Origin of the sequence: Aquabacterium sp. A7-Y (assembly GCF_026153205.1) — a bacterium.
Taxonomy (GTDB): domain Bacteria; phylum Pseudomonadota; class Gammaproteobacteria; order Burkholderiales; family Burkholderiaceae_C; genus Caldimonas.
In genome coordinates, this window is the sequence record NZ_JAPFBW010000005.1 from 1 (window position 1) to 57,671 (window position 57,671).

General features: G+C 67.7%; 40 protein-coding genes and 1 pseudogene (1 of these 41 running past the window's edge). 11 read left to right on the plus strand and 30 right to left on the minus strand.

Going from position 1 to position 57,671, the window contains the following annotated elements; translation table 11 throughout:
• Positions 1 to 584: 584 nt before the first annotated feature.
• From aspS to OOT46_RS05420, 6 genes are all read right to left on the minus strand, one after another.
• Positions 585 to 2,384: an aspartate--tRNA ligase gene (gene aspS / locus OOT46_RS05395; RefSeq protein ID WP_265402569.1), complete on the minus strand. Its 1,800-nt coding sequence runs from the start codon at positions 2,382 to 2,384 to the stop codon at positions 585 to 587.
• Positions 2,385 to 2,504: 120 nt separating this feature from the next.
• The gene (locus OOT46_RS05400; RefSeq protein WP_265402570.1) at positions 2,505 to 3,176 is read right to left on the minus strand and encodes a DUF502 domain-containing protein; all 672 of its coding nucleotides are present in this window, start codon (positions 3,174 to 3,176) and stop codon (positions 2,505 to 2,507) included.
• A 31-nt stretch (positions 3,177 to 3,207) separates the two neighbouring features.
• Entirely contained in the window at positions 3,208 to 3,540 is a 333-nt protein-coding gene (locus tag OOT46_RS05405; RefSeq protein WP_265402571.1) for an FmdB family zinc ribbon protein, read from the minus strand.
• Between the two features lie 123 nt (positions 3,541 to 3,663).
• Positions 3,664 to 5,118: a sodium:solute symporter family protein gene (locus tag OOT46_RS05410; RefSeq protein ID WP_265402572.1), complete on the minus strand. Its 1,455-nt coding sequence runs from the start codon at positions 5,116 to 5,118 to the stop codon at positions 3,664 to 3,666.
• Between the two features lie 166 nt (positions 5,119 to 5,284).
• Positions 5,285 to 6,838, minus strand: coding sequence for a ubiquinone biosynthesis regulatory protein kinase UbiB (gene ubiB, locus OOT46_RS05415; protein ID WP_265402573.1), 1,554 nt, complete (start codon positions 6,836 to 6,838; stop codon positions 5,285 to 5,287).
• Positions 6,835 to 7,389 carry a hypothetical protein gene (locus OOT46_RS05420; RefSeq protein WP_265402574.1) on the minus strand — a complete coding sequence of 185 codons (555 nt, stop codon included), beginning with the start codon at positions 7,387 to 7,389 and terminating at the stop codon, positions 6,835 to 6,837. The genes ubiB and OOT46_RS05420 overlap by 4 nt, the downstream gene beginning before the upstream one ends.
• A gap of 231 nt (positions 7,390 to 7,620) precedes the next feature.
• Here OOT46_RS05420 and OOT46_RS05425 point away from each other — a divergent pair, with 231 nt between their 5' ends.
• The 4 genes from OOT46_RS05425 to OOT46_RS05440 all read left to right on the plus strand — a co-directional run bounded on the left by OOT46_RS05425 (position 7,621) and on the right by OOT46_RS05440 (position 12,867).
• Positions 7,621 to 9,015 carry an undecaprenyl-phosphate glucose phosphotransferase gene (locus OOT46_RS05425; protein WP_265402575.1) on the plus strand — a complete coding sequence of 465 codons (1,395 nt, stop codon included), beginning with the start codon at positions 7,621 to 7,623 and terminating at the stop codon, positions 9,013 to 9,015.
• A gap of 65 nt (positions 9,016 to 9,080) precedes the next feature.
• On the plus strand, positions 9,081 to 10,322 hold the full coding sequence (locus OOT46_RS05430) for a hypothetical protein (protein ID WP_265402576.1): 1,242 nt from the start codon (positions 9,081 to 9,083) through the stop codon (positions 10,320 to 10,322).
• Positions 10,323 to 10,338: 16 nt separating this feature from the next.
• Positions 10,339 to 11,367 carry a UDP-glucose 4-epimerase GalE gene (galE, locus tag OOT46_RS05435; protein ID WP_265402577.1) on the plus strand — a complete coding sequence of 343 codons (1,029 nt, stop codon included), beginning with the start codon at positions 10,339 to 10,341 and terminating at the stop codon, positions 11,365 to 11,367.
• Positions 11,368 to 11,406: 39 nt separating this feature from the next.
• Positions 11,407 to 12,867: a mannose-1-phosphate guanylyltransferase/mannose-6-phosphate isomerase gene (locus tag OOT46_RS05440; RefSeq protein ID WP_265402578.1), complete on the plus strand. Its 1,461-nt coding sequence runs from the start codon at positions 11,407 to 11,409 to the stop codon at positions 12,865 to 12,867.
• A 103-nt stretch (positions 12,868 to 12,970) separates the two neighbouring features.
• On the opposite strand, the gene OOT46_RS05445 is transcribed toward OOT46_RS05440, so the two are convergent.
• The 5 genes from OOT46_RS05445 to OOT46_RS05465 form a co-directional block, all read right to left on the minus strand.
• A complete protein-coding gene (locus tag OOT46_RS05445; RefSeq protein ID WP_265402579.1) occupies positions 12,971 to 14,293 on the minus strand; it encodes a UDP-glucose dehydrogenase family protein in 1,323 nt (440 codons plus the stop codon).
• Between the two features lie 52 nt (positions 14,294 to 14,345).
• Positions 14,346 to 15,137: a WecB/TagA/CpsF family glycosyltransferase gene (locus tag OOT46_RS05450; RefSeq protein ID WP_265402580.1), complete on the minus strand. Its 792-nt coding sequence runs from the start codon at positions 15,135 to 15,137 to the stop codon at positions 14,346 to 14,348.
• Between the two features lie 25 nt (positions 15,138 to 15,162).
• Positions 15,163 to 16,092, minus strand: coding sequence for a phytanoyl-CoA dioxygenase family protein (locus tag OOT46_RS05455; RefSeq protein WP_265402581.1), 930 nt, complete (start codon positions 16,090 to 16,092; stop codon positions 15,163 to 15,165).
• A gap of 224 nt (positions 16,093 to 16,316) precedes the next feature.
• Complete coding sequence (locus OOT46_RS05460; protein ID WP_265402582.1) at positions 16,317 to 17,417, minus strand: glycosyltransferase family 4 protein; 1,101 nt, start codon at positions 17,415 to 17,417, stop codon at positions 16,317 to 16,319.
• A gap of 181 nt (positions 17,418 to 17,598) precedes the next feature.
• Positions 17,599 to 18,864 carry a glycosyltransferase family 4 protein gene (locus OOT46_RS05465; RefSeq protein WP_265402583.1) on the minus strand — a complete coding sequence of 422 codons (1,266 nt, stop codon included), beginning with the start codon at positions 18,862 to 18,864 and terminating at the stop codon, positions 17,599 to 17,601.
• A 516-nt stretch (positions 18,865 to 19,380) separates the two neighbouring features.
• On the opposite strand from OOT46_RS05465, the gene OOT46_RS05470 reads away from it, so the two are divergent.
• The 3 genes from OOT46_RS05470 (at position 19,381) to OOT46_RS05480 (ending at position 25,486) form a co-directional block, all read left to right on the plus strand.
• Positions 19,381 to 21,300: a glycosyl hydrolase gene (locus tag OOT46_RS05470; RefSeq protein WP_265402584.1), complete on the plus strand. Its 1,920-nt coding sequence runs from the start codon at positions 19,381 to 19,383 to the stop codon at positions 21,298 to 21,300.
• 607 nt (positions 21,301 to 21,907) lie between these two features.
• Positions 21,908 to 24,118 carry a GH39 family glycosyl hydrolase gene (locus OOT46_RS05475; RefSeq protein ID WP_265402585.1) on the plus strand — a complete coding sequence of 737 codons (2,211 nt, stop codon included), beginning with the start codon at positions 21,908 to 21,910 and terminating at the stop codon, positions 24,116 to 24,118.
• A gap of 291 nt (positions 24,119 to 24,409) precedes the next feature.
• Positions 24,410 to 25,486 carry an acyltransferase family protein gene (locus OOT46_RS05480; RefSeq protein ID WP_265402586.1) on the plus strand — a complete coding sequence of 359 codons (1,077 nt, stop codon included), beginning with the start codon at positions 24,410 to 24,412 and terminating at the stop codon, positions 25,484 to 25,486.
• 340 nt (positions 25,487 to 25,826) lie between these two features.
• Here OOT46_RS05480 and OOT46_RS05485 read toward each other — a convergent pair whose 3' ends face one another.
• The 18 genes and pseudogenes from OOT46_RS05485 to OOT46_RS05570 all read right to left on the minus strand — a co-directional run bounded on the left by OOT46_RS05485 (position 25,827) and on the right by OOT46_RS05570 (position 47,783).
• Entirely contained in the window at positions 25,827 to 27,011 is a 1,185-nt protein-coding gene (locus OOT46_RS05485; RefSeq protein ID WP_265402587.1) for a hypothetical protein, read from the minus strand.
• Positions 27,008 to 28,189 (minus strand): glycosyltransferase family 4 protein, encoded by a 1,182-nt coding sequence (locus tag OOT46_RS05490; protein ID WP_265402588.1) that lies wholly within the window; start codon positions 28,187 to 28,189, stop codon positions 27,008 to 27,010. The genes OOT46_RS05485 and OOT46_RS05490 overlap by 4 nt, the downstream gene beginning before the upstream one ends.
• Before the next feature lie 72 nt (positions 28,190 to 28,261).
• On the minus strand, positions 28,262 to 29,767 hold the full coding sequence (locus OOT46_RS05495) for a lipopolysaccharide biosynthesis protein (RefSeq protein ID WP_265402589.1): 1,506 nt from the start codon (positions 29,765 to 29,767) through the stop codon (positions 28,262 to 28,264).
• Between the two features lie 45 nt (positions 29,768 to 29,812).
• Entirely contained in the window at positions 29,813 to 30,787 is a 975-nt protein-coding gene (locus OOT46_RS05500; protein WP_265402590.1) for a GDP-L-fucose synthase family protein, read from the minus strand.
• Positions 30,788 to 30,797: 10 nt separating this feature from the next.
• Complete coding sequence (gmd, locus tag OOT46_RS05505; protein ID WP_265402591.1) at positions 30,798 to 31,919, minus strand: GDP-mannose 4,6-dehydratase; 1,122 nt, start codon at positions 31,917 to 31,919, stop codon at positions 30,798 to 30,800.
• Between the two features lie 44 nt (positions 31,920 to 31,963).
• Positions 31,964 to 32,647, minus strand: a complete 684-nt coding sequence (gene epsI, locus OOT46_RS05510) for an exosortase-associated protein EpsI, B-type (protein WP_265402592.1) — start codon at positions 32,645 to 32,647, stop codon at positions 31,964 to 31,966.
• On the minus strand, positions 32,644 to 33,507 hold the full coding sequence (xrtB, locus tag OOT46_RS05515) for an exosortase B (protein ID WP_265402593.1): 864 nt from the start codon (positions 33,505 to 33,507) through the stop codon (positions 32,644 to 32,646). The genes epsI and xrtB overlap by 4 nt, the downstream gene beginning before the upstream one ends.
• A gap of 17 nt (positions 33,508 to 33,524) precedes the next feature.
• On the minus strand, positions 33,525 to 34,442 hold the full coding sequence (locus tag OOT46_RS05520) for a polysaccharide biosynthesis tyrosine autokinase (RefSeq protein ID WP_265402594.1): 918 nt from the start codon (positions 34,440 to 34,442) through the stop codon (positions 33,525 to 33,527).
• 1 nt (position 34,443) lies between these two features.
• Positions 34,444 to 35,868, minus strand: coding sequence for a chain length determinant protein EpsF (gene epsF, locus OOT46_RS05525; protein ID WP_265402595.1), 1,425 nt, complete (start codon positions 35,866 to 35,868; stop codon positions 34,444 to 34,446).
• A 12-nt stretch (positions 35,869 to 35,880) separates the two neighbouring features.
• Positions 35,881 to 36,693, minus strand: a complete 813-nt coding sequence (epsE, locus tag OOT46_RS05530) for a polysaccharide export protein EpsE (RefSeq protein WP_265402596.1) — start codon at positions 36,691 to 36,693, stop codon at positions 35,881 to 35,883.
• Positions 36,693 to 37,673: an EpsD family peptidyl-prolyl cis-trans isomerase gene (locus tag OOT46_RS05535; protein WP_265402597.1), complete on the minus strand. Its 981-nt coding sequence runs from the start codon at positions 37,671 to 37,673 to the stop codon at positions 36,693 to 36,695. The genes epsE and OOT46_RS05535 overlap by 1 nt, the downstream gene beginning before the upstream one ends.
• Positions 37,674 to 37,973: 300 nt before the next feature.
• Positions 37,974 to 38,936 carry a Tim44 domain-containing protein gene (locus tag OOT46_RS05540; RefSeq protein ID WP_265402598.1) on the minus strand — a complete coding sequence of 321 codons (963 nt, stop codon included), beginning with the start codon at positions 38,934 to 38,936 and terminating at the stop codon, positions 37,974 to 37,976.
• A gap of 52 nt (positions 38,937 to 38,988) precedes the next feature.
• Positions 38,989 to 39,720, minus strand: coding sequence for a bifunctional demethylmenaquinone methyltransferase/2-methoxy-6-polyprenyl-1,4-benzoquinol methylase UbiE (gene ubiE / locus OOT46_RS05545; protein ID WP_265402599.1), 732 nt, complete (start codon positions 39,718 to 39,720; stop codon positions 38,989 to 38,991).
• Positions 39,721 to 39,852: 132 nt separating this feature from the next.
• The gene (locus tag OOT46_RS05550) at positions 39,853 to 40,275 is read right to left on the minus strand and encodes a DUF971 domain-containing protein (protein WP_265402765.1); all 423 of its coding nucleotides are present in this window, start codon (positions 40,273 to 40,275) and stop codon (positions 39,853 to 39,855) included.
• Positions 40,276 to 40,306: 31 nt separating this feature from the next.
• On the minus strand, positions 40,307 to 41,962 hold the full coding sequence (locus OOT46_RS05555; RefSeq protein WP_265402600.1) for a ShlB/FhaC/HecB family hemolysin secretion/activation protein: 1,656 nt from the start codon (positions 41,960 to 41,962) through the stop codon (positions 40,307 to 40,309).
• 29 nt (positions 41,963 to 41,991) lie between these two features.
• A complete protein-coding gene (locus OOT46_RS05560) occupies positions 41,992 to 43,356 on the minus strand; it encodes a FecR family protein (protein WP_265402601.1) in 1,365 nt (454 codons plus the stop codon).
• Between the two features lie 2,887 nt (positions 43,357 to 46,243).
• Positions 46,244 to 47,089, minus strand: a pseudogene (locus OOT46_RS30915) (filamentous hemagglutinin N-terminal domain-containing protein); the annotation flags it as partial.
• A gap of 208 nt (positions 47,090 to 47,297) precedes the next feature.
• A complete protein-coding gene (locus tag OOT46_RS05570) occupies positions 47,298 to 47,783 on the minus strand; it encodes an HIT family protein (RefSeq protein ID WP_265402603.1) in 486 nt (161 codons plus the stop codon).
• Positions 47,784 to 47,897: 114 nt separating this feature from the next.
• On the opposite strand from OOT46_RS05570, the gene OOT46_RS05575 reads away from it, so the two are divergent.
• The 3 genes from OOT46_RS05575 to OOT46_RS05585 all read left to right on the plus strand — a co-directional run bounded on the left by OOT46_RS05575 (position 47,898) and on the right by OOT46_RS05585 (position 50,272).
• Positions 47,898 to 49,583: a hypothetical protein gene (locus OOT46_RS05575; RefSeq protein WP_265402604.1), complete on the plus strand. Its 1,686-nt coding sequence runs from the start codon at positions 47,898 to 47,900 to the stop codon at positions 49,581 to 49,583.
• A 63-nt stretch (positions 49,584 to 49,646) separates the two neighbouring features.
• A complete protein-coding gene (locus OOT46_RS05580; protein ID WP_265402605.1) occupies positions 49,647 to 49,868 on the plus strand; it encodes an AbrB/MazE/SpoVT family DNA-binding domain-containing protein in 222 nt (73 codons plus the stop codon).
• Complete coding sequence (locus OOT46_RS05585) at positions 49,868 to 50,272, plus strand: PIN domain-containing protein (RefSeq protein ID WP_265402606.1); 405 nt, start codon at positions 49,868 to 49,870, stop codon at positions 50,270 to 50,272. Before OOT46_RS05580 ends, OOT46_RS05585 begins: the two co-directional genes overlap by 1 nt.
• Positions 50,273 to 50,308: 36 nt before the next feature.
• On the opposite strand, the gene OOT46_RS05590 is transcribed toward OOT46_RS05585, so the two are convergent.
• Complete coding sequence (locus tag OOT46_RS05590) at positions 50,309 to 54,151, minus strand: FAD/FMN-binding oxidoreductase (RefSeq protein ID WP_265402766.1); 3,843 nt, start codon at positions 54,149 to 54,151, stop codon at positions 50,309 to 50,311.
• Between the two features lie 403 nt (positions 54,152 to 54,554).
• Here OOT46_RS05590 and OOT46_RS05595 point away from each other — a divergent pair, with 403 nt between their 5' ends.
• On the plus strand, positions 54,555 to 57,671 hold the 5' portion of the coding sequence (locus tag OOT46_RS05595; protein WP_265402607.1) for an alpha-1,6-glucosidase domain-containing protein. Its footprint extends 126 nt past the window's final position; only the first 3,117 of its 3,243 coding nucleotides appear in the window; the start codon lies at positions 54,555 to 54,557; the stop codon falls past the right edge of the window.

The following is a 57,671-nucleotide window of genomic DNA, read 5'->3' on the forward strand; positions in this document are numbered from 1 at the left end:
CCGCCCGGCTCGCTTCGCATCGCCTGGGGAGAAGGTCAAGCGAGGGCATCGGCGGCGAAGACATCAGCAGCGTACCTACACCCCGAACCTGTCGCGCAGCGACAGGCAGGCAGCGAGGCGATGCGCAGCGAGCCGAGCGGGGTTGGGTTTGTAGGCCCCGTGTGGGGCGGCGAGGAGCGCAGGGCTGGGGAGGTTGCCCCGCGCGCAGCGCGGGGTCGGCGAGCACTGTTTGAGCTCCGTTTTGAGGGGGCGTAGGCCCCCTCAAAAGAGGGCGAGTTGCGCAGCCGCCTCCCCAGCCCGAGCACCGCAGCGGACCCCTTCGCGCAGCGAAGGGGCGCCCCACTCGGGGTCGCCTTTCTTTGCCTACTTTCTTTGGCGAGGCAAAGAAAGTAGGTGCGCTGCCGGGCGCACATCCCGGCATCGCCCCGCAGGGGCGCGCCTGCGCCAGCAGGCTTCCACGCAACGAACACCAACAACACCACAACCACAGCTACAAGCTACAAAGACGCCACAAGGGCCGGCGACCACCCCAACAAAAAGGCGGCCCACAGGCCGCCTCTTTCATCTCACCGAACCGACACCGCTCAAGACGCCGCGGCCCCGCCCTGCGTGTTGCGCAGGCGGATGTGCAGCTCGCGCAGCTGCTTCTCGTCGACCTGGCTGGGTGCGTGCGTCAGCAGGCACTGGGCGCGCTGGGTCTTGGGGAAGGCGATGACGTCGCGGATCGACTCGGCCTTGGTCATCAGCGTGACCAAGCGGTCCAGACCGAAGGCCAGCCCGCCGTGCGGCGGGGCGCCGTACTGCAGCGCGTCGAGCAGGAAGCCGAACTTGGCCTGTGCCTCCTCGGGGCCGATCTTGAGCGCGCTGAAGACCTTGCTCTGCACCTCGGCGCGGTGGATACGCACCGAGCCGCCGCCCAGCTCCCAGCCGTTGAGCACCATGTCGTAGGCCTTGGCGATGCACTGGTCGGGCGCCGTGTCCATCAGGTCCTCGTGGCCGTCCTTGGGCGCGGTGAAGGGATGGTGCACGGCGTTCCAGCGCTGCTCGTCCTCGTCGTACTCGAACATCGGGAAGTCGACCACCCACAGCGGCGCCCAGCGGTCCTCGAACAGCCCGCTCTTGCGGCCGAACTCGCTGTGGCCGATCTTGACGCGCAGTGCGCCCAGCGCGTCGTTGACCACCTTGGCCTTGTCGGCGCCGAAGAAAATCAGGTCGCCGGTCTTGGCGCCGGTGCGCGAGAGGATCTGCTGCAGCGCGGCATCGTGCAGGTTCTTGACGATGGGCGACTGCAGGCCCTCGCGGCCCTTCGCCAGGTCGTTGACCTTGATCCAGGCCAGCCCCTTGGCGCCGTAGATCTTGACGAACTCGGTGTAGGCGTCGATCTCGCCGCGGCTCATCTCGCCGCCGCCCGGCACGCACAGCGCCGCGACGCGGCCGCCCTTCATCGTGGCGGGCGTCGAGAAGACCTTGAAGTCGACGTCGGCCATCACGTCGGTCAGCTCGGTGAACTCGAGCTTCACGCGCAGGTCGGGCTTGTCCGAGCCGTACAGGCGCATCGCGTCGGCATAGCTCATCACCGGGTAGTCGCCCAGGTCCACGTCCAGCGCGGTCTTGAAGACGTGGCGGATCATGCCCTCGAACATGTCGCGGATCTCCTGCTCGGTGAGGAAGGAGGTCTCGATGTCGATCTGCGTGAACTCGGGCTGGCGGTCGGCGCGCAGGTCCTCGTCACGGAAGCACTTGGTGATCTGGTAGTAGCGGTCGAAGCCGGCCACCATCAGCAGCTGCTTGAAGAGCTGCGGCGACTGCGGCAGCGCGAAGAAGTGGCCGTCGTGCACGCGGCTGGGCACCAGGTAGTCGCGCGCGCCTTCCGGCGTGCTTTTGGTCAGCATCGGGGTCTCGATGTCGACGAAACCCTGGGCGTCCAGATACTTGCGCACCTCCATCGCGACCCGGTAGCGCAGCATCAGGTTCTTCTGCATGTAGGGGCGGCGCAGGTCCAGCACCCGGTGCGTCAGGCGGGTGGTCTCCGAGAGGTTCTCGTCATCGAGCTGGAACGGCGGCGTGACGCTGGCGTTGAGCACCTCCAGCTCATGGCACAGCACCTCGACCTTGCCGCTGGTCAGGTTGGCGTTCTCGGTGCCCGCCGGGCGCGGGCGGACCTTGCCGACCACCTTGATGCAGAACTCGTTGCGCACGCCCTCGGCGGTCGCGAACATCTCCGGGCGGTCCGGGTCGCAGACCACCTGCACCAGGCCCTCGCGGTCACGCAGGTCGATGAAGATCACCCCGCCGTGGTCGCGGCGGCGGTGGGCCCAGCCCATCAGGGTCACGGTCTGGCCCATCAGCGCTTCGCTGACGAGACCGGCATAGCTTGTTCTCATGGAATCACTCCAACAAATCGGGTTCTCGGGTCCGCCGGACGGTCTCCTCGGCAGCGGCCCGTGTCTGTGGCGCTCGGGGGCTGTGTCTCAAGCCCTGAGGGTCGAGCGGGAGCCGGCCGCTCAACCCTGCGGATTTCGCGGCAGCTCGACCAAGGGCTGCGCCTGGCTGTCCAGGATGGCGGGCGGGGCGACCACGCCCATCGAGATGGTGTACTTGAGCGCCTCGTCCACGCTCATCTTCAGATCCACCACCTCGGCACGGGGCAGCATCAGGAAAAAGCCCGAGGTCGGGTTCGGCGTGGTCGGCACGTAGACGCTGAGGAAGTCGCGCGGGTCCAGGTGCTGGGCCACCTCGCCGCCGGGCGCCCCGGTGACGAAGGCGATGGTCCAGCTGCCCTGGCGCGGGTACTGGATCAGCACCGCCTCGCGAAAGGCGTTGCCGCTGCTGGAGAACAGGGTGTCGGAGACCTGCTTGACGCTGGAGTAGATGCTCTTGACGATGGGAATCTTCGACAGCGCTCGCTCCCACTGCTTCAGCCACCACTGGCCGAAGATGTTGGCGACAAAAACGCCCGTCATGAACATGCCCGCGGCCACCAGCACCAGGCCGAGACCGGGCACCTGCTTCAAGCGGTGGAGCGCATCGTAGGCGCTCGCCGGCGCCACGGTCTGCAGTGCCGAGACCAGGGCGGCGAAGACGCCGTCGAACAGGCCCACCACCCACAGCAGCACCCAGATGGTGATGGCCACCGGCAGCCAGACCAGCAGACCGGTGATGAAGTATTTCTTCACGAACCTTCCTGTCGCGGCGCGCGGCGCCGGCTCAATGGCAGGCGCACGAGGTGCCGCAGCCCCCCGACGCCGTGCTCGCGGCCGACGAGCCGGACGAGTCCGACGTGGCGGCGGGAGCGGCCGGCGCACTCGCCGGCTCGCCGCCACTGGCCGGCTTCGAGGTCGCGGCCGCGGCGGACGAACCGCCGCGGAAGTCGGTCACGTACCAGCCCGAACCCTTGAGCTGGAAGCCCGCGGCCGTCACCTGCTTCTTGAACGCGGACGCCTTGCACTGAGGGCACTCGGTCAAGACCGGATCAGAAATCTTCTGGAGCACGTCCTGCGCATGGCCGCACGACTCGCAGCGGTACGCGTAGATCGGCATGGCTAACTCCTTGATGCGAAACCCGAAATTATAAGGAATGCGGCCGCCGCGGCGGCCCGGCCGGCGACGCGGACGACCGCCGGTCGCGACTTACGCCCGGCAGGCGGCGACCGCGGCGGCGGTTCAGGCCTTCGACTCGACCCCGATCACCCGGTGGTGCGAGCCGTGACGGTTCGCCAGCAGTTGGGGGCACAGCGAGCCGATCACAAGCCCCAGCACGCCCGCCAGCACGCCGCCCAGCTGGGGCGGGAAGCTCTCGCCGGCCGCGGTCTGCGACAGCACCAGCCAGGCGGCGATGCCCGCGACGATGGACAGCAGCGCGCCCTGCGTGGTGGCCCGCTTCCAGTAGAGCCCCGCGGCCAGCGGCACGAAGGCCCCGACCAGCGTGACCTGGTAGGCACTCGAGACCATGTCGTAGATCGAGGTGCCCTGCGAGTAGATCGCGTAGAGGCAGACGAACATGCTGAAGACCAGCACCGCGATGCGCATCGTCAGCAGCTCCGCCTTGTCGCCGCGGTGCGGGACGAACTGGCGCCAGATGTTCTCGACGAAAGTCACCGAGGGCGCCAGCAGGGTGGCCGAGGCGGTGGACTTGAGCGCCGACAGCAGCGCGCCGAAAAACACCACCTGCATGATGAAGGGCATCTTGGTCAGCACCAGGGTCGGCAGGATCTTCTGGGGGTCCTCGGCCAGCAGGGCGGCGGTCTCCGAAGGCATGATGATCAGCGCGCTGGTGACCAGGAACATCGGCACGAAGGCGAACAGGATGTAGCAGATGCCGCCGATCACCGGGCCGCGCGTGGCGGCCTGCACGCTGTTGGCCGACATCACGCGCTGGAACACGTCCTGCTGCGGGATGGAGCCCAGCATCATCGTGATGGCCGCGGCGATGAAAAACAGGATGTCCTTCATCGAGGGCTCGGGCCAGAAGCGGAACATGTCCTTGCTGACCGCCAGGTCGATCACCTTGTCGGCGCCGCCCGCCATGCCGCCGGCGAACACGGCCAGCACCAGCAGGCCCACCACCAGGATGATCATCTGGATGAAGTCGGTCACGGCCACCGACCACATGCCGCCGAAGAGGGTGTAGGCCAGGATGGAGACGGTGCCGATCACCATGCCCAGCGGAATGCTGATGGCGCCGCCGGACAGCAGGTTGAACACCAGGCCCAGGGCCGTGACCTGCGCCGACACCCAGCCCAGGTAGCTCAGGATGATGATCAGCGAGCAGATGATCTCCACCGCGCGGCCGTAGCGCTCGCGGTAGTAGTCGCTGATCGTCAGCAAGGTCATCTTGTAGAGCTTGGCCGCGAAAAACAGGCCGACCAGCACCAGACAGGTGCCGGCGCCGAACGGGTCCTCGACGACACTGCCGAGTCCGCCCTCGATGAACTTGGCGGGGATGCCCAGCACCGTTTCAGAGCCGAACCAGGTGGCGAAGGTCGTCGTGACGATCATGAACAGCGGCAGGTGCCGTCCGGCGATCGCGAAGTCCGCCGTGTTCTTGACGCGTTTGGCAGCCCACAAGCCGATGGCGATGGTGCCGAGCAGGTAGACGATGACGAGGGTGAGCAGCATGGCGGGCCTCCGGCAGGGAGCTCGGTGTTATCGGGTTTCGAACGGGCGCGATTATCCCCATATCGACTCGGGTGAAAAGGGGCGAAGCCCGGTGCGCCGCCAAATCCTGCGCGGCGCGGCAAGCGCGGACTCGCCCGCATGCAAGCCGCGAGCCGCCTTTCGCGAGCTACCAGGCGCCCAGGCGCGCGAGCCAGGGCGCGCACACCATGCCGAGCAGAAAGGCGGCCCCGCCGATGGCCAGCGCCTGCAGCAGCCGGTTGGTGCGGCGCTGCTCGGCGATCAGCAGCTCCAGCTCGCGGCGCTCGGCCTCGGGCTGCGCGGCCAGCCGGTGGTGCAGCAGGCGGGGCAGTTCGGGCAGCAGTTTGGCGTAACGCGGCGCTTCGTTTTTCAGCCGTTCCCACAGCCCGCGCCAGCCGATCTGCTCGTTCATCCAGCGCTCCAGGAAGGGCTGGGCGGTGCTCCACAGGTCGAGGTCGGGATCGAGCTGGCGGCCCAGGCCTTCGATGTTGAGCAGGGTCTTCTGCAGCAGCACCAGCTGAGGCTGGATCTCGACATTGAAGCGGCGCGAGGTCTGGAACAGACGCAGCAGCACTTGCCCGAGCGAGATGTCCTTGAGCGGCCGGTCGAAGTGCGGTTCGCAGCAGGCGCGGATGGCTCCCTCCAGCTCGTCCGGGCGGGTGCCCGGCGGCACCCAGCCGCTTTCCAGGTGCAGCTCGGCGACACGTTTGTAGTCGCGCCGGAAAAAAGCGATGAAGTTCTGCGCCAGGTAGTCCTTGTCGACCTCGGTCAGGGTGCCGATGATGCCGAAGTCCAGCGCGATATAGCGGCCGAAGCTCGCCGGATCGAGGCTCACCTGGATGTTGCCGGGGTGCATGTCGGCGTGGAAAAAGCCGTCGCGGAAGACCTGGGTGAAAAAGATCGTGACGCCGTCGCGGGCGAGCTTCTTGATATCGACGCCCGCCTCGCGCAGTCGCTGCACCTGGCTGATGGGCACACCCTTCATGCGCTCCATCACGATGACCTGCTCGGTGCACAGGTCCCAGATCATTTCGGGCACCAGCACCAGGTTGAGGCCGGCCATGTTGCGCCGCAGCTGGGCGGCGTTGGCCGCCTCGCGCACCAGGTCGAGTTCGTCGTGCAGGTATTTGTCGAACTCGGCCACCACTTCGCGCGGCTTCAGGCGCTTGCCGTCGGCCCACAGGCGCTCGACCCAGCCGGCCAGCGAGCGCAGCAGGTCGAGGTCTTCGTCGATGACACGCAGCATGCCGGGGCGCAACACCTTCACCGCGACCTCGCGACCGTCCTTCAGCACGGCGAAGTGCACCTGAGCGATCGAAGCGCTCGCCACGGGCGTGCGCTCGAAGCTCGCGAAGACGGCCTCCAGCGGCCGGCCGAAGGCACGCTCGACCATGCCGATCGCCACCTCCGCCGGAAAGGGCGGCACGCGGTCCTGCAGGCTGGCGAGCTCGTCCGCCACATCGGGCGGCAGCAGGTCGCGCCGGGTCGACAGCACCTGCCCGAACTTGACGAAGATGGGACCCAGCCGCTCCAGCGCCAGCCGCAGCCGCACGCCGCGCGGTGCGTCGAGGCGCCGGCCGGTGGTGACGACACGGGTGAGCAGACGCACCCAGGGCTGACGCACGCTGGTGAGCGCCAACTCATCCACGCCGTAGCGCAGCAGCGTGAGCGCGATGAACAGGAGCCGCAGCAGCCGTCTCATGAGGGGCGACGGTCCGCAGCGCGCGTGTCGCCCGCCGCCCCGCCGGGCACCAGGCGCGACAGCGCCGCGAGCGCCTGGCGGGCCGCACCCGAGACCGCCCGGATCACCAGCGCCGCCTGGTGCGCGACCACCGGTCCGACGATGCGGGCGAGATCGTCCTCGTAGTCCCAGCGCAGGTTGTCCATCAGCCACCCGATGTCGGTGGCGAGCTGTGCATCGCCGCGGATCGACACGGGCGGCCGCTGCCCGCTGAGCGCCGCTTCGACCATCAGGCGGGGCTGCGACGCGTCGACCACGAGATCCAGATCGGCGGCGCCGTCAAGTGTTGTTTCTCCGATCTCCAGCAGTCCGGCCGGAGTGATACGAAACGCAAGAAGTTCCGGCCAATGCAACAGCTTTGGCACCCCCGTGAGGCGCACCTGCAGCGTGCGGCCGGCGTGAGGGGCGAGTCGCTGAGTGGCCAACGGCTCAGAGGCAAGAACGTGGTTCAGAGCCAGCGTGAGCCGCTCCAGCAGAGGCGGCCCGAGGCGGTTTGCGAGGTGTTGCAGCATCCAAGGATTGTAGGGACAGCCCCCCCGCACTTCAGCGTCTGGTGACGAAAATGTCCCTCGGCTCTGCGAGAATCCGCTGTCGCTCCCGCAGGGACCCCTTCCTCAGCGCCACGCCCTCCCGAGCGGTGGCCTGAACCTTGCGGAACGTGTGTGTGCAGCTCGGGAGGCTGCACGTGCTTCAGGGCAGTACGTGGACTCCACGGGCTCGACACTGGGTGGACGGGCAGTTCCATGTTTGAAGACCGAACCTACACAAGAACCTTCTACAACGCGCCGCAATCCGTCACGTCCTTCGTGGCGGCTTTCCTTGAGCCCGCGATCACGGTGGCCTGCTTCCTGGCCATCATGTGGTACTACCAGGAGCCGGTGGACGGCGCCGCGATGACGCTGTGCCTGCTGGTGTTTGCGTTGTCCTTTCCTGGCCGCAACCGCTTCAAGGACGCCAACCTGACGGCCATCGTCGACGTCGCGACCTCCTGGATCAGCCTGCTCGCGATCCTCGCGCTGTGCGGTTATGCGACCCGCAGCCTGGATCAGTTCAAGCAGGAGGTGTTGCTGGCGTGGGCCGTCATCACCCCGCTGGTGCAGTGGGGCGCCGTCGCGGCCGGCCGCGAGATCGTCAAGATGAGCGCGCGCAAACCCGAAGCGCGGCGCTCCGCCATCGTGGTCGGCGCCGGGCCGCTGGGCATGAAGGTGTCGAAGGCGCTCGAAGGCCATGAGGGCTTCGGCATCGACTTCATGGGCTTCTTCGACGACCGCACCGATGCCCGCGTGCACCCCGATGCCTCCGAGAAGCTGATCGGCCGCCTGTCGGAAGTCTCGGCGTATGTCACGCGGCACGGCGTGCGCGAGGTCTACATCACGCTGCCACTGACCTCGCAGCCGCGCATCAAGGACCTGCTGGAATCGCTGCAGGAAACCACCGCCTCGCTGTTTTTCGTGCCCGACGTGTTCGGCATCAGCATCATCCAGGGCCGCCTGCAGGACGTCAACGGCGTTCCCGTGGTCGGCATCCTCGAGACGCCCTTCACCGGCACCAACGCGATGGTCAAGCGCATCAGCGACATCGTGCTGGCCTCCATCATCCTGGTATTGATCTCGCCCATCCTGCTGGTGCTGGCAATCGGCGTGAAGCTGAGCTCCCCCGGCCCGGTCATCTTCCGCCAGAAGCGCAACGGCCTGGACGGCGAGGAGATCACCGTCTACAAGTTCCGCTCGATGCGCACCATGGACAACGGGCCGGTCGTGAAACAGGCGACCAAGGGCGACCCCCGCATCACCAAGTTTGGCGCCTTCATCCGCAAGACCTCGCTGGACGAGCTGCCGCAATTTTTCAACGTGCTGCAGGGCCGCATGAGCATTGTCGGGCCGCGCCCGCACGCCGTCGCACACAACGAGCAGTACCGCAAGATGATCAAGGCCTACATGGTCCGCCACAAGGTCAAGCCCGGCATCACGGGCTGGGCCCAGGTCAACGGCCACCGCGGCGAGACCGACACCATCGAGAAGATGGAAGCGCGGGTGGAGTACGACCTCGAATACCTGCGCAACTGGTCGCTGGGCCTGGACCTGCTCATCATCGCGCGCACCGCCCGACTGATGTTCTTTGACCGCCACGCTTACTGACCCTCCCGACGGCACGGCGCCCCCGCGCCGATCGCCTTTCCAGTCGATAACAACAGGAGATCTGAATGTCCTACCTGCCCGGACGTCGCCTGCGAGCGTCGCAGCTCCCCTTGGCTGCCGCCTGTGCGCTTGTGGTCCAAGCAGCGCCTGCCCTGGCCGACCCCTACTACCTCCAGGCCAGCCAGGAGTTCAGCCGCGAGTCCAACCTGTTCCGTGACCGCGACGGTGCCGAGCGGAGCGACACGATCTCTTCCAGCACGCTGCAGGTCGGCGTGGACCAGCCGATCGGCCGCCAGCGCCTGGTGGGCAGCGCGATGGTGCAGCGCAACCTCTACAAAGACCAGTCCCACCTCAACAACACCGCCTATGGCGTCAACGTGCGCGCCGACCTGGAGACCGTCAACCGCATCTCCGGCGGCCTGCGCTACAGCAACTCGCGCCGGCTGGCGGAGTTCGAGACCGGCAGCGCCACCACCCGCAACACCGAGCGCAACCTGCTGACCCTGCAGGAGTTCGGAGCACGCGGCCAGCTGGGCATGGCCTCGCTGTGGGTGCTGGAAACCGGCTACACCTTCCGCGACCAGGATTACTCGGCCAAGGCCTTCGAGTCCCTGGTGCAGAAATCGCACGCGGTGAACTTCGGCACCAAATACCGCCCCAGCGACCTGATCAACTTCGGCCTCGGCTACCGCCAGACCGCGGGCCGCATCCCGAACTACCGCCCCGGTATCGAGGACGAATACGACCGCAAGGACATCGACTTCACGGTGCTGTGGAAACCCAACGGCCTCAGCACGCTGGACATGCGCCTGAGCCGCACCCACACCGATCACGATGTCGTCGACGCGAAGGACTTCAAGGGCTTCACCGGCAACATCGGCTACAGCTACCGCCCGGGCGGCAAGCTGAGCTACAAGCTCAACCTGATCCGCGAGACCAACGACGACACGAGCCTGCTCGACTTCGGCGAGTTCGCTGGCATCGACCTCGGCTCGCAGCCTCTGGAGAACACCCGCACGATCACGTCGCTGCGCTTCGGCACGGTCTACGACGCCACTGCCAAGATCCGTCTGACCGGGGGGCTGCGCTACATCCGCCGCAACATCGAGGAGACGGGCCTGGTGAACCGCAACGGCAGCGACCGCACCACAGTCGCGACGCTGGGTGCCAACTACGCGTTCTCCCGCAACTGGACGTTCGGCTGCAACGTGGCCTGGGAGAAGCGCAAGGCCGACGAGTCCGAGGGCGTGTCCTTCCCCTTCAAGGCCGAAACCGCCAGCTGCATGGCCCAGTTCCTGCTGCAGTAAACCCGGAACCCCTCACGTGCCTACCATCCTGCTCACCGGCGCCGCCGGATACATCGCCTCCCACACCTGGCTCGCGCTTCAGGACGCCGGCTTCGACGTGGTGGGCGCGGACGACTTCTCCAACAGCTCGCCCGAGGTGCTGAAGCGCCTGCACCGCCTGGGCGGCCGGGAGCCGGTGTTCCACCGGATCGACGTCGGCGACGCGGCGGCGCTGCAGGCCTTGTTCGAGGCGCACCGCATCGACGCGGTGGTGCATTTCGCCGCCTTCAAGGCGGTGGGCGAGTCCAACGAGAAGCCGCTGGACTACTACGGCAACAACCTGGGCAGCCTGATCAACGTCTGCAGGACCATGCAGCGCCACGGTGTGCACAAGCTGGTGTTCAGCTCCTCGGCGACGGTCTACGGCACGCCGGAACGGCTGCCGATCCGCGAGGACTCGCCGCTGTCGACCACCAATCCCTACGGCGCCACCAAGCTGATGAGCGAGCAGATCCTGCGCGACCTCGGCGCCTCCGACGCGGCCTGGCAGATCGCCTGCCTGCGCTACTTCAACCCGGTGGGTGCGCACGAGAGCGGGCAAATCGGCGAGGACCCGCAGGGCGTGCCCAACAACCTGATGCCCTACGTCGCCCAGGTCGCGGTGGGCCAGCGCCCCAAGCTGCGCGTCTTCGGCGGCGACTACGACACGCCGGACGGCACCGGCGTGCGCGACTACATCCACGTGATGGACCTGGCCGAGGGCCATGTCGCGGCGCTGCGCTACCTGTTCGAGCAGCAGCGCTCGCTGACCGTCAACCTCGGCACCGGCCAGGGCTACAGCGTGCTGGACGTGGTGCGAGCCTACGAGCGCGCCAGCGGCCGCCCGGTGCCCTACGAGATCGTGGCGCGCCGCCCCGGCGACGTGGCCGCCTGTTTTGCCGACCCGAGCCTGGCGCGCTCCCTGCTCGGCTGGGAGGCCCGGCGCGGCATCGACGCCATGTGCGCCGACTCGTGGCGCTGGCAGAGCCAGAACCCGGCCGGTTTCCGCAGCGCCGAAGGCGGCTGAGCTTTTTCCATCACCTCATACCTGCAGGGATTTCCTCAGATGAACCAGACCATACTTCCCGTCGTGATGGCCGGCGGTTCGGGCACCCGGCTGTGGCCCCTCAGCCGCGCCCTCTACCCGAAGCAGTTCCTGGCGCTGTCGGGCGACGAGACGCTGTTCCAGCAGGCCGTGCGCCGACTCACCACCCTGGGTGACGCGCAAACCCGCGTCGCCGCGCCCTGCATCGTCGGCAACGAGGAGCACCGCTTCCTGACCCTGGACCAGCTGCGCGAGATGAAGGTCTCGCCGTCGGCGGTGCTGCTCGAGCCGGTGGGCCGCAACACCGCACCGGCGATGACGCTGGCGGCGCTGTATGCGCGCGACGAGCTGGGCTCGAACGACGACCCGATCCTGGTGGTCACGCCGGCCGACCAGACCGTCACCGACCCGGCCGCCTTCACGGCCGCGCTGAACGAGGCGGTGAAGGCCGCCGCTGACGGCAGCATCGTGATCCTGGGCATCCGTCCCGACCGCCCGGAGACCGGCTTCGGCTACATCCGCACTCGCGGCGACGGCCCGGTGCAGCCGGTCGCGGCCTTCGTCGAAAAACCCGATGCCGAGACGGCCCAGCGCTACCTCACGGAAGGCTGCTACTACTGGAACAGCGGCATGTTCGTGCTGCGTGCCTCGGTGTGGCTGAAGGCGCTGGCGCAGTTCCGCCCCGATATCGCCCAGGCGACCGAGGCCGCCTGGGCCCAGAAGTCGGCCGACAACGGTTTTATCCGCCCGGGCAAGGCCGAGTTCGGTGCCATCCCCAGCGAGTCGGTCGACTACGCGGTGATGGAGCGCTGCCCGGCCGAGCCCAAGGCCGGTTTCACGGTGAAAATGGTGCCGCTGGACGCCGGCTGGTCCGACCTGGGCGCCTGGGAGGCGGTCTGGCAGGTCAGCGAGAAGGATGCGCAGGGCAACGTCGCGCAAGGCGACGCGGTGATCGAATCGAGCCGCAACACGCTGGTGCATGCGACCAGCCGGCTGGTCAGCGCGGTCGGGCTCGACAATGTCGTCATCGTCGAGACGGCTGATGCCGTGCTGGTGGCTGATCGCAGCCGCAGCCAGGAGGTCAAGAAGATCGTCAACCAGCTGGAGCAGCGCGAGCGCAGCGAAGGCACGCTGCACCGCCTGGTGCACCGCCCCTGGGGCTGGTACGACAGCATCGACGCCGGCCCGCGCTTCCAGGTCAAGCGCATCATGGTCAAGCCCAAGGCGACCCTGTCGCTGCAGATGCACCATCACCGCGCCGAACACTGGATCGTGGTCTCCGGCACGGCCGAGGTCACCTGCGGCGAGAAGAAGATCCTGCTGACCGAAAACCAGAGCACCTACATCCCGCTGGGCGAGGTGCACCGTCTGGCCAACCCCGGCACCATCCCGCTGGAGATCATCGAGGTGCAGTCGGGCTCCTACCTGGGCGAGGACGACATCGTCCGCTTCCAGGACACCTACGGCCGGGTCGGGTCCTGAGCCGTCACCGGGCTTGCGGCAAGGCACCGCAAGATCCGGGAACAGAAAAGCAAAGGGGCGCCAGGCGCCCCTTTTTGCTTGCGGCCTTGTCGACCGCAGCCGCTCAGGCGCGGCCGATGCCGTGGTACTCGATGCCCAGCGTTTTCATCAGCTCGGGCTCGTACAGATTGCGGCCGTCGAACACCACCTTGTCGGCCAGCGCACTGCGCAGCGCGTCGAAGTCCGGGGTACGGAACTCCTTCCACTCGGTCACGATGACCAGCGCATGAGCGCCTTCCAGCGCCGCCGCGCCGGAGGTCGCGAAGTGCACGCCCTCGCGGTCCTGCAGCACCCGGCGCGCCTCGTGCGAGGCCACCGGATCGAAGGCCTGCACGCGGGCGCCGCGGCGCAGCAACTCGTCGATGATCACGAGGCTGGGCGCCTCGCGCATGTCGTCGGTGTTGGGCTTGAAAGCCAGGCCCCAGAGTGCGAAGGTCTTGCCGCTCAGGTCCGCGCCGTAGCGCTTGACGATCTTGTCGACCAGCACCAGCTTCTGCCGGTCGTTGACCTCCTCGACCGCCTGCAGCAGCTGCAGCGGCTGGCCGGCATCCTCGGCGGTCTTGATCAGCGCCTTGACGTCCTTGGGGAAGCAGGAGCCCCCGTAGCCGCAGCCGGCATACAGGAAGTGGAAGCCGATGCGCGGGTCGCTGCCGATGCCCTGGCGCACCAGCTCGATGTCGGCGCCCAGCTTCTCCGCCACCAGCGCGAGCTCGTTCATGAAACTGATGCGCGTCGCCAGCATGGCGTTGGCGGCGTATTTGGTGAACTCGGCGCTGCGGATGTCCATCAGCATCATGCGGTCGTGGTTGCGCACGAAGGGCGCGTACAGCGCACGCATCAGCAGGATCGCGCGCTCGTCCTCGGCGCCCACCACCACGCGGTCCGGACGCATGAAGTCGGCGACCGCCGCGCCTTCCTTCAGGAACTCCGGATTGGAAGCGACCGCGAAGTCCAGCTTCAGGCCGCGCTTGTCGAGCTCTTCCTGCACCGCCGCCTTGACCTTGTCACCGGTGCCGACCGGGACGGTGCTCTTGTCGACCACCACCTTGAAGTCGGTCATCAGCCGACCGATGTTGCGCGCCGCGGCGACGACGTACTTGAGGTCGGCCGAGCCGTCCTCGTCGGGCGGCGTGCCGACCGCGATGAACTGGATGGTGCCGTGGGCCACCGCCTGCTCGATGTTGGTGGTGAACTCCAGGCGGCCCGCCGCGACGTTGCGCTGCACCATCTCCAGCAGGCCGGGTTCATAGATCGGGATGCCCCCTTCCTTGAGCACGCGGATCTTTTCGGGATCCACGTCCAGGCACAACACGTGGTTGCCCATCTCGGACAGGCAGGCGCCCGTCACCAAACCCACATAACCGGTACCGACGACGGTGACCTTCATGACTAACCTCTTGTGTCTTCAATCGAGCGGGCCCCGCCGGGGCCCCTTGTCTTCACCGGCCGCGAGGTGCAGCGCGGCCCGCGATCACCTGCGGCAGCATGCGCATCACGAAGATGCTGTTGGTGACCAGATAGCGCTTCCAGAGCCGACGCGGTTCGCTCATCAGGCGATAGAACCACTCCAGCCCGCTGCGCTGCATCCACAGCGGCGCGCGCTTGATCGTGCCGGCATGATAGTCAAAGGCAGCGCCGACGCCCACCATGACCGCCTGGACCCGGCCGCGGTGCGCGGCCATCCACTTTTCCTGCTTGGGGCAGCCCATGCCGACAAACAACACCGCGGTGCCGGCCGCGTTGATGCGGTCCACGTCGGCCTGGTCCTCTTCGGCCGTGAGGGCCCGAAACGGCGGCGACACCAAGCCGCCGATGCGCAGGCGCGGAAAGGCGCGCTGCAAGGCCTGCTTCAGCTTCTCGAGCGCCTGTTCGGTGCCGCCGTAGAAAAACACCACCTGCCCCAGACGTTCGGCTTCGGCGCAGTACTTCCACATCAGGTCCGGGCCGTTGATGCGCTCCTGCCCCGAGAAACCGGCATGCCGCAGGGCCCAGGCGACCGGGGCGCCGTCGGGCGTCGACATGTCAGCCTGGTCGATCACGCTGCGGAACTCGCTGTCCTGCGTGGCGGTGACCACCGAATGCACGTTGACGATGCAGACGTAGCGCGAGTCGCGCCGGGCGCCCCAGTCGACCAGCCGCCCCACCGCCTCGCTCCATGACAGCGCATCGATGGGCGAGCCCAGCACCGGGCCCGTCCGGCGCGCCACCTGGCCCTGTTGACTCATCGACATGCCTTCCTCCGACGACCGCTGCCGTTCACTTCAGGTCCGAGAGGGCCTTCTTCTGGAACTTGCGCGCGACCTTCAGCAGGGTCGGGTTGTCGTAGATCGACACCTTCACGCGCGAGGCGAGGTCGGCCTTCAGCGAATACTCCGGCTGGTTGGCAAAGTACTGCTGGCCTTTCCAGTCCTCATACTTGACCCAGGGCTTGCTGGCGAACAGGTTGCCGTAGGTCATCTCGGAGGGCAGGTAGTGCGCCGTCAGGGACTTGCGCGAGAAGCGCGGGTCGATGGTGTGCAGCGAGCCGTGCACGGTGCGCGAGTTCCAGAACATCACGTCGCCCTTTTTCATTGCCGGCGCGTGCAGCTCGCTGCGGTGCTTCTCGACGTAGTCGGCCATGCGCTCCAGCCACTTCGAGTGGGGCAGCTCGGCTTCGTGCAGGTTCACGGTCTGCGAGCCGGGCATCACGTAGAAGCGGCCGGCGCGCTCGTCGATGTCCTCCAGTGCGATCCAGGCGGCCAGCAGGTGACCATTGGGCACGCTGTCGAGGTACCACCAGTCCTGGTGCGGGGGCGTCGCGGCGTTCAGGTCGAACAGCATGCTCTGCATCAGGTTGTGGCGGGCCGAGCCGGTGATGCGGGTCAGAGCCTCGAGCACCTCGGGCGCGAAGTAGATCTCCATCACGGCTTCCCGGAACTCGGGGAAGCTCTTGTAGGCATGCACGTCGAGGAAGCTCTGCGCCACGTAACCGTGTTCGTTGATCCGGTTGGTCTCGTAGGCGTTGGTGCTTTGGCGGAAGAACTTGCTGTCCGAGGGCAGGATGTCGCGACGGTAGAGGTCCATCAGCCGGTCGATCTTCGCCTCCGACACCAGCCCCGGCAGGACAACATAGCCGTGCTGGTTGTAGTAGGCCGCCTCTTGGGTGTCCTGTGCAGGGGAAACAGCGACGGCAGCGGTGGTGGACATGGGTAAACCTCCTGAACGATGTGTGGGCGAGCGGCGTGGCAGCCGGCTCAGTAGCAAAGATCGAGCCTCGCGCCTGCAGGCAAGGCCGGGTGGGCAGGCTTTCGCCTAGCGGCGCACCGATGGGACGGACGTTAGCATGTGAAATTCTCTCCGACGTGTCAGGACGAAACGCAGCCGCCGACCGGTCGTGCGGAGGGGGCCGGCGGATCGTCGAGGCCGCGTTGTCACCGCTTGCGCGGCGCAGCCAGGCATTGCGTGATGCCCTCGCAGAAGCGCTGCGCCATCTGTTCGACCGAGATCTCGGCGGCTTGGCGCGCACAGCCCTCGCGCAGCGCCTGCAAGCGGCTCCGGTCCCGCAGCAGCGCCGCGATGGTGTCGGCATAGGCGGCAGCGCTGTCGGGAGTGATCAGCCCGTTCTCGCCGTCGCGCAGGTAGGAGACCTCGGGCGAGTGGGTCTTGCAGTCGGTGGTGATCATCGGAAGGCCGGCCTGCAGCGAGTCGACGATGTTCAGTCCCACCTTGCCAGGGTTGAGCATCAGGTCGCTCATCGCCAGCAGCTCGGCCTTTTCGATGCCCTTGCGCAAGCCGGTCCAGTGGATCCAGCCGCCGGACCCGGCGACCGCCTGCCGGATCATCTCGCGTTCCGGCCCTTCGCCCACCAGCACGAGCTGGAAGTCCGGTACCTGCTGCCGCACGAGCCGCGCGGCCTCGAGCAGGAACTCGGGGCGCTTGTCCTTGTTGAGCGAAGCCACCATCACGCCGATCGGGCCGGCGGGAATGCCGTGGGCACGGCGGGCGGCCGCGATCTGCTCGGGCGTCAGGCTGTCGAGCTCGCGTTTCAGCGTGGTGGTGTCGATCGCGTTGTTGAGCACGGTGATGCGCTGCCGCGGGAAGCCAGCCTGCTCGACCACGTCCGCGCTCAGCTCGGTGTAGCCAAACCACCAGTCGACGCTGCGCAACAGCATGCGCTTGAAGCGCTCGCTCAAGGACTCGCTCGTGAGCGACTGGAAGTTGCGGCCGTGACCCCAGAAGGCCCGCTTGACCGAGCGGTGGCGGATCGGCAACAGGTAATTGAACAACAGGTTGTTTTCCTGCGTCACCACCACCATGTCGGCGCCCTTGAGCGCCGCCGAGGCGTCCTGCCAGCAGAAACGCTCCCCCACGAGATAACGACAGGGCACGTGGGTGCCCCAGCTCAAGTGCCCGCCGTCGTTGGTCTTGGCCTCGGCCGGCTTGGGGTCGCCGTAGACCACCGTCAGTTCCACCCCCTGGGCGTCGAGAAGGCAGCGCAGGTGCTCGAAGAGCGGCAGGCGATAGTGGGTCATGCGACGTTGCACGATGACCACACGCGGCCGCTTGGTGCCACTGCGCGCCCGGCTGGGAAGGGGCGCTGCGCCGGGAAGGGCCGCGCCTGCGGAGCGGAGGATGACGGACGGTTCTTCTTTCATACGGTCCTGCATTGATGAACGAACTCGGTGGAGATCGCCGCGCGACGCGAGCGGCGACTCATGCGGCCTGCACCAGGCGCTGGGGCACGGCCCGGCGCGCCTCGGCGTAGATGTCGAGCAGACGTCCGTAGTTGCGCTCAGGTGTGTAGTGGCGCTCGTAGGCGTCTCGAGCGCGACGGCCCATGCGACGCATCTCCTCCGGATGCGCCTGGGCCCAGACTATTTTCGCCGCCAGGTCCGTGGCCGAGCCGGCGTCGAAGAGCAGCCCGGTCTCGCCCTCGGCCACCAGCTCGGGCAGCGAGCCGAGTCGGCTGGCGATGACCGGCAGGCCGCAGGCATAGGCCTCGACAATGGTGCGCGGGAAGCTCTCGTAGCAGATGCTGGGCACGACCAGGAAGCTGGCGGTCTGCATCATCGCCAGGATCTCCGGCAAGGGCTTGAACCCGGCCACGCGCGAACCGAAGGCCGCACGCACCTCGCCCTCCAGGTCGGCGCCCGCGCCCACCAGCGTGATGTCCGGATCCTGCAGGTGCCGGGATGCCTCGCACAGGACCTGGACGCCCTTCTCGTTCGAAAAGCGCCCGACATAGAGGCCGCCGCTGCGCGGCCCGTCCGCGGGCACACCCGGGAGATCGACGAAGTTCGGCTTGACGACAATGCGCTCGGGCGGCAAACCGCCCTCGATGAACTTGTTGCGACAGAACTCGTTGAGCGCGATGTAGCGCGTCACCCGGTGCGCATAGGTCCCGAGGGCGCGGTGCGTGACGAGCATGCCGGCCAGCACCGCCGACTGTGCCGCGGAATCGCGGTAGCAGCGCCGGGCCACGCCGCGCCAGGGCACCCGGCCCAGACAATCCTCGCAGATGCGCTCCTCGCGCAGGAAGATCGCTTGAGGACACAGCAGACGGAAGTTGTGCAGCGTCTGGACCACCGCGACGTCTTCCGCGTCGGCGGCCCAGTACACCGAAGGCGACACCAGGGGCATGGTGTTGTGCACATGCACGATGTCGATCTGCTTTTCCCGGATCAGCCGTCGCACGTCGGCATGGCTGCGCGGCGACCAGATCGTGTCGCGCAGCAAGCCGAGCTTGGAGCCGGAGCCCACTTCGTCGTTGTGGCGCCGGTACTCGACCACCTCGTGCCCGTGCTGGCGCAGCAGTTCGACCTCAGACTCGACCACGCTGTCCTCGCCGCCGCGCACGCGGTAGCCGTTGTGCACCAGCAGCACGCGCTGCAGCGGACGGCTACCGCGGGCCGCCGCAGAGGCAGCCGGTCCCGGCCCGAGGGCGGCGGCGTTCAGTCCTTCGCCCAGCACTCCCGTCATGCAGCGCGCTCCACGCCATCGCCCCGACGCTCGAGAAGGGCCAGGGATCGGCAGGACAGGCCGTGCTCACTCAGTTCATGTTCGATGTGCATGTTCTCTTCGCCTATCCCGAAACCATGGGCCAGCGCGGCGTCCGGCTCTACGCCTGGAACCTCGCCGCCGCAGCGCCCGCGCAAGGGAAGGACAAGTGCCCGGGAAAACCCGCAGGATCACCGATACCGGCGCCGGCAGTGTGTCAAACCGTTCTCTCCGCGGCAAGCGGCCTCGCCGCCCCGGACTGCGAAGTCGCCCTCAGGGCCGCGCCCGGGCGCCTGCCTCGGCCTGGACGCCCATCTTGCGATCCGGCGATTGTCGCCGCTGCCCGGAGCATCTGCCGCGGCTCCCCCGCGACCGGGGGGGCACACGGACAAGGACGGTCACATTTTCGTACCCGCTGTCATTTGAAAGCCGCATCATTCGCCCCTCTTTTTGAATCCGAAGGAGCGACCGTTCCTTCGAAACAAGCAGGAGATGTACGTGCGTTCGCTCTACCTGGAAGACGGCCGCCCTCGCCCCGGCCGGCCCGCACCGCCGCGCCCCTCGGTTCCCGCGCGCTGGCGCTCCGACACGCCGGCCCGGCTGCGCGCCCTGATGGGAGCCTCGGCCCTCGGGCTCGCCGCGCTGCTGGCTCCGGCCGGCGCCGCGCATGCCGTCATCGACCTGCCGGCGGACTCTTCCACGGCCGCCGCCTCCGAATCGCAGGGCGGCACCGGGAGGATGCAGGCGGCCGGCGCATCGGCCCCGCCATTGACTCCCAAGGTCAACGCCTGGGGTAAACAGGCGCCCAAGTACCAGATCGAAGTTCCGCGAAGCGGCCGGCCGGCCGCCAAGGAGGGAGGCGGCGCCCAGGCCGTCCAGGCCGACCGCCCTCAGGCCGCGGCCGCCGGCCCGGTGCGCTTCCGCTTGCTCGACAAGGGCGACGGCGACGCCCACCTGATCTACCCCTATGCGTTCAAGGCCGGCACCACCTACCGGGCCCGCGTGCGGATCCGCAGCGATCGTGATGCGCAGGTGCAGGCCATGTTGAGGCGCGACGAGCCGCCCTGGGATCCTTTCGACATCGAGACCGTGCGTGTCACGCCGAAGTGGCAGACCGTGGAGCTGGAAGGCACGGCCATGAGCAACGGACCGGCCTCGCTGCGGGTGGCTTCGCGCACCCTGGGCGCCGACCTGTGGGTCGACCAGGTCGAGATCGACGAGGTGCGCGCGAATTCGCTGGAACCGCGCCTGAAGCAGCCCATTCCCGATTCCTTCTTCGGCATGCACCTGATGCGGCTGGGGATCCACACGAACTGGCCCTCCTTCAATCCCGGCGTGATCCGTCTCTGGGACACGCGCACGAACTGGAAGGACCTGCAGCCCGAGGAAGGCCGCTGGGACTTCTCCGGTCCGAGCTGGAAGCGCATGGATCTGTACGTCAACCACACGCTGAAGCACAACCCGCAGGCCAAGATCATCTACACCATGGGCCAGGTGCCGCGCTGGACCTCGACGCAGCCGGACTGGAAAAACGGCTACGGCCTGGGCCATGGGGCAGCGCCGCGCGACATGGAGCTCTGGCGCGACTACGTGCGCACCGTGGGCAAGCGGTATGCGGGGCGGATCCGCTACTGGGAGATCTGGAACGAACCCGACTACGCGGCCTTCTACAAAGGCTCCGTCGAGGACATGGTGAAAATGGCCCGCATCGCGAACGAGGAGCTCAAGGCCATCGACCCCCAGAATGTCCTGCTCTCCCCGGGCCTGACAACCCACCAGGGCGTCGCCTGGCTGGACCGCTTCCTGGCGCTGGGCGGTGGGCGCTATGTCGACGTGATCGCCTTCCACTGGTACTACGACCGCCACCCGGAGAGCATCGCCAGCTCGATCCAGAACGTGCGGCGGGTGATGCGCAAGCACCGCGTGGAGGACAAGCCGCTGTGGAACACGGAGGGTTCACTGACCTGCAACCCCAAGATGGATGACTGCAAGCAGGCCTTCCACGTCAGCGAGGCCGAACAGCGCGGCGTCAACCTTCGCGCCATGCTCACGATGTGGGGAGGCGGGGTGCAGAGCTTCGCCTACTACCACTGGGAGGGGCGCTTCCCGGACGAGAAGATGCTTCAGGACGACTTCCGCACCCCCACCTTGAGCGGACGGGCCTATGCGCGGGCCGTCGACTGGCTGCGCGGCGCACGGCTGGTCGATGCTTGGCGCAGTGGCCGCGACGTTTATATCTACAAGCTGCAGCGCGGCGACCAGCCGGTCGTGATCGCCTGGTCACTGACGCCCGACACCGAGGTGCGGCTGCCGGTCGAGTGGGGCGTGCGGCGCGTCGCCCGGCTGGATGGAAGCGTCGATGCACTGGGCGAGTCGCGCACGCTGTCACTGGGGCTCGAGCCGGTGATGTTGCAGTGAACCGGGGGGCGGCACCAGCCGGGGCCGCAGCCCCCCCCATGACTCCCACCTGCCGGCCCTCGCCATACAGCGCCTGGGAAGACGGCACAGGCAAGAATCTTCTTGTCACACTCAGAACATGCAAGTTGCAAAGCGAGAGGTCGGATCCAGCCCTCGGAGGCTGTTGAGATGGCATCGCACCGCTGAAGGACGCTCGGGCTCCCCTGCCTGACAACGCCTGGCGGGAAGCACGAGGCAGGGTCCGCTCGGACGTCACGCCGACCGGGTCGGCACCCTCCTCCGCTCGTCCGCATTCCCTGTCCAAACACGTCACTTTTGCCCCGCCAACAGCGCGGCATGGACCTTGTTTGGTTATTCGGCAAATGCAACATACCCAGGACAGAGAATGAACTCGAACGTCTATCGTTGGGCCGTTTCCTTGAGCGTGGTTCTGCTGGCTGCATGCGGGGGCGGCTCCAGTTCGCAGCAGGACGGAATGTCGGCTGACCAAGCCTCCGTTGAAGATTCCACGGCGCCCACGGCCGAAGCCGCAGGCGACCTCGACGCGGTCGAAACCGATCCCCCTGTCAGCGAAGAAACGTTACCGCCACAGTTGCAATTAGAAACGATGGCGACGGAACGCGCGATGTCGGTGACGAGCTCTGACACCTCTGTGGTGAGCGCCGACTTCGAGGGCGGCTACAGCCGTGCTGCCCCTGGCTGGATCGTGAACGCCTGGGGCGGCGCGAAGTACGAAGTGGCCCGCGAAACCCGCCCCGGCTTTTTCCGCTCGGGCGCGTCCTCGCAGCGTTTCAAGGTCACCCAACGCGCCACCGGCGTGGACACCGACGCCCACCTGGCCCGTCCTCACGCTTTCGCCAATGGCAAGACCTACCGCGTCACCGTCTACCTGCGCACCGACGCAGCGGCCACCGTCGAAGTGATGCTGCGCCGTGACATCGCGCCGTGGAACGTCGGCGGCGCCAAGACGGTCGCGCTGAACAGCGGCTGGACCAAGGTCGAATTCGAAGGCACCTACCGCTGGAACGAGCCGGGCTCGGTGCGCCTGATCTCCAAGACGCTGGGCGCCAACATCTACGTCGACGACCTGACGGTCGTCGAAGTGCAGCCGACCGTCACATCCCCGATCGGCGCCCTCGCACTGCCGGCCAAGGGCGCCGCCTCGACCACCGTCACCCCGGTCGCGACCTCCAATTTCGAAGGCACCTACACGCTGACCGCGCCGGGCTGGAAGGTGAACTTCTGGGGCTTCCCGATCGCCACCTACGACTCTTCGAGGGAAACCCGGGCGGGTTTCGTCTACGCCGGTGCGTCGTCGCAGCGCTTCCGCATGCTGAGCAAGGGCGACGGCGATGCGCAGCTGGTGTACCCCTACGCCTTCAAGAAGGGCCGCACCTACCGCACCAGCATCTACGTGCGCTCGGACCGCAGCGCGTCGGTGGAACTGATGGTGCGCCGCGATGCCCACCCGTGGGACGCAGCCGGCGCCAAGACCGTCGCCGTCGGCTCGACCTGGCAGAAGGTCGAGATCCAGGGCACCTACGTGGGTGACGTGCTGGGCACCGTGCGGGTCATCTCGAAGACGCCCGGCGCCAACATCTGGGTCGACAACATGACCATCTCCGAGGTCGACTACAACGAGATGGCCCCGTACAGCACCGCCACGGCGCCCGACACCCTGTTCGGCGTGCATGTGAACAAGCTGGGTGTGCATCACAACTGGCCGACCCTGGGTCAGGGCATCGTGCGCATGTGGAACACCGGCACCAACTGGCGCGACCTGGAGAAGGCCAACAACGTGTGGGACTGGACCACCGGCAACGGCTACCGGATGGACATGTACGTGGACTACATCACCCGCAACGGTGCCCAGATCCTGTACACCCTGGGCCAGACCCCGCAGTGGGCATCGAGCAACCCGTCCTCCACCGGCATGTACGGTCCTGGCGCCAACATGCACCCGGCCAACATGAACGACTGGCGCGACTATGTGCGCACCATCGCGCGCCGCTACGCGGGCAAGATCAAGTACTACGAGCTGTGGAACGAGCCGGACTTCTCGGGCACCTACAAGGGCACCGTAGAGAAGATGGTTGAGATGGCCCGCATCGCGAACGAGGAGATCAAGGCGGCTGACCCGACGGCCAAGCTGGTGTCCCCGGGCCTCACGATCGGCCAGGGCTACAGCTTCCTGGACCGCTTCCTGCAACTGGGCGGGGGTCAGTATGTCGACCACATTGGCTGGCACTTCTACTACAACTCCGACCCGGAATCGCTCGGCCCCCAGATCCAGAACGTGCGTGAAGTGATGCGCAACCATGGCGTCCAGGACAAGCAACTCTGGAACACCGAGGGCAGCTACATCTGCGATCGCACCAAACACGACTGCTCGACCTGGGATTCGTCCTATGTGCAGAAGCGCGGCGTGAACGCGCGGGCCCTGATGATGATGTGGGGCAAGGGCATCAGCAACTTCAACTACTACTTCTGGGAGCGCCAGACCGAAGCGACCGGCTCGCGCATGGTGGAAACCGACTGGAAGACGCCGACCACCGCCGCCTTGGCCTACGCCGAGGCCGTCAAGTGGATCAAGGGCGCCCGACTGGTCGACTCCTACCAGATCGACAACAAGGTCTACGTGTTCCGGGTCAACCGCGGCACCGAGAACTACGTAATCGCCTGGTCCATCTCGCAAGGCACGGTGGTGGCGGTGCCCAGCGACTGGGGCGTCACGAAGGTCCGCAACCTGGCGGGTCAAGAATCGAGCATCTCCGGTGGCACGGTCACACTGGGTCAAGAGCCGGTGATGCTGAAGTAAGCCGGCGCAGCGGGCACCCTCCGGCAGCCCGCCACCCGCGGCTCCAAGGCCTGCGTGACAGCGATGTCATGCGGGCCTTTCTCTTTTTCGGCCTTCGGCACACCCCGCAACAACCCGACACCGACGGCGCGGCGCAAGTGAGCCGCGCGACGACATAATTGCCCCTCTTAAGCGCCGTCAGGTCGGCCATATCGTGCTTGCCTTCTCGACAACATTTCAGTTGTTCATTGTTCAGGCGGCGGTTTCTCATCCCCTTCCGAAGCCGGGGAACAACGCGGGGAGTCTTCCGAGATGGAGCAGCGCAATCAGTGGGTCGACATTGCCAAAGGCATCGGCATCCTGCTCGTGGTCTACGGCCATGTCGCCCGGGGCATCTTCAATGCCGGGCTCCCGTTTGAAGACGAGCAGTTGTACCAGGCCATCGACAGTGTCTTGTACAGCTTCCACATGCCGCTGTTCTTTTTCCTGTCAGGGCTCTTTTTTGTCGCTTCGCTCGACAAGCGAGGTCCGATCGGGCTGATCGGCAACAAGCTCGATACCCTGCTCTATCCCTACCTGATATGGGGGCTGCTCCAGACCGTGATCCAGGTGGTGCTCTCGAGCTACACCAATGCCAAGCTCTCGTGGTCGGGCCTGCTGAGCGTGCTCTGGGAACCACCCGCCCACTTCTGGTTCCTGTACACCCTTTTTGCCGTCAACCTGGTCTGCATCCCCCTCTACAAAGCGGTGCCCCGGGCTGCCTACGGCGGCCTGGCCGCGGGCCTGCTCCTGCTGTTTATCTACCGCGGAGCCTTCGGTACGGCCTTTCCGGTCTGGCATGTGATGACCTATATCGGCTTCTTCGCGCTCGGGGCCTATTTCCAGACCATCACCGGATGGATGCAGAAGCACCTGCGTCTGCTGGCTCCTCTCGCGATCGTCACCTTCCTGGCTTCGCAGTGGACCTTCCATTTCGAGGCCGGTCTGCTCTACACGACCGTCTCGCGCTGGTTGCTGCTGGCTCTCGCGCTGGCCTCGGTCTTCGGCACCATCGCGCTCTGCATGGTGCTGGCACGCACCGGTCGATTTGGTTTTCTGGCCTGGCTGGGTACCCTGTCGATGGAGATCTACCTGCTCCACGTCTTGACGGGCAGCGGCACGCGCATCGTCTTGCACAAGGTCTTTCACGTCGAATCGGTACCCTTGCACCTGGCCGTGGGCATGCTCACGGGCGTCCTGGTGCCCATCGCCGTCTTCCGGCTTCTCGACCGGTTTGGCATCGACTTCCTCCTGCAGCCGCGCGACGGCTGGCGCTTCAGCCGCTTGCTGGGCGCCGCCGGGCGCACCAGCCCCAAAACGGCTGCGACCTCCTCCCGCCTGCCCTCCTGAGAAGCGCACGCCTGCCCCTTGTTCGGCAGGCCTCCTGCGACCTTTCAAGGGCTTGCGGGCTCTTGAAGCGCTTGCTGTGAAAGCATCGGCTCGGCTGGCCTTCGGGGGCCGCAGCCTGCTTTGAAGTCGGCTCACGGCTCGACTTGCGTGGCGGACGACAATAACTCGGCAGGCCGGCGACGGCGATGTCGGCCGGTTGAGGCCGACGCTGGGTAGGCCAAGGTCACCGTCCGGGCTGGATCTCCGGGAATGCGTGAGGCACCCGGTGGATGGAATGCCGCGGCGGCGCTGACGCCGCCGCTCGGGAGGGCTCGCGAGACGCCCTCCCCCTTTGCCGTGCCTAGGGCAAACCTCTGAAGCCGGGCGGCCTAGGCTGCCAGCGGGAGGGCCCGGGCACAGGCACCGCCGCCTGCTCCTTGACCTCGGCATCGGCGGCCATGGCCATCATGCCGATGCAGAAAGTGAAGTAGGCATAAATCAGCGTGTTGTCGGTGACGAGCAGCACATTGGCGTACAGCCAGAAGAGGCGCATCGTGATCGACTTGAGCCGAAAGGCGAGCCAGATGAAGCCGCACAGCGTCAAGCCGCCGTACTCCAGCACGATCTTCATCACGTCATGGTGAAGATTGAGCTTTTGACCATGAAAGAACCCGACCGAGAGGAAGTCGTAGGCAGCACCGGCACCACTGCCTATCCAGACATAACGCTCGATGTGGCTGGTCAGTTCCACCGAGGGCGCCAGGTAGAGCTCCTTGCGACCCATGCCCGCCTGGTTGGCGCTCATGCCCATGGTGTTGTGGATGAGCTCGTCGAAGCCGCCCTGGGCGTAGGTCACTGCCAGCGACAGTGCAGCCAGGTTGAACAGCAGCATGGGGATGGGCCGCAGCATCGCGCTGGTGAAGCGCCGCGGCAGCAAAGACACCACCAGGCACAGCAGCACGCCCAACAAGGCGATCCGCTTGAGCGTCAGCAGCGTGAACAGAATGCCGACCGCCGTCTCCTTCCACCGGCGCGTCGCGATGGCCCAGACGGTCAGTGCCCCGAAGGCAAAACACCACGGCGACTCGAAGGAGGAGCGCGATCCGGCGACGTCGATCTGGAACTCCCCGCCGCCTCCCCCCATCAGCCGCAGCATCACGACCGAGGTCACCAGGCCGGCGACCATCACCCAGAAGGCGGTCCACCATTTGAAGCGGTATTCGTAGCCGAGCACGAAGGGCATGACGCCGACCAGGAACAGGTAGATGTCCTGGTACCCGTTGCGCCCCGACAGCGGGATCAGCATGATGCCCACGCCGATCAGCAGCCAGTACGGCAACAGGTGCACTGGCACGACGAACTTGCGCACCGCGAGACAGGCGATCACGCCGCACATCGGGATCAAGTAGGTCAGGTGGCGCAGCCGCGGCACCGCCAGCGACATCCAGAGCGCGAAGACGCAGAAGACCGCGTAGAGCATCTCCACGGTGATGGCGGGCGGGCGGACGGCCGCGCTGCCGGCCCAACGGGGGTAGGAGCGCATCATGCGTTGACCCGGCGGCCGTCGCCGACGCCGCCCGCCGACAGCCAGCGCAGCAGCCCCTTCACGGTGCGTCGCCAGGCCAGGTGCTCGACCGTGCCCATCACCTCCGCGGGGCGGAAACGCCGCGGCTGCGAGACGAAGCTGTCCAGGGCCTCGCCGACCGCCTCGGCGCTCGGCTCGCGGATGAACAGGCCGTTGCTCGGCTCGACCACCTCGGCAAAGCCGCCGATCTGGGTGGCGATCACGGGCACGCCCTGCGACAGCGACAGCAGCAGCACGCCGCTCTGGTCGATGTGGCGGTAGGGCAGCACGGTCGCGTCGGCAGCCGCGAAGGCGCGGGCGATGTCGGCTTCGGCCAGGAAACCCTCCATCCACACCAGCTTGCCGCTCGGCTGCAGGGCTTCGAGTCGGCGCCGTATCGTGTCGCCGTATTCGCCCGGCGCGCAGCGACCGGCCACGATCAAGGTAATGTCCTCACGCTGCTCGATCGCGTCGATCAGGAGGTCGATGCCCTTGAAGGGCGAGACATAGCCGAAAAACAGCACCGCCGGGCGCTGCGGATCAGCGCCGAGAGCGGCCTTGGCGTCCGGCTTGCTCAGGGGCAGGCGTTCGACCGAATCGTTGAGCCCGTGTTCCATCACCAGCACACGATCGGGCGCGATGCCGAAATCGTCGATCAGTGCCTGGCGCGTGGCGTCGGTGTGCACCAGCAGGAGGTGGGGGATGCGGTAGATGATCCAGTAGAGCCGCTTCATCGTCGCCGTGTGGCGGTTGTGCGGCAGGATGTTGTGCACCGTGAGCGTCAGGCGAGCGCTGATCAGGCGCAGCAGCAAACCTTCGATCACGCCGACCAGCCACTCCGGCCCGAGCATGCCGATGATCATCACGGTGGCGCGACGCCGTTGCCAGACCGTGGCAAGCAGCCGCAGGTGGTAGAGCAGCATGTTGTGCGCCTTGCGCCACCTGGAGCGGCGCGAGTCCTGCGAGCCGCGGATGTTCAGCAGCTGCACGCCGGGATGCAGGCGCGAGGCCAGCGTCTCGTCCGAGCCGAGCAGGGTCACCGGCAGGCCGTTTTCGGCCAGCCCGTTGGCGAAGCCCTGTTCGTAGTGCGTCTGGAAGCCGTGCGAGACCAGCACGACCTCACTGGATGCGGCATGGAGGGGGGCTTCGTGAACGCTCATGGACACCCTTGCTCCATGGCACGCCTCAGTCCGTGACGGATCAACATGTGCTTCCTTCGCAAACCTAGGTTCTCAAAGGCCGAGCACGCGCCCGGCCAGTCGTCCGATCGTGTTCCCGGGCAGGCGCGCATGCAGCACGGCCCGCAGGTCGGGCGCCAGCAGCCGGCCACGCGACAGCACCAGCACCGTCAGGATGGCGAGCCCGGCCAGCATGAGGCGGGCCGCGGCGATGGCCAGCGAAGCGTCGGCCCAAGGGGCCAGGGCCGTGAGCTCCCAGACCCCCGCGCCGACCGCGCCGAGCAGCATGCCGCCGGCCAAGGCACCGGCCAGGCGTCCTGGCGTCAGGCCGATACGACGCACGATCAAGGAAAAATTGATGACACAACGCAGTGCGTAGGCGAAGGGCACGGCCCAGGCAGCCACCGCCAGCGGCTCGGACAGCGCGGAGGCGAGCGCAAAACACACCAGCAGGGACGTGGCGACCAGCACCTGCGACACCATCTCCTTGCTCACCGCGCCGATGGCCCACAGGAAGGAGCCGGCCACCGCGCTCAGCACGTGCAGCGGCATCGCCACCGCGAAGGCGCGGAAGATGGGCACCGCCTCGGACCAGCGATCGCCGTAGAGCATCAGGATCAGCGGCTCGGCGATCGCCAGCAGCAGCGCGAAGGCCGGCAGCATCACCAATGCGAGCCCCCCGGTAATGCAGCAATAGGTGCGGCGCAGGCGCTCTGGATCGTCCTGCACCCGTGACGCCGTCGCCAGCGTGACCGACTGCACCGACTGGCTGAGCAAGGTCGCCGGGCCACGGGCCAGGTTCTGGGCCGCGGTGTAGGCGCCCAGCGAGCTCACCCCCCAGAGCCGGCCGACGACGGCACGGTCGAGGTTGTCGATGGTCCAGCTCGCCATGTTGCTGACGAGAATGTGCACGCCGAACTTGCGCAGCTCAGGGTCCATGCGAAACAGCGGCCGCAACGGGTGGCGCACGATGGCATAGGACGCGATCAGGATGGCGGCGGTCTGGCAGGTGAAGGCCACCACCAGGCTCCACACGCCCCAACCCAGGCGCGCCAGCGTGATGGCGAGGCCACCGAAACACACGACATAGGCAGTCAGCTGAATCAGCTGGAAGCGCTTCATGTCGAAGCCGCGGCGCATCAGGCTGCCGGAGATGTTGCCGAGCGCTTGGAGCAGGATGAGCGGGCCGCAGACCAGCAGCGGCCCGGTCAGGGCCGGATCGTCGAAGATATTGGCCAGCACCGGCGCAGCCAGCATCACGCCGAGGCCGACCACGCTGCCCTGCACGATCACGCCGCCCAGCGCCTGGCGGATCGCCTCGTCGCTGAGCTTGGGCGTCTGGACCAGCGCGGTGCCCATGCCGCTTTCGGTGAGCAGCCAGCCGAAGCCCATCACGACCAGCACGATCGCGAACTGCCCGTAGATCTGCGGCCCGAGCAGACGAGCCAGCACGACCTGCACGCCGATCTGAGCCAGCGCGCGGCCGGCGGCGCCGGCATAGTTCCACAGCACGGCGGCAAAGCTGCGCTGCGCCAGGTTCGAGGTGTTAGTCGCTAGCACGTGCCACACCCTGCATACAGCCACAGGACATCGACGCGACGACCCTCAACCCGCCTTGAATGCATGATAGGCAGCGACCAGGCCCTCGCGCAGCGAGGTCTTGGCGCTCCAGCCCAGCGCGTGCAGCCGGGACACATCCATCAGCTTGCGCGGCGTGCCGTCGGGCTTGGAGGTGTCGAAAACGATGCGGCCGTCGAAACCGACCACATCACGCACGGTTTCCGCGAGCTCGCGGATCGTCACGTCCTCGCCGACGCCGATGTTCACCAGCGGCGGATCGAAGCGGCCGGTCTTGGACTCGTCGCTGCCCAGCAGACCGTCGTAGCGCTCGGCCGGCAGGTTCATCAGGAACACGCAGGCGTCGGCCATGTCGTCGCTGAACAGGAACTCGCGCCGCGGCGTGCCGGTGCCCCACACCGTCACCTCGCCGGCTCCGGCGAGCTTGGCCTCGTGGAACTTGCGGATCAACGCCGGGATGACGTGGCTGGTGTGCAGGTCGTAGTTGTCGCCAGTGCCATAGAGGTTGGTCGGCATCACGGCGAGGTACTTGGTGCCGTACTGACGGTTGTAGCTCCAGCACATCTCGACGCCGGCGATCTTGGCCAGGGCATAGGCGCGATTGGTCGGCTCGAGTGGCCCGGTGAGCAGGCTGTCTTCCCGCATCGGCTGCGGCGCCAGCTTGGGATAGATGCAGCTGGAGCCGAGGAACATCAGCCGCGTCACGCCGTTGCGGCGTGATGCCTCGATCACGTTGCTCTGGATCGCCAGGTTGTCGCGGATGAAGTCGGCCGGATAGGTATCGTTGGCGACGATGCCGCCCACCTTGGCCGCCGCCAGAAACACGTACTCGGGCCGCTCGCTCTCGAAAAACGCGGCGGTGGCCTGCTGGTTGGTCAGGTCGAGCTCGGCATGGGTGCGCAGCAGCAGGTTGCGGTAACCGCGTGCCTGCAGGTTGCGCACCAGGGCCGAGCCCACCAGCCCGCGGTGGCCGGCCACATAGATCTTTGCGTTGGCTTGCATCGGCCCGGCCTCACTCGTGGTAGTCGTAAGCCTGGAAGCCGGCCATCTTGACAAGCGAGTCGCGTCGGGCCGCGGTGTAGTCGGCCTCGATCATTTCGCGCACCAGCTCGTCGAAGGTGGTGGTCGGGGTCCAGCCCAGCTTCTCCTTGGCCTTGGTCGGGTCGCCGAGCAGCGTCTCGACCTCGGTAGGCCGGTAGTAGCGCGGGTCGACGCGCACGATAACGTCGCCGACCTTGCACTTCGCCTTGTCACCCTCGACCTTGGTGACGATGCCGACCTCACGCTCGCCTTCACCTTCGAAGCTCACCGTGATGCCCAGCTCCTTGGCCGAACGTTCGACGAACTGGCGCACGCTGTACTGCACGCCGGTGGCGATGACGAAGTCCTCGGCCTTGTCCTGCTGCAGCATCATCCACTGCATCTCGATGTAGTCACGCGCATGGCCCCAGTCGCGCAGCGCGCTCATGTTGCCGAGGTAGAGGCAGTCCTGCAGGCCCAGCGCAACGCGCGCGATGGCGCGGGTGATCTTGCGCGTCACGAAGGTCTCGCCGCGCAGCGGGCTCTCGTGGTTGAAGAGCACGCCGTTGCAGGCATACATGCCGTAGGCCTCGCGGTAGTTCACCGTGATCCAGTAGGCGTAGAGCTTGGCCACCGCATAAGGGCTGCGCGGGTAGAAAGGTGTGGTTTCCTTCTGCGGAATCTCCTGCACCAGGCCGTAGAGCTCGGAGGTGGAGGCCTGGTAGAAGCGCGTCTTCTTCTCCAGGCCGAGGATGCGGATCGCCTCCAACAGGCGCAGTGCGCCGATGCCGTCGGCATTCGCCGTGTACTCCGGCTCCTCGAAGCTCACCGCGACGTGGCTCTGTGCCGCCAGGTTGTAGATCTCGTCGGGCTGGACCTTCTGCACGATGCGCAGCAGGCTGGTGGAGTCGGTGAGATCCCCGTAGTGCAGGATGAAGTTGCGGTTGTCGACGTGCGGATCCTGGTACAGATGGTCGATGCGATCGGTGTTGAACAAGGACGTCCGGCGCTTGATGCCGTGCACTTCGTAGCCCTTCTTCAGGAGGAACTCGGACAGGTAGGCGCCGTCCTGGCCGGTCACTCCAGTGATGAGGGCAACTTTCTTTTGAGTCATCTTGCTATGGTCGTAAGGAGGTAAAAAAGCTCGGCCGTGCCGGCTCACAGGGGAGCCGCACCGAAAACGCGAGATTGAAATTCGGGAGCGATGGACGTCGAGATGTCGCGCAGGAAAGCCGTCTGTGCCGCGTAGGCCTTCTGGGAGTCGACGTCGATGCTGGAAACGCGCACCAGCATGCCGTCGGGCACGCGCCCCCGCAGGCCGTAGCCCAACTGCGCCAGCTTCTGCTGCGTATTGGACGCGACGATCTGGTCGCCGACGACGATCCAGTAGATCAACGGTTCATGCCGGCTGCCAAGGCGGGTGTTCAGCTTCTGCACCGGCAGCATGCGCGAGCCCAGCTGCAGTTGGTCGGGTTGCTGCGAAAGCACCTGGAAACCCTGGGCCGGGTAACAGATCTCCGGGCGGTGCACCTGCATGCCGTCGGACTGGTCGCCGCCATAGGCGACCGACAGCATGATGCGCTCGCCGCGGCCGTTGATGTAGGTGCGAGCGAGCACCTGGCTGTAGATCTTGTCGAGCTGCTCCTGCACGTCGGGGGCGGGCAGGATCACCGGCATGCGGTCGTCGATGCGCCAGTCGCCGAACTGCTTCGGGAACACGGACTCGAGATCGACTTTGGGACCGGTCTCGGCCATCTTGATCGACGGGCGTGCAACGACCGCCATCGCGGCGGCCAGCAACATCAGACCCGCCACCAACCAAACACGAACCTGCAATTTCATGCGGACTTCCTCGGTTTGCGGTCGAACAACCCCAGCAAGCCGTCGAAGCTGAACAGCAGCACCAGGGCGATCAGGAACAGCACCATGCCGGCTGCGCCGTGCACGAAACCCTGTCCCGCCTCGTCGCCGAAGTGATAGGTCACCAGCACGAGGATCATCACCCGCACCGCGTTGGCCAGAAAGGCGATCGGCAGGATACTGGCGATGATGGCCACGTTGCGCCAGGGCTTGCTGTGTTTCATCAGATAGACGTACAGCAGCCCCAGGGCCGAGAGGCTGAACATGCTGTTGAGCCCCGAACAAGCGTCCGCCACCAGCAGCTGATACTGGCCAATCGTCAGCACGACGCCACTGCGCGCGATCGGGTAGCCGACCTCGTAGAGGATGGTCTCGGCCACCACCGAGACGGTGCGCTTGAGCGGCCCGGTGAGCGAATCGATCACCGCCGCCGGCAGCGGCACCATGAACACCAGGAACAGCAGCGGGAAGGCCATCACCCGCACGGCACGCCAGCCGAACAGGATTGCGCCGCCGCCGGCCAGCAGCGGGATCTGCGAACCCACCTCGAAGAGGATGATCTGCTGCGAGCGCCCGAGCACGTAGAGCAGCAGCCCGAGGACCAGCAGCACCCAGGCCGACATCGAACGGACACCATCCTGGATGGCCGCGACGAATTCATCGCGCTTCTGCCAGAAGATCCAGATCGAGACCGCCAGGATCAGCGGGCCGTGCCCCTGCTCCTCGCTTTTCCAGATGGTCTTGGACAGGTCGATGAAGGTCGGGACATACAGCAGCAGCAGCGCCGCCAGCAGCGGGACCGCCACCGGGAGCCACGGCCGGGGCGCGGCAGCAACAGGCATGGTCGTGTGCATACTTCTCAGTGCTCGTTCATGATCACCCCCGCCAGCTTGGCGGGGCTGCCGGAAAGGGTGGCGACCAGGTCCTGCAGGCGGTTGACCTTGGACTTGCCCTGGCGCGCGACCACCAGGGCGGCGCCACACTTGGCGGCGATCACGGTCGCGTCGGAGCCGAAGACGGCCGCCGGCGTGTCGACGATGACATGGTCGAACTTGTTCAGCAGTTCGCGGATGAGCAGGCCGAAGGCCGGCCGCTCCACCAGTTCAAGCGGGTTGGGCGGCGTGATGCCGACCGGGAGCACGAAGAGGCTGGGCAGGTTGGGCACGTGCTTGATGACGTTGGTCTCGGCACGACCCGACAGGATGCCCGACAGACCCGAGGAGGTATCGAGCTCGAACACCTCGTGCTGGCGCGGGCCGCGCAGGTCGGCGTCCACCAGCAGGGTGCGGCCGCCGAGCTGGGACAGCACCACCGCCAGGTTGGCCGCGAAGAAGGTCTTGCCATCGCCCGAGTCGGGACTGACGATCGCCAGCGCCCGGCGCGGTTCGTCATTGAAGAGCCGCATCATCAGCTGGCTGCGGATGGCGCGGAAGGCTTCGGCTTGGTAGGAGAAGGGCTGGGTCGCGGTGATCAGCTCCGAGCCCAGCTCGCGCCGCTGGTCGGGCGCGTAGGGGTAGTGGAACTGCTGCGACAGCGCGAACATGACATCGTCGTCGCTTGCCAGGCCCAGCGCGACCGCGGCCTCGCCGAAACGGACCCCCTTCTCGCGCTGGAACTGCAGCACCTGGTCGACCTGATCGGGCGACAGGTTCTTCTTGCGGCGGATGATGTCCCCGATGGGCCGGTCATGCACCGCGGACGCGGGCTTGGTGTCCTCGACCGAGTTGGGAACCGGGTGCAAGTGGGGCGCCGCACTGGCGTCACGGAAGATCGCCATATCAGGTCCCCTTCGGGCGAGGCAGTTGGCCGAGAACACGTCCCGGGATCATCGTGTTGCCACGCTGACGGGCCAGCAGGCCGCGGCGCATCGGCTTGGGCATCACGCCCAGCACCGGCAGGCCCAGCAGCTGCACCACATCGTTGAAACTGCGCATGCGACGATCGATCAGTTCGAGCACGAAGGCGGCGGTCACCGCGAGCACCGTCGCGACACCGATGGCCAGCGCCATGATCAGGGGAATGCGCGGGAAGCTGTGTGAGGTCGGCTCGACCGCCTGGCTCAGCACGGAGGCGTTGGTCTGGGTCGTGTGGCTCTCCAGGCTGGTCTGGTTGAGGCGGGCCAGCACCGCGTCGTAGGCGCGCTGCGCGTTGGCGACGTCGTTGACCAGCACCGAGGCCGCATCGCGCTGCTCGCGCAGCTTCAGCAGCTTGGCGCGCTGGGCGTCGAGCGCGGCACGCACTTCGGCTTCGCGCTGGCGGTTGATGTTGTTGCTCACCGACACGCCGCTCGTGACGCGACGCGTTTCCGCGTCGATGCGACTGCGCAGCGTGGCAATGCTGGTCTGCGCCTCGACCACCTGCGGGTGGCTGGCGCCGTAACGGGCACTCAGCTCCTGCAGGCGCACCTCCTGGCGGTTGAGGTCGGCCTTGAGGCCCGAGATCAGCGGGTTCAGCAGCACTTCCTGCATGCGGTCGCTGGCGGCGCCCACCTGGGCCTCGCGGCTGCTGGTATCGGACGCGAGGGCCTGCACCTGCACCAGCTGCGAGGACAGCTCCTGCAGCCGCGCCGCCTCGATGTCCAGGCGCTCGTCGGTCGCCACCAGGCCGTGCTCCTTCTGGTAGGACGACAGGCGGCTCTGGGCCGCCTCCAGCTGCTGGCGCAGCTGCTTGGCGCGGTCGTCGAAGAAGGACGAGTACTGCTTGGCCGGCTCGACGCGCAGGTCGAGGTTGGTGTCGATATAGGCCTGCACGAAGGCATTGGTCATCAGCGCCGAGAACTTCGGATCGACCGACTCGTAGCTGATGGTCATCACGTTCGAGCCGCCCGAGGCCTCGGCGTTGAGGTTGCGGATCAGCGCCTGCGCCAGCCAGCCCTCGATGGAGCCGTTGCCGCCGGTGGCCTCGCGCCACTGGTCCCGGGTTGCCGGGTTCTCGGCCAGCTTCAGGTTGCGCACCACCCGCTGGGCGACACGTTCGCTGCGGATGATTTCGAGTTGGGTGAGCAGCAGGTTGGGCGACCCGGGCAGCACCATCCCGGCCACCGGGTCGGGTGAGCCCGTGTTCACCACCACGCTGGCAGTCGCCTCGTACTCCTTGGGCAGGGCCAGACTGACCCCGAGCGCCGTCCCCACGATCAACACGAACACTCCGAGCGCCACCTTCCAGCGCGCCAACAGGATGGAGAAGAACTGACCCAAAGACATCACGTCACCTTCTTAAAACAGGCTCTCGCGGACGTAGACGACGTCTCCGTCGCGCAAGATGTCCTCCATTGTGGGCTGGATCACCTGAACACGTCCGTCGGGACCGCGGCGGTGCACGCGCAGGCCCTTCTCGGTGCCGCGCTGGGTCAGGCCGCCGCCGGTGGCCAGGGCCTGCATCACCGACATGTTGCGCTCCAGGCGGAGCGCGCCCGGGCGCTGCACTTCGCCGTAGATATAGACGGTCGGCATGCGATCGACATACACGACATCGCCATTCTGAATGGCGATGTCGTCGCCGCTCTTGCCGGAGACGAAGATGCTGGGCAGGTCGATCTCGTTGCGGAAGGGCTTGCCGTTGCGCATGCCGCTGACGATGATGGTGTCGGCGCCGGCGCCGGCCACGCCGCCGGCCATGGCCAGCAGGTCACTCAGCTTGGTGTTGGCCATCTCCAGCGGATAGCGCCCCGGCCGGTTGACCTGGCCCAGCACCGAGGCCTGGTTGCCACGCACCTGCACCAGCAGGATGGACACCTGCGGCTGCTTGACGAAGTTGCCGCTGCGCAGGCCGTCGGCGATGCGCTTCTCGGCCTGGACCACCGTCAGGCCGCCCACTTGCACCTGGCCGAGTAGCGGATAAGTCACATTGCCGGATTCCGACACCCGGGTCTCGACGCTGAGGTCCGGGCTCTGGAACACGTTGACGCGGATGACGTCACCGGCACCGATCACGTACTCGCGGGTATTGGCATTCTGCGCGGCGGCCCCGCTGGCAGCCAGCGTCACCAGAAACAGCGCGGCGAACCATCGACGAATAGAAAGAAGCATCATTTCAGTCCAGACAAACCTTTGCTGATCGCGGCGTCGTTGTCGGCCGCAGCGGATCCGGCCGGTGCCGGGGCGGAAGCCGCGGCCGTCGCCGCCGCAGCATCACCCTTGGCCGGGGCGCCCTCGGCGAACTTGCCGACATACTGGATCTGGGCACTCTGGCGCAGGGACTTGATTTCTTGCTCGACGACCTTGCGCTTGCGGTCGTTCAGGATGAACTGCTCGATCGCAGGCCGGGCCTTCACCTCGTCGACCGGCACCTCGCGCGAAGCCACCAGCACGATGGCCTGCATGCCGGCTTCGGTCGGCACCATCATGGCCTGGCCGTCTTTCATCTTGTGGAAGGCATCGAGCATGTTGAGCGGCAGCTGCTCGGCCGCACGGGCCGCCTGGTTGACGCCGAACTTGATGTTGTTCGCCTTCAGGTATTCGAGGAACTCGCCGGTGGACTTGGCGCTCTTGAGCTGCTCCTGCAGGGTCGGGAGCTGGCTCTTGTCGGCCTGGATCGCGATTTCCTGCAGGTTGTACACGCGCCGCTGGCTGAACAGGGCCGGCTTGGTGTCGTAATAGGACTTCACCTCTTCGGGCGAGGGTTTGCTCGCACCTTCGGCGATTTTCTCGAGATAGACCCGCGAGAGGATCTCGCGGCGTGCCGCTTCCATCGCCTGAACCACGCGCGGATCGCGGTCGAGTTTCAGTTCCTCGGCCTTGTCGACCGCCAATTGCTGGTCGATCAGGCGCTCGAGAACGGCCTTGCTGGCGCTTTCGGCATGCTCCGGCTTCAGACCCGGCTGGCGCTGCAGCATGTAGTTGATCTGGTGCACCGAGATTTCGGCCTCGTTGACCTTGGCCGCGACCTGGCTGGCGGGCTTGTCTTTATCCTCGCCGCAACCGACGACCAGCAGAGAAACGATCACGGCGGACGCCACGGCAATGCTGCGCATGGCTGTAGCTGCGACGGGATGACGCGTGGTGCTCATCTTCGAAACTGCTCCCTGCCCCATGGGGCATTGAATGCTTGTCAAGCGGCGCTTGACCGGGATTTCCACTATTGCGCGGAGGACCAAAGCCTGCAGTCCAGTTACAAGACCGCAAAGCGAAGCCGAGTGTACCGGGGGCTCTTCCCAGCACGGTAACCCCTGGTTAAGGGGCCTCCGCGAAACAGAAAGTCTCAAAATTGTGAATCAGACCAGCATAAGACGCGGCCATGACACAGGATTGACTCGCAAAAGGCGGATTCGTGCCCGCCCGAAGGGGCCGCGAACGCGGCCCGCTTGGAGTTATTGAAGGGCCTGGACGCCGGCCAACAGCCAGCCGGAGGAGCCGTCCTTGGGCTTGGTGAGGTTCCAGACTTCGCGGAAAGGAGCTGCACCGGATGTGACTTCTTCCCTGATCATCCCCGAAAATTCGACGCTGGCAAGAAAGGTGGCGCCCACGTCTTCGACCCCGAGCAGCTCGGCCTGCAGGGTGACGACATCGGTGCGGTTGGGCTGGTCGCCCCGCTCCTGCAGTTGCAGCCCGATGTGCACTAGCATGTCGTCGGTCATCAGTGCACGCAGAGCGGACAGGTCAGCCCGGTCCCAGGCCTCCTGCAAGAGCACAAAGTTACTTTTTGCCGCCTCGAGGAAACCGTGGGCATCGAAGCCCGCCGGCACGCCCCAACGGAACTCGCCGGTGCGCGAGGCGACTTCCTCGATGCCGTCGCCGTAGTGCACGCTGCTTTCCGGAGCCAGGGTGGCCGGCTCGTACTGACTCATCGCGAAAGAGGAGCGCGACGGTCGCGGCCGCCCCCCGCCCGGCCCCTGGTAGACCAGAGGGCCGCCGACACCGGGCCGCCAGCGTCGCACCAGGCGCCACAGTGCGAAGACCAGCGCGCCCAGCAGCAGCACCAGCAGCACGCCAGTGGCCCAGCCCGCCGCCTGGGGGCCCAGGCCCAGACCGCTGAGAAGCGCCGCCACCCCCAAGCCGCTGGCGAGGCTGCCGAACCAGGCCGCGCGCCCGCCGCGCGGGGGTGGCAGGTCCAGCGCCTGGACCGGCACCTCGGCGGCGACGCTGCTCACCGGGGCCGCCACCCGCTGACTGCCCGCGCGCTGGACGCCGCCCGCTTCGGGGCCCGGCGCCGTGACGGCGCTGCGGCCCGTCCGTTCACCACCTTCCTCGACGCGCTTGGCATGGACCGGCCCCGCCGCCACGGCCAGGGCCGCGGCAAGGAGGAGGGTCGAGGGCTTGCACAGAGGGTTCACGGCACCTGGCTCCTGCGGTGCTGCCGGCCGCGTGCTGGGGACATCGAGCGGGTCAACACTTGATGCCCACGTGCAAAGCGACCACTCCGGCGCTCAGGTTGTGGACATCGACGTGGCCGAAACCGGCCGTTTTCATCATCGCCTTCAACTCCTGCTGGCCCGGATGCATGCGGATGGATTCGGCCAGATAGCGATAGCTCTGCGCATCGCCGGCGATCCACTGGCCGAGCCGGGGCAGGACGTTGAACGAATACCAGTCGTAGGCCTTCTCCAGCGGCTGCGCCACCTTGGAGAACTCCAGCACCAGCAGCTTGCCGCCGGGCTTCAGCACGCGGCACATCTCTGCCAGCGCGCGGTCCTTGCGCGTCATGTTGCGCAGGCCGAACGCCACGCTGACGACGTCGAAGCTGTTGGTCGCGAAAGGCAGGGTCTCGGCGTCGCAGATCGACGTGGGCAGCGCCATACCCTTGTCGAGCAGGCGGTCGCGGCCGACCCGCAGCATGGCCTCGTTGATGTCGGTGTGCACGACACAGCCGCTGGTGCCAACGCGCTTGGCGAAGGCAGCGGCGAGGTCGCCGGTGCCGCCCGCGATGTCCAGCACACGCTGGCCTTCGCGCACGCCGGAGGCGCTGATCGTGTAGGCCTTCCAGGCCCGATGCAGCCCCATGGACATGAGGTCGTTCATGAGGTCGTATTTCGACGCCACCGAGTCGAAGACGCCGCGCACGCGACTCGCCTTCTCGGACTCGTCGACGGTCTGGAAACCAAAATGGGTGCTGCTCATATCAAGTGATCGTACGTGGCGGCATTGCTGCTTTTTGCCACAACCCCGCATCCGAATGGGGGAAGGCAGAGCAATCCAGTGCCGGAGTGAGGGGAAAAACCGACACCGACAGGCGGACGCCGCCGGCCGGCATCAGTGGCCGTGGCCGGAGGCGCACCCGGCGCCGCCCTTCGGGGGCATCGGCGCATCGCGGTCGAGCCCGGCGGCCGCCAGCCGGGCCAGGTAGTCGGCCCAGTGCTGCTCCTGGCGGGCTCCGAGGTCGTAGAGATAGTCCCAGGAAAAGATGCCCGAGTCGTGGCCGTCGCTGAAGACCGGCTGCACCGCATAGTGGCCCACCGGCTGCAACGCGGTGATGCCGACCTCGCGCTTGCCGGTCTGCAGCACCTCCTGCCCCGGGCCGTGCCCCTTGACCTCGGCCGACGGGGAACAGACCCGCATCAGCTCGAAGGGAATGCGAAAGCTCGCGCCGTCGGAGAAGCCGACCTCGAGCACACGCGACTGCTGGTGCACCGTGATGGAGGTGGGCAAGGGAGAGTTTTTATCGAGGCCGGCCATCAGAGAATCTGCCCGCATCGCGGGCAGACGGTCAATAGAAAGCGTAGGAAACGCTGAAGTGGAACTTGTCGTCGCCCTTCTCGGGCACCGACGGGTTTTCGGCGCTGTCGGCCCGGCTGCCGGTCACGACGTAGCCGTAGTCCGCGTTCAGGCTGGCACCGCTCGCGTGAGCATAACGCAGCCCCAACCCCACGCTGGCGAGCCGGTCCTTGCGGCGCCGCTCGGGACGGTCCGTGACGTGGCTGCGCAGCGCGCCGGCGTCGACGAAGGCCGAGGCGCGCAGGCCCTGCAGCCACTGGGGGGTGTAGGCCTCCAGGCTCAGCGACACGCCGGAGTCGCCGTAGAGGACCCGATCCGGCACGCCGCGCAGCGAGCCGACGCCGCCCAGGCCGAAGGCCTCGCCGGCGATCAGCAGGTCCGGGCTCCACTGGGCCTGCAGCCGGGCGCCGGCCTGCCAGCCTCCGGGCAGTTCGCGCAAGACGCTGGCGCCGCCGCGCAGGGCCTTCCAGCGGGCGGTGTCGATCTCGTCGTTTTCGGTGCGGTAGGCCGACAGCGTGTTGCCGCCGGCGGTCACCACATTGACCGCGAGCTCGGCGTTGTAGGCCAGGCGCTGGCGCTCGGCCTCGCGCACCCCGACGTAGCCCAAGGTCAGCGGGCGCGAGCGACGGTCGCGCTGCAGCGCCACACCGTCGACTTCCGAGGCCTTGTAGAGCTTGTCCTCCCAGGCCAGCGTGGCATAGGCCCGGTAGCCGCCGTCGGGCACGAAGTAGTGCGAATAGCCGATCTTGGCGGTGCGCCCGGCGGCGGTGCTCTCGAAGGTCTGGTATTCGGCACCGCCCTGGGTGAGCCCGAAGGTGCCGACCACGTCGGAGTCGGTGAAACTCGCGAACAAGACCCCGCCGGCCGCATACAGCGGCGCGCGATAGGTCAGCCCCACCTGCTTGACGCGCGAAGGTTCGTCCAGCGAGGTGGTGTAAGCCATCCCGAGCACGTGGTCGCGGTTGAACAGGTTGTTGTAGCTGCCCGCCACCGACAGCCGGTCGCGGCCGGTTTCCGGGGTGCCGAAGTTGCTCCACACCACGCCGGCCGACCAGGGCGCACGCTCCTTGACGCGCACGGTCGCCTGGATGCTTTCGTCCTCGGGCGCCTGTTTCAACGAGACGACCAGCTGGCGTGACGGGTTTTCATTGGCGACCGCGGTCTCGCGCGCCAGCTTCAGCAGGTTGGGCGACTCGCCTTCGCGCAGTTCGGGCAGGGCCGCGCGCACGTTGCTGTCGTCGAAATGCGGGCCGTTGCCCTCGAGCTGCACCTTGCCCAGCGAGAAGCGCACCACCGTCAGGCTGACGGTATCGCTCAGCGCCTGGGGCGGCAGCACCACGCGGTACAGCGAGTAGCCGCGTTCGTGCAGCGCCCGCTCGAGCGCGGCAGTGGCAGCCTGCAGCACCGCCAGGGTGGCGTCGGCGCGCAGAAAAGGTGCCAGGACCACGCTGGTCTCGCCGCTGCCCAGCGGGTTGTCGCCGCTGATCGCAAAACCCTTGATCGAGAAAACAGCCTCGGGCGGCGCCGCCGGCATCTCTGCCGGCGTCTGCTGCTGCGCGCGCGCCGCGCCGCCGCAGGCGGCGAGCAGCACCGCGACGGCCAGCGTGGCGGGCCGCGGCGCAGCCGCGCGTCGGGAAGTGGTTTTCATGGATGAGGTCCCTTCGAAGGCAGGAGCGCTCACCGGCACACCTCGGTGCCCGGCAGCAACTCGCTCAGCAGGCTGTAGAGGGCCGGGTTTTCGATGTCGGGCATGGGCGTGCGGTCGAACTCGATGAACAGCGGCAGGGCGCTGGGTCGCGTCGTGTCGCCGGCCGGCGTGGCGTAGCCGGCCTCGCCGCGGCCGAGGTGCAGCACCTCGGTGGCAGTCAGGATCTCGACATGGCCGTCGCGCACGAAAACATACAGGCCTTCGGGGTCGTTGCCGATCGGGGCGCTGCCGAACAAGGCCTCGACATCGACCTGCACCTCGTCCGGACGCGGCGCGTCGATCTGCGGCCCGGCATCGATGCGGCGCACGCCCTGCGGCCCGATGAACAGCCCCTGCCCCTGCGCCACCAGTTCCTCGGCGCCGCCACCAGGCAGCACCGCCACCGTGCCCTCCCAGGTGTAGAGCGTGAGGCCTGCGTCGGCGTCGCCCGGCTCGCCGGCGCAGGCACCAGTGCAGGTGGCGTCGAAGCCGGTGCCGCGGATGCCGATGGTCGCCGTCGCGGTCGCGATGCCGACGCGGCCGGGGTTGGCCTTGCCGATGATGCCGGTCAGCGCACGCATCGAGCCGCGCGCCAGGCGCACCAGGAAGGAGCCCTCGGACGGCGTTTTCGGGTCGAACACGAAATCCTCGATCTTCAGCCGCGTGTTCGAGCCCAGCGCCGTCCGGCTCTGGTCGCGGAAGGCCAGCAGCGCGAAGCTGCCGGCGCCGGTTGCGATCAGTTCGCCAGGATAGACGGCCCCGCCGGGCACCAGGCGCCGGCGTGCGCCGCCGCTGTCGTCGGCCCAGACCTCGCCCTTCATGACCGCGAGCTTGGCGCTGGCCTGTACCGCGTTGGGTCTGGTCGGCTGCGACACGCGCGCCGATTCGTCGCGGCAGTCGCCGCTGCAGAGCCGGGCATCGAAATCGGTGCCGCGGATGCCGATGGTCGCGGTCGCGGTCTGCACCCGTGCCGCGTCCGGCGCGTTTTTGTTGATCAGCCCGGTGATGGCACGGAAGCCGCCGCGGAACAACTGCGTCACCATCGAGTTGTCGCTGGCGTTATCGCGGTAGCGGTAGGTGCGCAGCACCAGGTCGGACTGCGGCCTGAGGGTCATGCGGGTGCCATCCTGCAGCCGCACGATGGCAAAGGAGTTGGCCCCGGTGCTGAGGCGGTCGCCCTCGTTCAGGGGCAGGCCCTTGCCCAGCGTGCGCGGCGCCTGCTGAGGCTGCTGCGCGAAGCCCACGCCGCGTGCGAAATCGACCTCGCCGATGCGTTGCTGAGCCAGGGCGCCGGCAGCAGCGGCCGTCAGCAGCACGGCGGCGAGGCCGCGGGCGACAGTGTCAACGACAGACATTTTCAGCCTCCACGGCGACCTTGCCGAAACGTTCGGTCTCCAGCACCCGCTGCAGCTGCACCAGCACCTGCAGCACCGGGATGTCGGGCTCGACCGCGCCGGATGGCGGCGGTGGCGGCGGTGCCAGCGGCACGGCCCCGAAACCGATGTTGATCGTGCCGTTGTTCAGCGGGTCAGCGTCGCCGAAGTCGCGGTCGCAGCTGGCGTCGCAGTCGACGTTGTTGAGCACCGGCGCGTTCTGGCTCGCAAAGGGATAGACCACCGCATCGGCGTCGCTGCCGCTGCCGCGCTCGAAACGCACCGCCCCGCCGCCCGCGGGCATGTTGACGGTGAGCGCATTGCCATAGCGGATCGCCGCATACGCGCCGGGGCCGGCGCCGCCGCGCAGCGTCATCGACGCTGCGTTGATCGTGATGTCGCCGCCCTCGACATGGGTGGCCACCTCACCGCCCTCGATGCGCAACTCGTCGCCGGCGACCAGGCTGAGGCTGTTGTCCCCCGTCACCCCGGTCGCGCTCGTCGGCACCGCGGCGGCGCTCTCCCGGGCGGGCTGCTCGGTGGGCGCGGGGCTGCCGATCAGCAGGTCCTCGCCGGCCTGCAGCGCCAGGTCACCGGCCTGCAGCTGGGTGCCCGAAGCAACGCGCAGGCTGCCGCCCTCCGACTGCAATCGAAGCGACTCGTAGCCCGTCATCCAGGCGTCGGCGCTGAGCTCGCCGCTGGCGACGATGACGCCGCGCGAGAAGGTGCTGGCGGAGCCCTCCGGCGTGAAGCTGAAATGGCCGGTGCGGGCGTCGCCGTCGATGCGGATGCCGAACTCCCCGCCGCCGATGGTGGTGAGCTGGACCTGCCCGTCGGCATCGCTCGCGAGCTGCACCGTCAGCAGCTGGCCCGCAGCCGTTGCGCCGACGTTGGCCTGGGCCTGCAGGCGCACGTTCGGGCCGTTGACGTCGGCGCGCCGCGCTACGATGCGCCCGGTGCCCGAGCTGCCGTTGACGATGTTGCGCCCGGTCAGGTTCACGGTGGAGCCGGTCAGCACGCCGTCGACGATCACGTCGCCGCCCCCGCCATCCACGTTGATCCAGCCGCCTCCCGAGTCGCCCTCGACGGGCGCGATGGCCGCTCCGCCCTTGATGTGCACCCCCGTGGCACTGGCGATGCTGACCGAGCCGTCGAGCGAGCTGGTGCTGCCGAGCGACTCGGTGGCGAAAGACACGCGGCCGAGCCGGTTCTGCCCATTGAAGAGCTCGATCTTGGCCGCTTCCATGTGAAGCTCGTCGGCCACCAGGGCTCCCTCGCCGTCGGAGCTCTGGACAGTGCGGATGTCCCCGGAGCTCAGCAACTCCACCCGCCCGATGCGTCCCTCGCCGGCGAGGTCCACCACCGAGCTGGTGGAGCTGCCCTCGATGGTGATGCTCGCCGGCCCGCCCTCGCCGCCTGCGCCGCGCGTGTCGATGCGCAGCGTGCCGGCCGTGATCACGGCCAGTTCGTCGCTGTTGAGGATCAGCCCGGAGGGGCTGAACTCGCCGCCATCCGGCACCCCGGCATGCGCGGCGCCGTGCAGCACGATGCTGTCGACGCCATTGCCGACAAAGCTGACCTTGTCGGCCGTCAGCGCCCCCTGGCCGGCGGGATCCAGGCGGAACCCGCCCAGCCCGGTCAGGACGGCCTCCTTGCTGCGCACGGCGCCGCGCAGCGCCAGCGCGCTGCCGAAGTCACCAGTGACCGCCAGCGTGCCGCCGACCTCCAGCCCGCGCACTACCGTGCTGCCGCTGCCGCTCGGCGGCTCGATCGCCCCCAAGCCCGACTCCACTTCGCTGGAGACGCTGAAGCGGAGGTCACCCCCGACCGTGCCCGAGACGTTGCCTTCGACCTGGCCCAGGTTCACGTGTCCGTCGGCCGTCGAGGTGCTGACCTGGACCTGCCCGGGCAACTCGCGACCCAGCTGCGGAATGAACTCGCCGGCCGAGACGTTGCCCGCCTGGATGCTGCCGTGCGCCTGCAGGCGCACCGTGCCGCCGGCGGAGTCGAGGTTGCCGAGCCGGAGGGTGCTGGCCTGAGCACCGGAGCTCACGCTCTTGTCGCTGCCCGCCACGAAGCTCAGGCCGCCGAGCACGAACTGGCTGCCCGAGACATAGGTTTCGGTATGGATGGTCGACGGTCCGTTGCTGAGCAGGTCGATGCCGCAGGCGAGGCCGCCGGCGCAGGTGGCGTCCTTGGTTTCCAGGTGCAGCGAAACGCCCTGCAGCAGTTGCAGCGTGTCCCCGGCGGCCCAGCCTTCGCCGGTGATGGCACGGGTCGCTTCGATGCGCACCGTGCCGCCCAGCTGGCCGAAACTCTCGATCTCGCTTTCGTAGACCGCCGTCGTCTGGCCCGGCGCCTCGTCGGCCAGCAGCTCGCCGTCGCCGCCCACGGAGGTCGAGGTCGACGAGGGCAGCGGTCCGGCGTGGATCACCACCGCCTCGGGATCGAGCAGCCAGGTGCCGCCGGGGCCCCGGGGCGCCGACACATCCGGCACGCCGCTGCGCGTCAGCGTCTTGCCCGAGGTCTCGACCCGGCCACCCTGCCCGCCGCCGGCGCCGCCGCGCGCGCTGATGGCGCCGCGCGAGACGGTGTGCCCGTCGGACCACACCACCACGGTGCCGCCGTCGCCCACCTCGGTGGCGTCGGCCTTGATCGTCGCACCGCGCCTGAAGCGGGTGGCCTGGGCGTTCTCGACCCGGGCGTCGCGGCCCTGCCAGCCGCCGCCGACCAGCACTTCGCCGCCGCCGCGCGCGCCGGAGGCGTCGAGCACGGCGCCGTCCTGCACCTCGGTGCGCGCCCCGGTCACGATGATCTGCCCGCCCTGCTCGCCGCGGCGGGCGCTGGCGCTGCCCGACACTTCGGCGCTGTGGCGGGCCTTGAGCCAGACCTTGCCGTCGACGACCTCGAGCGCATTGGCCTGCGCGCTGCCGCGGTGCTTCAAGGTGCCGGCGAAGAGGCCGACCGCGCCAGCCTCCACCGAGCCGAGGTTGAGCACCGTGTCGCCGGCGTTGGCGACTTCCAGCTGCACACCTTCCAGGCCGCGGCCGGTGATGCTCACCGACTGCCCGGCGGCCAGGATGGCCTGGCCGTTCTCGACCTTCAGCGCCCCTTCGTTGCTGATCTGCGGCGCGATCAGGTAGACGTCGCCGTGGGCCTGCACCACGCCGGTGATCGCGATGCCGCCGGGCACGCCCTCGGCCTGCAGCCTGACCTTGCCGGCCTTCCAGTCGGCGTCGCTGATGTTGAGCGTCGAGGCGGTGAAACCCGCCGTGTCGATGACCGCGCCGCGGCCGAAGACAATGCCGGCGCTGTTGACCAGGAACACCTTGCCGTTCGAGCCCAGGTGGCCGAGGATCTCGCTGGCCTTGCCGCCGGTGACGCGGTTGAGCACGCTGCTGCTCGCACCCTGCTGCTGAAAGTAGACGCTCTGGCCGCGGTCGATGCCGAAACTCTGCCAGTGGATGATGGCGCCGGGCGTGTTGTTGATCTGCAGGTGCTTGCCCTGCTGGTTCATTTGCGCCTGCCCGTGCACCACCTGGGCGCCCTGGGGCAGCGCCTGCAGGCTGCCGGAGGCGAAACCGAGCGCGAGCGCCGCCGCCAGCGGCTGAATCGGAAAGCGCCGCGCAGCGCGCGCAGCGATCGGCCCCGGCACAACGCCGGCCGCCGACGCTGACAGGCGCGGCACCTTGGTGAACGACATACGTGCGGTCATGTGACTCTCCCTCCGCGTCCCGGCGAAGGCGGGAACCAGCGGCGCTTGTCTCGACGCTGCCGCCCCTCGGACGACAGCATGCGGCGAAGGCTGCCCCTACCCCGGGAGAGCTCGGCCGCAAAGCTGCAGGATTACATCACCGAAGCACGGGAACTCCAACCCTGCAGCCCGGGAAATCCCGCAGACATCCCCTCAATGGGGGACGCCGCTATTTGGATCGGGGAGCCAGGGACTGCCGCAGCTCCTCGTCCACACGCTCGAGCTCGATGCCCAGGCGCTGCAGCGCCCCGCCGGCGATCTCGCGCTGGCGCGCGCCCCAGATGGGCTGCGGGAAGTGGCTGTCCCAGTCGTAGCGCGCGATCAGGTGCCAGTGCAGGTGGGGCACCATGTTACCCAGGGCGGCGAGGTTGATCTTGGTTGGCGCCAGCCGGCGGCGCACCACCGCCTCGACCGCCGCGACCACTTCGATGCATTCGTGCCGCTCGGCGGCGTCGAGGTCGGTCAGTTCGGCGCAGTGGGCGTTCCAGATCACCCGCCAGAAGCCGGGAAAGTCGCGGTCCTCGACCCGCACGACACGCCAGCGCGGCCCCTGCAGCACCAGCCGCCCACCGGGGGCCCGACACAGTTCACAATCGCCGCTCGACGGCGTGCCCGCCGGGAGCCCGTTTTCCTTTTCCTGCTTGTCGCTTGTCATCGTGATCCCCGTCCAGCACAGAACCGCGACGGGCCCGGTTCGAGGGCCCGGCCTGGCCGGCCGCCTCCCGGGCACCGGCGCCTTGCATTATCCGGGTGCCCGCCCGGCGATCCGGTGAGCCGGCCGGACGCCGCCGCCGAGGCGCTTTCACGCGCTCGCCGGGCCCTCGCCGGGGCCGACTTCCTCGGCGCCTGCGAGCAGTTCGAGCGCGTGCTCGACCACGTGCCCGCGGGCCGCGTGACAGCCTCGATCTGGTTCGGCTACGGCTGCGCGCTGGCCGCCATCGGCGAGCTGCGCAGCTCGACCAATGCGGTGCGCAGCATCGCTGCCGGCGAACGGCGCGCCTTGCTGCTCCACCCGCAGCTCGACCGCGCCCTGTCCGAGGTGCTGCGCATCGGCTGGGATGCCCACCAGGTCCAGGCCCTGCTGTGCGCCTTCGCGATGCGCCAGGGACGTTGGGAGTACCGCCAGCCCTTCACGGCGGCGCTGCAGACCATCGCCGGGCAGCGCGCCGGCGTGCCGCTGCACCGCTCGCTGGTGTTCGACGCCTTTTCCTTCGGCCGCGACGACGCCCTGATCGCCGCGCTGTCGCAGCGTTTCGCCGACGACTACGCGGGCGGGACATCATCGGCTGCACCGCGGCCGGTGGCGCCGGCCGAGGCCCGACGCCGGCCGCTGCGCGTCGCGCTGCTGTCAGGCGAATGGCGCCGACACCCCACCTGCTACCTGCACCGGGACCTGGTCGCCGCGCTCGACCACCGCGAGCTGCACCTGACCGGCATCCACCTCGATGCCCGGGTCGACGCCTACACCGAGGACATGCGGGGCCTCTGCGACGACTGGCAGCACTGGCCCGGCCTGGGTGTGGGGGAGATCGCCGAACGCCTGCGTGCCGGCGGACATGACATCCTGTGGGTGCTGGGCAGCTTCCAGGAGACGCCGATCGCCGAGCTGCTGCCGCTGCGGCCCGTGCCGCTGGCGATCAACGGGCTGGCCTCCTACTACCCGCACGGCCGCGGCCTGGTGGACTACGCGGCGGTCGACCCGCTGACCGTGCCGCCGGCCGCCCGGCCGCATTGGGGCGAGGCGCTGGCCGAACTGCCGGCCACCACCTTCGTGCTCGGCCCGCTGGTGGAGCGGCACCCGCCGCGCCCCGGGCGCGCCGAGCTGGGTCTGCCGGAGGACGCGCTGGTGCTGGCCGCCACCCACCAGAGCTACAAGTGGTCGCCCGAGTGCGCCGACCTCTGGGCCGCCGTGCTGCACCGCTGCCCGAATGCGGTGCTGTGGCGGGTGCAGGCCCGCCCGCATCCGGAGGCAGCCTGGCAGCGCGCCATGGCCGAGCGCGGCATCGGTCCCGAGCGGCAACGTGTCTGCCTCACGGTGGACTGGCCCCAGCACATGGCCCGGCTGGGCGTGGCCGACCTCTTCCTCGACGCCACCCCGATGGGCGGCCACACCACGCTGCTGGAAGCCCTGGCCCAGGGCCTGCCCGCCGTCTCGCTGCGCGGGCCCGGGCCGGCCGGCCGCATCGGGCACGCCATCCTCGACGCGATGGGGCTGGCCGAGGCCTGCGTGGAGACGCCGCGGCAGTATGTCGAGCAGGTAGCCCGCTGGGCCGCCGACCCCGCGCTGCGCGCCCGCTGGCGGCAAACCGTCGCCGACCACCAGCCGGGCGGCCCCCGCCACAGCCCGGCCCGCGACGCGGCGCGTCAGGCGCGCTGGTGGGAGGAAGTGTTCAGGCGCATGTGGGAGATCCACTGCCGGGGATTGCCGCCGACATCTTTCCGGATCGAGCAGTGAGGCCTTGGTTTGCCCGGCGCCCGGCGCCTCATTACACTTCCACGAAACGTAAGGAGCCGATAGATGGCCGAATCCACGATCACGGCGAAGGGGCAAACGACGGTGCCGGCCCAGATCCGCGAGCAAGTCGGCGCGACACCTGGCACTCGACTGGTTTGGCACGTGATGCCGGACGGCAGCATCATCGTCCGGGCCAAGACGAAGTCCATCCTCGACTTGGCCGGAACCTTGAAGGCTCCCGAAGGCAAGCACGTCACGGTTGAAGAAATGAACGCCTGGCGCTGATGGCGGCGCTCGACACCAACGTCCTGGTTCGCTACCTGGTCCAGGATGACGCGGCACAGCTGGCCGATGCCCGCCAGTTGATCGGAAGCTGCGTCAACCAGGGGCAGACGCTCTACATCCCGGTCTCGGTCTCCTTGGAGCTCGAATGGGTGCTGCGCTCGAATTTCGGTGTCAGCAAGGCCGAGGTCGTGCAAACACTGTCGCAGCTCCTGTCGGCCGCCGAACTGTCGTTCGAGTCCGAGAGTGCGCTGGAGCTCGCGCTGTCACGCTACAGAGAAAGTGCTGCCGACTACGCCGATTGTGTCCACGTGGCACTGGCCCTGAGCGCCGGCGAGCAGCCTTTGTGGACCTTCGACAAGAAAGCATCGAAGTTGAACGGCGCCCGGCTGCTGGCGCGGGCATGACGATCGGGGACCGCCCAGCGGCGGTCCCGTGCCGGCTCAGACCAGCACCCGCTCGATCCCGCCGTTGTTCGCCTTCGCGACGTACTGCGGCATCCAGTCCTCGCCGAGGATCTGGCGGGCCATCTCGACGACGATGTAGTCGGCCTCCAGCAGCCCGTTGTTGAGGTCGTTGCCGTAGCGGCTCAGGCCCTGCAGACAGCTGGGGCAGGACGTCAGGATCTTCACGTCGCCCTGCTCGGGCACGGCGCCGCTCGCGCGCAGCGCGGCCTCGCCCTTGCGCAGTTCCTCTTCCTTGCGGAAGCGGATCTGGGTCGAGATGTCCGGCCGGGTCACGCCCAGGGTGCCCGACTCGCCACAGCAGCGCTCGTTTTTCAGCACCTGCTCGCCCACCAGCGCCTTGACCGTCTTCATCGGATCCTGCAGCTTCATCGGGCTGTGGCAAGGATCATGGTAGAGATAGGCGCCCTTGGACTCGAGCTTGACGCCCTTCTCGAGCAGGAACTCGTGGATATCGATGATGCGGCAGCCGGGGAAGATCTTGTCGAACTCGTAGCCCTGCAGCTGGTCGTAGCAGGTGCCGCAGCTGACCACCACGGTCTTGATGTCGAGGTAGTTCAGCGTGTTGGCGACGCGGTGGAACAGCACCCGGTTGTCGGTGATGATCTTCTCGGCCTTGTCGAACTGGCCCGACCCGCGTTGCGGATAGCCGCAGCACAGATAACCCGGCGGCAGCACGGTCTGCACTCCCGCATGCCAGAGCATCGCCTGGGTCGCCAGGCCGACTTGCGAGAACAGGCGCTCGGAACCGCAGCCGGGGAAATAAAACACCGCCTCGCTGTCGGCCGTGGTCGACTGCGGGTTGCGGATGATGGGGACGTAGTCCTTGTCCTCGATGTCCAGCAGGGCGCGGGCGGTCTTCTTCGGCAGGCCACCCGGCATCTTCTTGTTGATGAAGTGGATCACCTGCTCCTTGATCGGAGCCGTGCCCACGGTGGCCGGCGGCCGCGCCGTCTGGCGCCGTGCCACGCCGCCCAGCACCTTGTTGGCGACACGCTGAGCCTTGAAGCCGACGTCCACCATGGCGCCGCGCATCAGCTTGATGGTCTCGGGGTTGGTGGCGTTGAGCATCATCATCGCCATCTTGTTGCCCGGCCGGAAGCTCTTCTTGCCCATCTTGCGCAGCAGGTTGCGCATGTTCATCGAGACGTCGCCGAAGTCGATCTTCACCGGGCAGGGCGTCGCGCACTTGTGGCAGACCGTGCAGTGGTCACCGACGTCCTCGAACTCCTCCCAGTGCTTGATCGACACGCCGCGGCGCGTCTGCTCTTCGTAGAGGAAGGCCTCGACCAGCAATGAAGTAGCCAGGATCTTGTTGCGCGGGCTGTAGAGCAGGTTGGCACGTGGCACGTGGGTGGCGCAGACCGGCTTGCACTTGCCGCAGCGCAGGCAGTCCTTGATCGAGTGCGAGATCGCGCCGATGTCGGACTGCTGCATGATCAGCGACTCGTGCCCCATCAGCCCGAAGCTGGGCGTGTAGGCATTGGTCAGGTCGGCGAACAGCCCGGGCTCGCGCATCAGCTTGCCCTTGTTGAAGCGGCCCTCGGGATCGACCTTGCGCTTGTAGGTGGTGAAGTCGCGGATCTCGTCGTCGGTCAGGAACTCGAGCTTGGTGATGCCGATGCCGTGCTCGCCGGAGATCACGCCGTCCAGGCTGCGCGCCAGCTTCATGATGCGCCCGACCGCCTCGTGCGCGGTCTGCAGCATCTCGTAGTTGTCGCTGTTGACCGGGATGTTGGTGTGCACGTTGCCGTCGCCGGCATGCATGTGCAGCGCGACCCAGACGCGGCCCTTGAGCACTTCCTTGTGGATGCGCCGGCACTCCTCGACGATGGGCGCGAAGGCCGCGCCCGCGAAGATGCCTTGCAGCGGCTTGAGCACCTGCGTCTTCCACGAAGCGCGCAGGCTGTGGTCCTGCAGCTGCGCGAAATAACTGCGGCCGCTGTCGGCCTGCACCAGGTCCAGCTGCATCAGCCAGCGTTGCCACAGGGCGCCCGTCTCGCGGACCACGCTGAGCGCTTGCTGCACCCGATCCTCCAGCAGCTCGGCGCTGGGGATTTCGCTCGCGTCGTCGCTCTTGCCCAGCGGCAGGCTGCCGCCGCTGAAGAAGGCGTCCAGGCGCTCGATGAGGGCCAGCTTGTTGCGCAGCGACAGCTCGATGTTGATGCGCTCGATGCCCTCGGTGTACTCGCCCATGCGGGGCAGCGGGATCACCACGTCTTCGTTGATCTTGAAGGCGTTGGTGTGCTTGGAGATCGCCGCGGTGCGCTTGCGGTCGAGCCAGAACTTCTTGCGCGCATCGGGCGAAACCGCCGTGAAGCCCTCGCCCGAGCGGCCATTGGCCAGCCGCACCACCTCGGAGGCGGCGCGCGCCACCGCGTCGGGGTCGTCGCCGACGATGTCGCCGATCAGCACCATCTTGGGCAGCGTGCCGCGCTTGGACTTGGTGGCGTAGCCGACCGCCTTGAGGTAGCGGTCGTCCAGGTGCTCCAGGCCGGCCAGGATGGCGCCGCCGCGCTTCTGCTCGGCGAACATGTAGTCCTTGATCTCGACGATGCTGGGCACCGCGTCCTTGGCATTGCCGAAAAACTCCAGGCATACCGTGCGGGTGTGCGAAGGCATGCGGTGCACCACCCAGCGCGCCGAGGTGATCAGGCCGTCACAGCCTTCCTTCTGGATGCCCGGCAGACCGGCCAGGAACTTGTCGGTCACGTCCTTGCCGAGGCCCTCCTTGCGGAAGGTACGGCCCGGGATGTCGAGCCGCTCGGTGCGGATCGGTGTCTTGCCGTCGGCCTCGAAGTAGCGCAGCTCGAAGCTCGCCACCTCGACGTCGTGGATCTTGCCGAGGTTGTGGTTCAGGCGCACCACCTCCAGCCATTGGGCATCCGGCGTCACCATGCGCCAGGAGGCCAGGTTGTCGAGCGCGGTGCCCCACAGCACGGCCTTCTTGCCGCCGGCGTTCATCGCGATGTTGCCACCGATGCAGGACGCCTCCGCCGAGGTCGGGTCCACCGCAAAGACGAACCCCCCGCGCTCGGCGGCGTCGGCCACGCGCTGGGTCACGACGCCGGCCTCGGTCCAGATGGTGGCGACCGGCTGGCTCAGGCCGGGCAGGCCGACCAGCTCGACCTCGGTCATGGCCTCCAGCTTTTCGGTGTTGATGACCGCCGACTGCCAGGTCAGCGGCACCGCGCCCCCGGTGTAGCCGGTGCCGCCGCCGCGCGGGATGATGGTCAGGCCCAGCTCGATGCAGCCCTTGACCAGCGCGGCCATCTCGGCCTCGGTGTCGGGCGTCAGCACGACGAAGGGGTACTCGACACGCCAGTCGGTCGCATCGGTGACGTGCGAGACCCGGCTCAGGCCGTCGAACTTGATGTTGTCGCGCGCCGTGTGCCGGCCCAGCACCTTGACGGCGCGCCGGCGCAGCTGGGCCACCGCCTCGAACTGCTCGGCGAAGCTTTCCACCGCCTGGCCCGCCACCAGCAGCAGCTCGCCGACCAGTGCATCGCGCCCGGCATCAGCGCCCGGCGTGCGGCGCCGCTGCACTTCACGCAGGCGGTGGTGCAGTGCGTCGATCAGCAGCCTGCGGCGCTTGGGATTGTCGAGCAGGTCGTCCTGCAGGTAGGGGTTGCGCTGTACCACCCACATGTCGCCCAGCACTTCGTACAGCATGCGGGCGGATCGCCCGGTCTGGCGCTCCTCGCGCAGACGGCTCAGCAGTTCCCAGGCGCGCGGCCCGAGGATGCGGATGACGATCTCGCGGTCGGAGAACGAGGTGTAGTTGTAGGGGATCTCGCGCAGCCGGGGGGCTGCGTGCGCCATGTCGAGGTCGACGGCGATGTCCTTCAGGGGGAGCGGTGCGTTCAAGAGGGCTCCGGGCGCTTGGCGTGGGGTTTGTAACGGCGCTTAAACGGCAATCGTACCGCAGTGCCGCATTCCGCCGCCCCGGCGCGGCCTTCGCTGCGTCGACAAGCGCACACAAAGCTTCAGGAACATTTCAACACCCCACCCGCCGAGAGATTCGTAGTTGCACTACATTTTTTGGCTGTCACTACAGCAAATACAGAGGTAACACCGTGATTTTTTTAATGGAAAACCTGAATAAGTCCTGTAGTTCTCCTTCTCTACGATGCCAGCGCCGAGGCCGATTCGCCCGGTCCACCACCCGCCAGCGCGCCCCGGCCGCAGCCGCCAGGCCGCGCAGATCCGAGAAGGAACACCACCGATGCTTGTCTTTCTGTCCGCCTCGCCGCGGCGAGCTCCGATGCCCTTGCTGTGCCTGACCACCGCCCTGCTGCTGGCGGCCTGCGGGGGCTCCGGCTCCGATGACAAGGACACGTCGCTGCGGGGCGAACCGGCTGCCGACCTCGCCTTCTGCGACGCGCCACGCCACGAGCAGGTGCTGCACCCCGTGCCCGGACTCGGCGACGCGGTGGTCGGCACCCTGGACATCAAGACCGTGCGGGTCCACTACCGTCGCAGCGACGGCCAGTACCAGCGCTGGGGCCTGCACCTGTGGAACGGCAACGGCATCGACGTCGCCCGGCTGCCCTTCGCAGAGAGCCTCCTCAACCAGTGGGCTCAGCCGGTACCGCTGACCCGGATGCCCCACTACGCCGAGGGCCCGGACGAGGTCGTGTTCGACATCCCGGTGCTCAGCCCCACGGACGACCCGCAGCGCGAGACGCTGGCCTTCATCATTCACGGCCTGCCCGGCGCCGGCAACCCAGGCGTGGACGACAAGGACGGCCGCAGCAGCGACAGCGTGGTGCGTTTCGCCGGCCTGAAGATCGAGAACCAGGTCGGCCACGTCTGGCTGGTGCAGCAAGACCCCGCGGTTTACGCCGCCGCCTCGGACATTGGCCGCATCCGGCTCGACGAGGCGCGCGCTTACTGGCTCAACCGCCAGTTGCTGCAATGGCCGGGCGCGGACAGCACCGGCATCTTCAAGCTCTACCACTCGAAAAACGGCCAGATCCGGGTCAAGCAGGACGAGGCGGTCAGCGGTGCCGACGGCAGCTTCACCCTGCAGGCCGGCGCCAGCGTGCCGGCCGCGCTGGCCGAGCGCTTCAAGTTCGTTGGCGCAGGCACGCGGCTGAAGGTGGCCGACGCCGATCTCCAAGGCCTGGCCGGCATGCGCGACCGGCAGCTGGTGCTGGTGCAGGAAACCGAGGGCGGGCTGGCACGCCGGGCCACCGTGGCCCAGATCGCCGGCGCGCTCGACGATCAGTTCGCCGCCGCGGCGGCCGTGCAAGACCTGGGCGCCGACGTCGGCGGCGCCGGTACGACCCTCAAGCTCTGGGCCCCCACCGCGCAGAAGGTGCAGGCCTGCGTCTACGACAGCAGCAGCGGCCAGGCCACCGCGGTTGCGCCGATGACCCGCGACGCGGCCACTGGCGTCTGGAGCTACACCTCGGCGAGCGACCTGAAGGGCCGGTACTACACCTATCTGGTCGACGTTTTCGTCAACGGAACAGGGGTGATGCGCAACCGCGTCACCGACCCCTATTCGATCAGCCTGACGACCGACTCCACACGCAGCTACATCGCCGACCTCGGCGATGCAGCCCTCAAGCCGGCCGGCTGGGACCGTCACGCCGCGCCGGTGGTGGCCGCGCAGGAGGACATGTCCATCTACGAGCTGCACGTGCGCGACTTCTCGATCCACGACGGCAGTGTCAGCGAGGACAAGCGCGGCAAGTACCTCGCGTTCACCGAGGCCGGTTCACGCGGCATGCAGCACCTCAAGGCGCTGGCCGCGGCCGGCCTCACCGACGTGCACCTGCTGCCCGCCTATGACTTCGGCTCGGTGCCCGAGGGCTCGTGCAAGACGCCCGAGATCAGCGCGGGGCCGAGCGATTCGGCCGCCCCGCGCGACGCGATCAAGGCCGTCAAGGACGAGGACTGTTTCAACTGGGGTTATGACCCCTTCCACTACACCGCGCCCGAAGGCAGCTATGCCAGCGACCCGGCCGACGGCGCGCGCCGCATCGTCGAGTTCCGTCAGATGGTCGCCGGCCTGCACGCTGCCGGCCTGAGGGTCGGCATGGACGTCGTCTACAACCACACCTTCCAATCCGGCCAGGGCGCGAAGTCGGTGCTGGACCGCATCGTGCCCGGCTACTACCACCGGCTGTCGGCGGAGGGCCAGGTGGCCGACTCGACCTGCGGCGGCTGCGGCAACACCGCGACCGAAAACACCATGATGGCCAAGCTCATGATCGATTCGGTCAAGACCTGGGCCACGCACTACAAGATCGACTCCTTCCGCTTCGACCTGATGGGCCACCAGCCGCGCGCGGTGATGGAAAAGCTCAAGGCCGAGGTCCGTGCGGCGGCCGGCCGCGACATCTTCCTGATCGGCGAGGGCTGGAACTTCGGCGAAGTCGCCAACGGCGCGCGCTTCGTGCAGGCTTCGCAGCTCTCGCTCAACGGCAGCGGTATCGCCACCTTCAGCGACCGCGCGCGCGATCGCATCCGCGGCGGCGGCTGCTGCGACGACGGCGAGACCTTCCGCCGACAGGGCTGGGTCACAGGCCTGTTTTTCGACCCCAACGAGTCGGCCAGCGGCGACACGGTCGAAGCATTGATGGACCATGCCGACCTGATCCGGCTGGGCCTGGCCGGCACGCTGCGCAGCTACAGCTTCCAGACGCGCGACGGCGACATCAAACGCGGCGACCAGCTGCTCTACGGCGACAGCCCGGCCGGCTATGCGAGCGCGCCGGGCGAGGTGGTGAACTACTACGAGAACCACGACAACCGGACCTTCTGGGACGGCCTGGCGGCCAAGCTGCCCCAGGCCACCTCCCTGCAGGACCGGGTGCGCATCCAGACGCTGGCGGCCGCGATCAACAGCTTCAGCCAGGGCATCGCCTATTTCCACGCCGGCAGCGACGTGCTGCGCTCCAAGTCCATGGACAGCAACAGCTACAACTCGGGCGACTGGTTCAACCGCCTGGACTGGAGTTATGCCAGCAACCACTTCGGCACCGGACTGCCGCCCAGCGGCGACGAGGCGCTGGCCAGGGACACGCTGGCGGCGCCCCGGCTGGCACACCTGAAGGCCGGTCAGGCCGAGATCGAGAGCGCCCGCGGCATGTTCAACGACCTGCTGCGCATCCGCAAGAGCAGCTCGCTGTTCCGGCTGCGCAGTGCGGCCGAGGTGCAGGCACGTCTGAAGTTCCACAACACCGGCCCCGCTCAGGTGCCGACCGTGATCGCCGGCCACCTGGACGGCCAGGGCTACGCCGGTGCCGGCTTCCAGGAGATCCTCTACTTCATCAATGTCGACAAGGTCGCCCACCGCCTCAGCCTGCCCGTCGAGAAGGGCAAGGCGTGG

Excerpts from the sequence above, each read along its gene's own strand:
- OOT46_RS05585 (WP_265402606.1), top strand. The coding sequence starts at position 49,868 with ATGGCGGCGCTCGACACCAACGTCCTGGTTCGCTACCTGGTCCAGGAT.
- OOT46_RS05480 (WP_265402586.1), top strand. The coding sequence starts at position 24,410 with ATGGAGCAGCGCAATCAGTGGGTCGACATTGCCAAAGGCATCGGCATC.
- aspS (WP_265402569.1), bottom strand. The coding sequence starts at position 2,384 with ATGAGAACAAGCTATGCCGGTCTCGTCAGCGAAGCGCTGATGGGCCAG.
- OOT46_RS05570 (WP_265402603.1), bottom strand. The coding sequence starts at position 47,783 with ATGACAAGCGACAAGCAGGAAAAGGAAAACGGGCTCCCGGCGGGCACG.
- OOT46_RS05500 (WP_265402590.1), bottom strand. The coding sequence starts at position 30,787 with ATGCAAGCCAACGCAAAGATCTATGTGGCCGGCCACCGCGGGCTGGTG.
- ubiB (WP_265402573.1), bottom strand. The coding sequence starts at position 6,838 with ATGAGACGGCTGCTGCGGCTCCTGTTCATCGCGCTCACGCTGCTGCGC.
- OOT46_RS05410 (WP_265402572.1), bottom strand. The coding sequence starts at position 5,118 with ATGCTGCTCACCCTCGTCATCGTCTACCTGCTCGGCACCATCGCCATC.
- epsF (WP_265402595.1), bottom strand. The coding sequence starts at position 35,868 with ATGTCTTTGGGTCAGTTCTTCTCCATCCTGTTGGCGCGCTGGAAGGTG.
- OOT46_RS05580 (WP_265402605.1), top strand. The coding sequence starts at position 49,647 with ATGGCCGAATCCACGATCACGGCGAAGGGGCAAACGACGGTGCCGGCC.
- OOT46_RS05420 (WP_265402574.1), bottom strand. The coding sequence starts at position 7,389 with ATGCTGCAACACCTCGCAAACCGCCTCGGGCCGCCTCTGCTGGAGCGG.
- OOT46_RS05425 (WP_265402575.1), top strand. The coding sequence starts at position 7,621 with ATGTTTGAAGACCGAACCTACACAAGAACCTTCTACAACGCGCCGCAA.
- OOT46_RS05475 (WP_265402585.1), top strand. The coding sequence starts at position 21,908 with ATGGCGACGGAACGCGCGATGTCGGTGACGAGCTCTGACACCTCTGTG.
- ubiE (WP_265402599.1), bottom strand. The coding sequence starts at position 39,720 with ATGAGCAGCACCCATTTTGGTTTCCAGACCGTCGACGAGTCCGAGAAG.
- OOT46_RS05590 (WP_265402766.1), bottom strand. The coding sequence starts at position 54,151 with ATGGCGCACGCAGCCCCCCGGCTGCGCGAGATCCCCTACAACTACACC.
- OOT46_RS05520 (WP_265402594.1), bottom strand. The coding sequence starts at position 34,442 with ATGGCGATCTTCCGTGACGCCAGTGCGGCGCCCCACTTGCACCCGGTT.
- OOT46_RS05465 (WP_265402583.1), bottom strand. The coding sequence starts at position 18,864 with ATGACGGGAGTGCTGGGCGAAGGACTGAACGCCGCCGCCCTCGGGCCG.
- OOT46_RS05555 (WP_265402600.1), bottom strand. The coding sequence starts at position 41,962 with ATGAAAACCACTTCCCGACGCGCGGCTGCGCCGCGGCCCGCCACGCTG.
- OOT46_RS05405 (WP_265402571.1), bottom strand. The coding sequence starts at position 3,540 with ATGCCGATCTACGCGTACCGCTGCGAGTCGTGCGGCCATGCGCAGGAC.
- epsI (WP_265402592.1), bottom strand. The coding sequence starts at position 32,647 with ATGAAATTGCAGGTTCGTGTTTGGTTGGTGGCGGGTCTGATGTTGCTG.
- OOT46_RS05560 (WP_265402601.1), bottom strand. The coding sequence starts at position 43,356 with ATGTCTGTCGTTGACACTGTCGCCCGCGGCCTCGCCGCCGTGCTGCTG.
- OOT46_RS05490 (WP_265402588.1), bottom strand. The coding sequence starts at position 28,189 with ATGAGCGTTCACGAAGCCCCCCTCCATGCCGCATCCAGTGAGGTCGTG.
- OOT46_RS05455 (WP_265402581.1), bottom strand. The coding sequence starts at position 16,092 with ATGTCCACCACCGCTGCCGTCGCTGTTTCCCCTGCACAGGACACCCAA.
- OOT46_RS05485 (WP_265402587.1), bottom strand. The coding sequence starts at position 27,011 with ATGATGCGCTCCTACCCCCGTTGGGCCGGCAGCGCGGCCGTCCGCCCG.
- OOT46_RS05440 (WP_265402578.1), top strand. The coding sequence starts at position 11,407 with ATGAACCAGACCATACTTCCCGTCGTGATGGCCGGCGGTTCGGGCACC.
- OOT46_RS05550 (WP_265402765.1), bottom strand. The coding sequence starts at position 40,275 with ATGGCCGGCCTCGATAAAAACTCTCCCTTGCCCACCTCCATCACGGTG.
- OOT46_RS05430 (WP_265402576.1), top strand. The coding sequence starts at position 9,081 with ATGTCCTACCTGCCCGGACGTCGCCTGCGAGCGTCGCAGCTCCCCTTG.
- epsE (WP_265402596.1), bottom strand. The coding sequence starts at position 36,693 with ATGCTTCTTTCTATTCGTCGATGGTTCGCCGCGCTGTTTCTGGTGACG.
- xrtB (WP_265402593.1), bottom strand. The coding sequence starts at position 33,507 with ATGCCTGTTGCTGCCGCGCCCCGGCCGTGGCTCCCGGTGGCGGTCCCG.
- OOT46_RS05535 (WP_265402597.1), bottom strand. The coding sequence starts at position 37,673 with ATGAGCACCACGCGTCATCCCGTCGCAGCTACAGCCATGCGCAGCATT.
- gmd (WP_265402591.1), bottom strand. The coding sequence starts at position 31,919 with ATGACTCAAAAGAAAGTTGCCCTCATCACTGGAGTGACCGGCCAGGAC.
- OOT46_RS05460 (WP_265402582.1), bottom strand. The coding sequence starts at position 17,417 with ATGACCCACTATCGCCTGCCGCTCTTCGAGCACCTGCGCTGCCTTCTC.
- OOT46_RS05450 (WP_265402580.1), bottom strand. The coding sequence starts at position 15,137 with ATGTCGATGAGTCAACAGGGCCAGGTGGCGCGCCGGACGGGCCCGGTG.
- OOT46_RS05445 (WP_265402579.1), bottom strand. The coding sequence starts at position 14,293 with ATGAAGGTCACCGTCGTCGGTACCGGTTATGTGGGTTTGGTGACGGGC.